The sequence below is a fragment of the Burkholderia sp. BCC1988 genome (genome assembly GCF_905339895.1).
GTDB lineage: Bacteria > Pseudomonadota > Gammaproteobacteria > Burkholderiales > Burkholderiaceae > Burkholderia.
Genome location: NZ_CAJPHA010000015.1, coordinates 57311 through 113760, shown reverse-complemented (window position 1 = coordinate 113760; position 56450 = coordinate 57311). Strand labels below are relative to the sequence as shown.

Genomic DNA, 56450 nt, shown 5'->3' with positions numbered 1-56450 from the left:
CGGTTCGGGCCGCCGCCCAGCACCATGATCTTCTTGTTGGTGGTCGGCTGCGCCTCGCACTCTTCCTCGTAGGTCGAGTACATGTAGGCCGTCTTGGTCGCGAACTCGGCCGCGCAGGTGTCGACGCGCTTGTAGACCGGGCGCACGTTCAGTTCGATGCGGCGGCGGCGGACGTCTTCCGGCGTCGCGCCGAGCAGCTTCGCGAGGCGGCGGTCGGAGAAGCCGCTCTGCTTCAGGAAGCGCAACTCGTCGAACGTCAGCGACGCGAGCGTGCGGCCCGCGAGCGCCTTTTCCTTCAGGATGATCTGCTCGATCTGCTCGAGGAACCACGGGTCGATCGCGGTTTCCGCGAAGATTTCCTCGGCCGTCATGCCGATGCGGAACGCATCGCCGACGTACCAGATGCGGTCCGGGCCCGGCTCGTGGATCTCGATCGCGATCTCGTCGCGGTCGGTCGACTTCTCGTCGAGACCGTCGACGCCGACTTCGAGGCCGCGCAGCGCCTTCTGGAACGATTCCTGGAACGTGCGGCCGATCGCCATCACTTCGCCGACCGACTTCATCTGCGTGGTCAGGCGCGAATCGGCTTCGCGGAACTTCTCGAACGCGAAACGCGGGATCTTCGTGACGACGTAGTCGATCGTCGGCTCGAACGACGCCGGCGTCTGGCCGCCGGTGATTTCGTTCTTCAGCTCGTCGAGCGTGTAGCCGACCGCCAGCTTCGCCGCGACCTTCGCGATCGGGAAGCCGGTTGCCTTCGACGCGAGCGCCGACGAACGCGACACGCGCGGGTTCATCTCGATGACGACCATGCGGCCGTCCTTCGGGTTGATCGAGAACTGCACGTTCGAGCCGCCCGTGTCGACGCCGATCTCGCGCAGCACCGCGAGCGATGCGTTACGCAGGATCTGGTATTCCTTGTCGGTGAGCGTCTGCGCCGGCGCGACCGTGATCGAGTCGCCGGTGTGCACGCCCATCGGGTCGAGGTTCTCGATCGAGCACACGATGATGCAGTTGTCGGCGCGGTCGCGCACGACTTCCATCTCGTATTCCTTCCAGCCGAGCAGCGATTCCTCGATCAGCAGTTCGCGCGTCGGCGACAGGTCGAGGCCGCGCTTGCAGATCTCTTCGAATTCTTCGCGGTTGTATGCGATGCCGCCGCCCGAGCCGCCGAGCGTGAACGACGGACGGATCACGACCGGGTAGCCGCTGCCGCCGGTGCCGGCCATGATCTCGGCGTGCACCTGGGTCGCTTCTTCCATCGAGTGCGCGATGCCCGACTTCGCGGAACCGAGACCGATCTTGGTCATCGCTTCCTTGAATTTCTGGCGGTCTTCCGCCTTGTCGATCGCTTCCGGCGACGCGCCGATCAGCTCGACGCCGAACTTCTCGAGCACGCCGTGGTGGTGCAGGTCGAGCGCGCAGTTCAGCGCGGTCTGGCCGCCCATCGTCGGCAGGATCGCGTCCGGGCGCTCCTTCTCGATGATGCGTGCGACCACTTCCCACGTGATCGGCTCGATGTACGTGACGTCGGCCGTGTTCGGGTCGGTCATGATCGTCGCCGGGTTGCTGTTCACGAGGACGACCTTGTAGCCCTCTTCACGCAGCGCCTTGCAAGCCTGCGCGCCCGAATAGTCGAACTCGCAAGCCTGGCCGATGATGATCGGGCCGGCGCCGATGATGAGGATGCTTTTGATGTCTGTGCGTTTTGGCATGGCTTGTGAATTCAGTAAGTAATCTTTGTCGTGGCGTTGTCGTCGGTCGGCAGGCCGCGCTCAGCTCATGGTGGCGAGCGCGAGCTTCACCGAGAAACCGATGAACAGGCCGCCCACGCTGCTCGCCGCGCCCGCCGCGAGCCTGCGGCGGCGGCGGAAATGCTCGGCGAGCCGTGCGCCCGCGAAGATCAGCGTGCTCAGGTACAGGAAGCTCGCGCATTGCGCGATCGCCCCGAGCACGACGAACGACAGCGCGGGATGCGGGAAGGCCGGGTCGACGAACTGGATGAAGAACGAGATGAAGAACAGGATCGCCTTCGGATTCAGGAGGCTCACGATCAGCGCCTTGCGAAACGGCCGCTCGCCGTCGACCGCGGGCGCTGCCTCGGCCGGCGCATCGCCACGCGCGCGCAGCTTCTGCCACGCGCTGCGCAGCATCCCGGTGCCGATGTACAGCAGGTAAGCGGCGCCGCCGTACTTCACGACGGAGAACAGCAGCGGATTCGCCTTCAGCAGCGACGCGACGCCCGCGGCGGACAGCACCATCAGCACCGTGTCGCCGACGAACACGCCGCAGGCCGCGCGATAGCCGGCCTTCACGCCGCGCTGCGCCGCGAGCGACAGCACGTACATCGAGTTCGGCCCCGGCAGCAGGATGATGAAGATCACGCCGAACACGTAGGTCCAGATATCCGTGATGCCGAGTGCGTGGCCGAACATGATGCGAATCTCCCGTTCTTCGGTTGCTTCAGTTGCGTCAGGCGTTGCGCTGCTTCGCCGCGTCCATCAGTGCGGTGAAACGGTCGAACAGATAGCCGATGTCGTGCGGGCCGGGCGACGCTTCCGGGTGGCCCTGGAAGCAGAATGCCGGCTTGTCGGTCAGCTCGAAGCCCTGCAGCGTGCCGTCGAACAGCGACACGTGCGTCACGCGCGCGTTGGCCGGCAGCGAATCCGCGTCGACCGCGAAGCCGTGGTTCTGCGACGTGATCACCACGCGACCGTCGCCGAGATCCTTCACCGGGTGGTTCGCGCCGTGGTGGCCCGTCTTCATCTTGAGCGTCTTCGCGCCGACCGCGAGGCCCATGATCTGGTGGCCGAGGCAGATGCCGAAGGTCGGCACGCCGCGCTCGATGAACTGCTTCGTGGCCGCGATCGCGTAGTCGCACGGTTCCGGATCGCCGGGGCCGTTCGACAGGAAGATGCCGTCCGGATTCAGCGCGAGCGCATCTTCCGCGCTCGCTTGTGCCGGCAGCACCGTCACGTGGCAGCCGCGCTCCGCGAGCATGCGCAGGATGTTGTACTTGACGCCGAAGTCGTACGCGACGACGCGGTACTTCGGCGCTTCCTGCATGCCGTAGCCGCTGCCGAGGCGCCATTCGGTCTGCTTCCACTCGAACGGCTTGGTGGTCGACACGACCTTCGCGAGATCCATGCCCGCGAGGCCCGCGAACGAGCGCGCGAGCTCGATCGCCTTCGCCTCGTCGTCCGAGCCGGCCAGGATGCAGCCGCTCTGCGCGCCCTTGTCGCGCAGGATCCGGGTCAGCTTGCGGGTATCGATGCCGGCGATCGCGACGACGCCTTCGTCGCGCAGGTAATCGCCGAGCGTGCGGTCCATGCGGAAGTTCGATGCGAGCGTCGGCAGATCACGGATGATCAGGCCGGCGGCATGGACTTTCGTGGCTTCGACGTCTTCGGCGTTGACGCCGACGTTGCCGATATGCGGGTAGGTGAGCGTGACGATCTGACGCGCGTAGCTCGGATCGGTCAGGATTTCCTGATAGCCGGTAATCGCGGTGTTGAACACGACTTCACCGATCGTGTGGCCTTCGGCCCCGATCGAATAACCACGAAAGACCGTGCCGTCGGCGAGTGCAAGCAAGGCGGGAGAAAAAGACGGCAACACGGGAGGCTCCTTGGGGAACACCCTGCTGCCGACCTGTTTACCCTGCCGCGCAAGCGCCGCGCTGCGTAGGCGCGCGGAATCGCTAGCTGGACGCGACCTGCGTTGTCGAGACGCGAACCCGGCGCGTGGCGCACGAGGCTTCGCGGCATCGCCCGACAGGCGGCGTGCGGCGGATGAACGGGATGAGTGAGGTAGGCGCTAGGGTGCGAGGTTGATCAGCACAAACTTTCAAATTATAGCCCGAAAATGGCCTTATCTTCAATCGATATGGCCGTCCGATCGTGCATGCGGCGCGCGTGACGGCGCGCGGTCGCGCACGACACTCGTTGCTGCGGCCCCGTTTCCGCAGCCGCCCTACCCGTCAGCGTACCGCCGGATCAACGTGCTTGCCAGCGCTGCGCGCGGGCCACACGCACCAGACCGCGCTCGCGAGCTGCAGCGCGAGCAGCACGCTCCACGCGGTGACGTGCGCGGCGGCCGGGTAATGGCCGTCGACGGCCGGCCAGTGCGACAGCACCGCGCCGATGCCGATCTGGAACGCAAAGATCAGCACGAAGATCACGAGCGTCAGCGTCGTATTCGCGCGGCCGATCAGATGCGCCGGAAAGTGACCGGCCAGCACCGCGTAGGTCAGGATCCCGACGCCGCCGAACATCCCGTAGGCCGCCCACAGCACGGCCGGCGGCAGCGGCACGCGCGCGACGATCGCGCCCTGAGTGGCGACGAACAGCGCCATGCCGATGCCGCAAAATGCCTGGACGGACACCCCGCGGCGCTCGAGCACGCGCGCCGCCGCGCCGAAGCCGACGCAGCCCGCCATCATCGCGAAGCCGAGCACCGACACGAGCCGCGCGGCGTGCTGCGCATCGAACCCCTCGACGTCGCGCAGGTACGGGCCGACCCACAGCGACTGCATCGCATAGAACACGCCCTGCGTGACGATCGAGAACGACGAAATCTTCCAGAACGCACGGCTGCCCAGGATGTGCCACGTGCCCTTGAACTGGCTGACGATCCCGCCCTGCTGACGCGGCCGCTCGGCTTCCGGCGCACCGAGGCCGATCGCGGCCGCGACGACGATCGTCAGCACCGCGAGGCCGCCGCAGATCACGCGCCAGCTCGTCACGCCGAGCAGCCAGGTCAGCGGCGAGCCGACCACAACGCCGCCGAGGCCGCCGACCGCCATCACGAGACCGTTGACGAGTGGCAGCCGGCCGACCGGAAAATGCTGCGCGAGCGCCTTGAACGCCGCGCCGAGACACACCGATACGCCGACGCCGATCAGGAGCCGGCCGACCATCATCGTGCCGAGGTCGTGCGCGATGCCGAACACGGCGGCGCCGGCCGCCGCGAACAGCAGCATCCCGGCCGCCACGCGGCGCGGGCCGAAATGGTCGAGCAGCACGCCGGCCGGAATCTGCGCGCCGGCGAAGCCGAGGAAATAGAGACTCGTGAGCAGCCCGAGATCGGCAGCCGACAGCCCGAGCTCGTGCGTGACGAACGGCGCGAAGCCAAGATTGACGCCGCGGAACACGTACGACACGAAATATCCGATCGCAAACAGCGCGAGCACCCTCACCTGCACCGACGACATCGCTTCTCCTTGTGACTGCGGGCAGCGCGCAGCAACGGCCGCGCTGCCGCGCACAAACGAAAACGCCGTCACCTCGGTGACGGCGTTGCTACGCGTTTCGTCGGATGATAACGCAATCGCGCGGCCCGGTCGGGCCGCCGCGCCGCGATCGCGGCCGCGTTACTTCTTGCCCTTGTGCGCAGCGGCCTTCGGTGCAGCCTTCGCGGGCGCGGCCTTGGCCGCACGGGCCGCCGGCTTCGCGGCACCGTGCTTCGCGCCGCGCGACTTGCCGCCGACGGACAGGCTCGCGCGCTCGATATGCGCGCCGGCGGTCGACGTCGCGATCCGTTCCGGCCCCGGCTCGGCCGGCACCGCGCGACCGACCGGCACGTGCAGCACGAGCGCCTGGCCCGGCATCGCGAGATCGCGATGCGTGCGGTTCCATGCCTTCAGCTGCGCGACCGACACGCCGTAGCGGCCGGCGATCGCCGCCATCGACTGCTTGCGGCGCACGCGGATCAGCATCTTGCGCGTGTCGGGCACGTCGGGCTCCATCGCGAGCACGCCGTTTTCCGCGACGTCCGCGCTGATGTCCTCGTCGTCGTCATCGCCGCGCGGCACGACGATCGTCGAGCCCGGCTTCAGGCGCATGCCGGCCGGAATCTTGTTGACCGACATCAGCGTGTCGGCGTCCACGCCGATCTTCTCGGCGATCGCGGCCGGGCGCGCGCGCTCGCTCACCGTGTAGGTGGTCCACGTCGACAACTGGCCGTTGTAGGCCTTCAGGTTCTTCTCGAACGCCGCCGCATTGTCGAACGGCAGCAGGATCTGCGGCTCGGTCGCGCCGAGGATCACCGGCTTCGCGAACGACGGGTTCAGCGAGCGGAACTCGTCGAGCGACAGGTTCGCGAGCTTCGCGGCCACCGCCACGTCGATGTCGCGCGCCGTCGTGACCGTCACGAAATACGGGTGGTTGGGGATCTCCGGCAGCGTCAGGCCGAACTGCTGCGGATTCGCGATGATGTTCTTCACCGCCTGCAGCTTCGGCACATAGTTGCGCGTCTCGTTCGGCATCCGCAGGCTCTGGTAGTCGGTCGGCAGGCCGGCCGCCTGGTTGCGCGCGATCGCGCGCTGCACGTTGCCTTCGCCCCAGTTGTACGCGGCCAGCGCGAGATACCAGTCGCCGAACATGTCATGCAGGCGCGACAGGTAGTCGAGCGCGGCGCTCGTCGACGCGAGCACGTCGCGACGCTCGTCCTGCCACATGTTGCGCTTCAGGTTGTACGTGCGGCCCGTGCCCGGCATGAACTGCCACATGCCGGCCGCCTTCGCGACCGACAGCGCCTGCGGATTGAACGCGGACTCGATGAACGGCAGCAGCGCGAGCTCGGTCGGCATGTGGCGCGCCTCGAGTTCCTCGACGATGTGATAGAGGTACTTCTGCGAGCGCTCGGTCATGCGCTGCACGTAATCGGGACGCTGCGTGTACCAGGTCGTCTGCATGTCGACGAGGTCGCTCTGCAGGTCGGGCATCTGGAAGCCGCGGCGAATGCGGCCCCATAGATCGGAGTCGGCACTGGTCAGGTCGCCGACGGATTGCTTGTCGACGTCGACAGTTTCTTTGGCGGTGGCTGATTTACGGAGGTAGTTGGACGTCGCCTGCGAATCGGCGGCGTTGTTGGCGACAGGGGCCTGGCTCGCGCAAGCGGCGAGCAGCAGGACCACCATCGCACTCAATATAAGTCGCATGAAAATCTCGGCTTCCGACGGCTGGAAATTGCTGGCGATACTACGGAAGTGCGTGCTTCACGTCAATAAAAACACCGAAAACTCAGCGAAATCCTACATTTGCAGCAATTTTTACAGACGCTACCTGAGGTTTGGAGTCCTCCCGAAATCGTCATCGGAACCGGTTTTTCCACTCGCGCATCAGCGTGAATGCCGCCAGTCGATCCGGCACCGTTTCGTGCAGCTCGGCCTCGAGCGTCGCATGGATGGCCGCGCTGTCCGACCGCATGAACGGGTTGACGGCACGTTCGTGCGCGATCGTCGTGGGCAGCGTCGGCACGCCGCGCGCGCGCAGCGCCTGCGCATCGTCGCGCCAGGCGGCGAGCGCCGCATTGCCCGGTTCGCACGCGAGCGCGAAGCGGATGTTCGACAGCGTGTATTCGTGTGCGCAATGCACGCGCGTGTCGCCGGGCAGCGCCGCGAGCGCGTCGAGCGACGCGAGCATCTGCGCGGGCGTGCCTTCGAACAGCCGGCCGCAACCGCATGAGAACAGTGTATCTCCGCAGAACACGTGAGGCGTGGCCGCGCCCTGCCCGGCCGCCTGGAAATATGCGATGTGGCCGCGCGTATGACCCGGCACGTCGAGCACGTCGAACGCAAGCGCCGGTGCGTCGAGCGTCACGCGATCGCCGCCCGCGAGCGGGCGCGTGACCACGTCGATCGATTCTTCCGCCGGGCCATAAACGACCAGCGGCACATCGTCCGGTTGGCCATCTCGCAGCGCCGCGACACCACCGACGTGGTCGGCGTGATGGTGCGTGAGTAAAATAGCGGTCAAGCGCCAGCCGCGTTCGGCAAGAACACGGCGTACCGGCGCGGCTTCACCCGGATCGACGGCGATCGCATCGCGGCCGTCCGAGACGAGCCAGATATAGTTGTCTTCGAATGCCGGCACCGGCACATATTCCAGCTCGTTCATGGGCACGCAATCATCGTTATGTCCGATCGTCAAATTATAGACTGGCCCGCCTGGACCGACTCGCCACCCGGCCGCTACGTGCTGGACTGGGAGCAGGCGCAGCTCGACCGGATCGTGTCCGACGTCTTCGGGTTTCACGCGCTGCAGCTCGGCCTGCCGCAGCTCGACGCGCTGCGCGAGAACCGCATGCCGTATCGCGGCCTCGTGCTCGACCCGGCGAGCGGCGCGAGCGCGCCCTACCAGTATCCGTGGGCGCGCGAGGCGCATGCGCCCGAGCATGCGCCGGCCGATCGCAGCACGACCTGGTGCGACCTGCTCGACCTGCCGTTCGAGTCGCAGAGCGTCGACCTGATCGTGATGCCGCATACGCTCGAATTCACGTCCGACCCGCACCGCCTGCTGCGCGAGGCCGAACGCGTGCTGATGCCGGAAGGCCAGCTCGTGATCACCGGCTTCAATTCGCTGAGCCTGTGGGGCATGCGGCAGTCGTTCGGGCGCATGGCCAACCGCCCGTTCGTGCCGGCCGCACGCGACCAGATCGCGTTCATCCGGCTCAAGGACTGGATCAAGCTGCTCGGCTTCGATCTCGAGCGCGGCCGCTTCGGCTGCTACCGGCCGCCGCTCGTCACCGACAAATGGCTTGCCCGCTACGGCTTCATGGAGGCCGCCGGCGACCGCTGGTGGCCGATCTTCGGCGCCGTCTACATGGTCACCGCCGTCAAGCGCGTGCGCGGCATGCGTCTCGTCGGCCCGATCAAGATGAAGAAGCCCGTGCTCGCGCCGGGCCTGACGCCGGCGGCCACCCCGACCACCCATCAAGAACACTCATGACCACCGACACCATCGACATCTATACCGACGGCGCCTGCAAGGGCAACCCCGGCCCCGGCGGCTGGGGCGCACTGCTGCGCTACGGCGACCGCGAAAAGGAGCTGTTCGGCGGCGAGCCGAACACGACCAACAACCGCATGGAGCTGATGGGCGTGATCGCCGCGCTCGAGGCGCTGAAGCGGCCGTGCCGCGTGATCGTCCATACCGACTCGCAGTACGTGCAGAAAGGCATCAGCGAGTGGATCCACGGCTGGAAGAAGAAGGGCTGGGTCACCGCGGCGAAAACCCCGGTGAAGAACGCCGACCTGTGGAAGCGGCTCGACGCGCTCGTCGCGCAGCACGAGGTCGAGTGGCGCTGGGTGAAGGGCCATGCGGGCCATCCCGAAAACGAACGCGCGGACGCGCTCGCGAACCGCGGCGTCGCATCGCTCGCGGCCTGAATCGCAGCCTGAACGCAGGCCGCCCTACCGTCTTTCCCGATTTATCCGACATGCGCCAGATCATTCTCGATACCGAAACCACCGGCCTGAACCCCCGCACGGGCGACCGCCTGATCGAAATCGGCTGCGTCGAGCTGCTGAACCGGCGGCTCACCGGCAACAACCTGCACATCTACGTGAACCCCGAGCGCGACAGCGATCCGGGCGCGCTGGCCGTGCACGGCCTCACGACCGAATTCTTGAGCGACAAGCCGAAGTTCGCGGAAGTCGTCGACCAGATCCGCGACTTCGTGAAGGACGCCGAGCTGATCATCCATAACGCGCCGTTCGACCTCGGGTTCCTCGACGCAGAATTCGCGCGGCTCGACCTGCCGCCGTTCACCGAGCATTGCGGCGGCGTGATCGACACGCTCGTGCAGGCCAAGCAGATGTTCCCCGGCAAGCGCAATTCGCTCGACGCACTGTGCGACCGGTTCGGCATCAGCAACGCGCACCGCACGCTGCACGGCGCACTGCTCGACTCGGAGCTGCTCGCCGAGGTCTATCTCGCGATGACGCGCGGCCAGGACAGCCTCGTGATCGACATGCTCGACGACGCAGGCGCCGACGGCGGCGCGGCGAACGGCCAGCGCGTGGCGCTCGCGTCGCTCGACCTGCCGGTGCTCGCGGCGAGCGACGACGAACTGGCCGCGCACCAGGCCCAGCTCGACGAACTCGACAAGTCGGTCAAGGGCGCCTGCGTATGGCGCAAGTCCGCCGACGCGGACGCCGCCGAAGCCGCCTGACGCGGCGTCTCACGAGCCGAAGCCGTGCCTGCAGCCGCGCTCAAGCGCGCGGCTGCAGTGCGATGACGGCCATTCCGCCGAGCGCGAGCATCGCGCCCGCCACATCCCAGCGGGTCAGCGCGATGCCGTCGACCGCCCGCAGCCAGATCAGCGCCACCGCGATATACACGCCGCCGTACGCCGCATACGTGCGCCCTGCCGCGCTCGGGTGCAGCGTCAGCAGCCACGCGAACAACGCGAGCGACAGCGCGGCCGGCACCAGCAGCCAGACGGGCCTTCCGCCTTTCAGCACGAGCCACGGCAGGTAGCAGCCGACGATCTCGGCCAGTGCAGTGACGGCGAACAACGCCGCAATCCTGATCAGTTCGGTCATCCGGTTCCCCGCAGATTCGGCCCCCATCCGGCGGGCCGCGCGACCGCGCCGCGCGCCGCCGATCATACCGGAGCCGGCCCCGCCGGAACCGCCGCCAGACGGGGGATTCCCGGCAATTTGCACGATCATCTGTCATCGTGCTATCATGTCGCCTGTTTCAACATTCAATCTCTGTCTATTCGATTTCGCAAGAAGTCCGTCCGCGCATTGCGGGCCGGTGCTTCGACCGAGATTGCATCCACAGGAAAGCCCGCCCGACAGGCCCGCTTTTCTCGTTTCGTTGCCCCTCCGGGGCGCTTGCCGGAACGCCGGACTCCGTCCGCGCCGGCATCTGCCGCTCGCATCACGCGGCCCATTCTTCATGAGCGCACCGTCGCGACGGCCCATCGGGCCCGCGTCGAAGCAGTCCCTTACGGCCCTTTACCGCCTCATGTGCAGTAAGCGCTTAAATGGCCTGCCCCGACGCGCAGCACACGACATCGCGCTCGCCGGCAAACCGTGTCGGACGGCCCGCCCGTTCCGGCGCAGTCAAAGGAGTGCATGACCTTGACCGCAACACACGTCAGCCCGACCGCTGCTTCTTCCTCCACGTCGTCCGGCGAGGCTCCGCTCGCCGCGGACGACATTACCGTCGTCGACCAGAGCCTGCTCAAGCGCGCCGTCAGCGCGATGGCCATCGGCAATGCGATGGAATGGTTCGACTTCGGCGTCTACAGCTATATCGCCGTCACGCTCGGCAAGGTGTTCTTCCCGTCCAGCAGCCCGTCCGCGCAGCTGCTCGCGACCTTCGGCACGTTCGCGGCCGCGTTCCTCGTGCGCCCGCTCGGCGGCATGGTGTTCGGCCCGCTCGGCGATCGCATCGGCCGCCAGCGCGTGCTCGCCGCCACCATGATCATGATGGCCGTCGGCACCTTCGCGATCGGCCTGATCCCCAGCTACGCGTCGATCGGCATCATGGCGCCCGTGCTGCTGCTCGTCGCCCGCCTCGTCCAGGGCTTCTCGACCGGCGGCGAATACGGCGGCGCCGCCACCTTCATCGCCGAATTCTCGACCGACAAGCGCCGCGGCTTCATGGGCAGCTTCCTCGAGTTCGGCACGCTGATCGGCTATGTGATGGGCGCCGGCGTCGTCGCGCTGCTCACCGCGTCGCTGTCGCAGGAAGCGCTGCTGTCGTGGGGCTGGCGCGTGCCGTTCCTGATAGCGGGCCCGCTCGGCCTGATCGGCCTGTACATCCGGATGAAGCTCGAGGAAACGCCGGCGTTCAAGCGTCAGGCCGAGGAGCGCGAAGCGCAGGACAAGGCCGTGCCGAAGGCGCGCTTCCGCGAGACGCTGATGCGCAACTGGCGCGCGCTGCTGCTCTGCGTCGGCCTCGTGCTGATCTTCAACGTGACCGACTACATGGTGCTGTCGTACCTGCCGAGCTTCATGTCGTCGACGCTGCACTTCGACGAGTCGCACAGCCTCGTGCTGGTGCTGATCGTGATGGTGCTGATGATGCCGCTGACGCTCGCCGCCGGCCGCCTGTCGGACAAGGTCGGCCGCAAGCCCGTGATGCTGGCCGGCTGCGTCGGCCTGCTCGCGCTGTCGATCCCGTCGATGATGCTGATTCATGCGGGCACCACCGCGTCGGTGTTCGGCGGCCTGCTGATCCTCGGCGTGCTGCTGTCGTGCTTCACCGGTGTGATGCCGTCGGCGCTGCCGGCGCTGTTCCCGACCGAGATCCGCTACGGCGCGCTCGCGATCGGCTTCAACGTGTCGGTGTCGCTGTTCGGCGGCACGACGCCGCTCGTCACCGCGTGGCTCGTCGACGTGACCCACAACCTGATGATGCCCGCGTACTACATGATGGGCGCGGCCGTGATCGGCATCGTGTCGGTCGTCGCACTCGCCGAAACCGCACGCCAGCCGCTCAAGGGCTCGCCGCCGGCCGTCGCGTCGCGCCGCGAGGCACACCAGCTGGCGCGCCAGCTGCGCGAGGAAGACGACGCGGAAATCTACGGCGTCGTGTCGCCCGCGCGCGCCTGAGCGTCACCCGCTCGCCCATGAAAAAGCCCCGGCCGAAGCCGGGGCTCGATCGAACCCGATCCGCCCGACCGGCTTGCGCCGGCCGGGCGTTTTTTCATCCGTCGACGTGACGCGGGTTCATGCGTGCGCTTCGCAGTGGCGGCAGAAGATCAGCGCACGCGAACGCGACACGGCTGCCTGCGCGCCCCGCGCGGCGACGATCAGGCCGACCTGGCCGAGATTGAAGTCGCGCTCGACCATCAGTTGCGTCAGCGCGGCAAGCGGCAACACGACGGACGGGTGGTACAAACTCGATTCGATCAGCGCTCTCATCATCGGCTCCATCAGGCAATGCGTATTCGATGGAGTGGATTCTAGGGACGGCCCGCATCCGGATAAACGGCGCGAATGCGAAGTCACTTGTCAGCGGCGGAGAACAATCGGCTCGTCCTTGCCGGACGGGGCCGAGCGGGCGGCGCGCGGTCGCGCGGGCGCATAAAGTGCAGCGGCGCGACGTGGTTTTCCGCACGTCGCGCCGAACAATAACGCGCGGCCGGACGCGCCGCGCACTGCGGTTGGGTCGACACGCGCCGAATGCCGGCCCGGTTCCGCCGCGGCGGGTCGGTCGCGCCGCCCTCGCCCGCCGCCGTTCCGGTGCTGCCGGGATCGACGCCGCGTTCAGGCGAGCGGCGTCTCGACAAACGCCGGCAGCGCTTCCGCACGCGCCGAATGCGCGGCCAGCGCCGGATACCGGGCCGGATCGATCCGCGCGAGCGCCGGATAATCGGCGGCCATGAATTGCGTGAAGCGCCAGGCGACCGCGACGGTCACGTCCGACTGCAGCAGCCGCGCGCCGCCGAACCAGCCGTTCGCGGCCGCGACGAGCGGCTCGAGTTCGCCGTACGCGGCCTCGAGCTGGCTCAGCACGCGCTCGAGCCAGGGCGCGTGCTGCTTGTCGGTCGGCCGCAAAGCGTGCTCGTACACCACCTGCACCGTCTTCTCGGCCGCCGCCAGCGCGAGGCCGACCGGCACCAGCGTGCGCAGCCGCGCGTCGGCGGCGTCGGGCAACAGGCGCCGCTCCGGCGCGACGCGATGGTCGAGGTAGTCGACGATCAGCGACGAATCGAGCAGCGTCGCACCGTCGTCGGTCACGAGCGTCGGCGCCTTCACGACCGGGCTGAACGACCGGAACCGGTCGAACTGACGAAACACCGAGACCGACTCGTGTTCGAACGGCAGGTCGAGCAGCTTCGCCGATATGGCGACACGCCGCACGAACGGGGAATCCAGCATGCCGATCAGCTTCATCGCAAACGCTCCGCTTGAGGGAATGGGACCGACGACTGTAGCAGCGCCGTGCGCCGGTGCCTAGCGCGATGCCGCCGAAACGCGCGGCGAAATCCGCGTCGTCCGGTCACGTTTCCGACACCCGCTGCGCGCCCGGAGTGACCATAATGCAGATTCACCTCCCTTCCGCCTCGAGGTTCGCCATGTGGTACGACGTCGTCGAGCAGCAGCGGGAATGGATGCGCGCCTGGCGCGAAGCGACGCGCCACGCGTTCGACGTATGGCCCGCCGCGACGCTGCCGCACGCCGTGTCGTCGTGCTACGACGACCTGTTCGAGCCGCTCCTCGGGCCGGCCGCCGGGCCGCCGCGCTTCGAGATCCGGCGGCCGGCCGTCGACGAGCGGATCGTCGCGCGCACGCCGTTCTGCCAGTTGCGGCGCTTCGCACGCGACGATGCGCGGCGCGCGGTGCTGCTGTGTGCGCCGCTCGCGGGGCACGCGGCCGTGATGATGCGGGAAACCGTCGAGGCGCTGCTCGCGGACGGCGACGTCTGCGTGACCGACTGGGTCAATGCGCGCGACGTCCCGCTCGCGGCGGGCCGCTTCGGGCTCGACGAGTACGTGGCGACGCTCGACGGCTTCGTCGACGCGCTCGCCCGCGACGACCGGCCGCTGCATGTCGTCGCCGTATGCCAGGCCACCGTTCCCGCACTCGGCGCACTCGCGCTGCGCGCCGCGCGCGGCCACGCACCGCCCGCGAGCGTCACGCTGATCGGCGGGCCGCTCGACGCACGCATCAACCCGACCACGCTCGGCACCACGGCCGCGTCCCGTTCGCTCACGTGGTGCCGCCGCCACCTGATCGACATCGTGCCGCCCCGCTTCCCCGGCCGTGGCCGGCACGTGTTCCCGACCTATCTTCAGCAGGGCGAGATCGCGCTGCTGTATCCGCAACGCTTCCTGACGCTGATCGAGGACTACGCGCGCGCCGCCTCGCACTTCGACCTGACGGCGCTGGCGGACGCGCGGCGCGCGCTGCGCGAATACACGGCGCTGCTCGACATGCCGGCCGAATACTTCCTGGACACCGTCGATATCGTGTTCCAGCGGATGTGCCTCGCGAACGGCACGTGGCAAGTCGGCGGCCAGCGCGTGGAGCCGGCCGCGCTGCGCGGCGTCGCGCTGCTGACGGTCGAAGGCGGTCGAGACGCCGTCACCGGCGCCGGCCAGACGCATGCGGCACTCGACATGTGCCGCGGCCTCAAGGCCGGCGAGCGCCAGCGTCTCGATATCGACGACTGCGATCACTACGGGCTGTTCACGGGTGCGCGCTGGCACGGCAACGTCCATCCGGCGCTGCAGCGCGAGTTCGCGCAGGCCGAAGCCGTTCGCCCGATATCGCGCCGGCGCCGGGTCAGGCGGACGTGAGGTCGTCGTCCGGCCCGCGGGCCGCATCGAGGAGCGCGCGCACCTCGTCGTCGCCGGTCTGGTCGAAACGCGCGTAGAACTGGCTGATCCCGAAGAAGCGCAGCGGCTGCGACACCGTCACGAACGCATCGGCCAGATCGTCGAACGCATGCTGGGCGCCGGCCGGCGCGACGGGTGCGGCGGCCACGATGCGCGCGGGATGGCGCTTGCGCAGCGCCTGCAGTGCGACGCGCATCGACGCGCCGGTCGCGATGCCGTCGTCGACGACGATCGCGATGCGACCGTCGACCGGCAGCGGCGGCCGCGCGCCGCGATACAGCGTGTCGCGGCGCTGCAGTTCGGCGGTCTCGCGCACGATCACGTCGGCCAGTTGGGAATCGGACACGCCCATCGCGCGGATCGCCGCGTGCTGCAGGTGGATCGCCCCGCCGGTCGCGATCGCGCCGATCGCGAATTCGGGATCGGAGGGCATGCCGAGCTTGCGCACGACCAGCACGTCGAGCGGCGCGCGCAGCGCCTGCGCGACCGGGAATGCAACCGGTACGCCGCCGCGCGGCAGCGCGAGCACGACGACGTCGCGGCGCCCCGCATAGTCGTGCAGCGCGAGCGCAAGCTGACGACCCGCGTCGGCGCGATCGGCAAAACACTCGGTCAAGATCGGCTCCCTGCCGTTGGGCCGGATGCGCGACCTGCGCGCCGGCACCTGTTCAACGAGCATGGTTCATCGGACACGCCGATGCAAGCGGGGTCATACCGGCGTCCGCGGCAGGCGGATCGCTGCACTGACAAGGATGGATGGCGTTCGCCCGGGGCGGGCTGCCGTCAAGCGCTCAGAGCCCGCCGGCCTGCCGATACAGCCGCCAGAACGACTGCGCGTACGACTGCGCGAGTTCCGGCGCGCGCTGGAACACGTTGACCGTTTCCGCGTGCGCGGCCGCGTCGTCGGACAGCGTCGTCAGCGCGACGCTGTCGTCGACGATCACGAAACGCGGTGCGGGGTCGCCGTGCCGCGAATCGATCGCGACGTCGATGCCGGCCGATTTCAGATAGCCCGCGCCGCTGTACTTGCCCGCACGCGGCGAGCGCACCAGCACGACCCGCACGTCGACCCCGCGCGAACGCGCCGCGCGCAGCGCCGCCGCGACCGCGGGCGGCACGTACGCGTAGCCGGCCAGCAGCACGCGACGCTGCGCCTGACCGATCAGGTCGACGGTCGCGTCGGCCGCCGCATTGTCATACGAAAAGTACCTGCCGACCGCGGCGGCGTCGGACGGAATCGGGCTGGCGTGGGCGGTCGCCATGCAGCAAAGCGCGGCGACGAGGAAGGCGGCTGGTCTCATGGCGGGCGCCATTGTAGCGACGCCAATTCGCATGACAAGCGCCTGCTGCAGCGCTGCTGCGCCGGCGCAACACCCGGCGCGGAACGACCGGTCGGCAGGCGGATTTCGAAGCGGATCTCGAACTGGATTCGAAGCGGTTCCGGCGCGTGATCCGGCCGCTAGCCCTCCGCCGGTCAGCCGGCCGCGATGCGCGCGAGCCAGCTCGCGATACCGTCGACGGAACGGAAATCCGCGACGCTGCGTGCCGGCAGCGCCGGATACGCGCTGCCCGCCATCTCGGCCAGTGCGCGGCCCGGGCCGAGTTCGAGAAACGCGGTCGCGCCGGCCTCGACGCACGCGGCCAGGCAGGCCGCCCACTCGACCGGCTCCGCGATCTGGCGCGCGAGCTTGTCGAGCCCGGCGTCGACATCGAGCACCGACGCGCCGTCGATCCCCGAAAACAGTCGCGTGCCGGGCAGCGGCCGGCGCACGTTCACGGCGGCCAGCGATGCGCGAAACGCGGGCACCGCCGCCGCGAGCCGGTGCGTGTGCGACGCGATCCGCACGCACACGGGCGCGACACGCAGCGCACCGTCGCGTGCGGCGGCGTCGGCCACCGCGGCGACGTCGGCCTGCCGCCCGGCCAGCACGAACGCATCGCCGGGATTGGCGATCGCGATCGCCGCATCGCGGCCGTCGCAGAGTTGCGCGAGCCGCGCACGCGTGAGCCCGCGCACGAATGCCATCCGTTCATCGCCGCCGCTCGCGGCATCCATGGCGCGCGCGCGCGCATCGGCCAGCGCCAGCGCGTCGTGCGGATCGATCATCCCCGCGACGCTCCACGACGCGACTTCGCCGACGCTGTACCCCGCGACGCAACGACGCCGCGGCCACATCGCCTCGAGCAACATCGTCGCCGCAAGCGCCTGCACCGTGCAGAGGATCTGCGCAGCGCGGTTCTCACGCAGCGCATCCGGTTCGGCGTGCCGCACCCAGTCGCGCGGATCGTCGCCGAGGAGCCGGCCGGCGTGCGCGAACAGCGCATCGGCTTGCGGCACCGCGCCGGTCAGCTCGAACATGTCCGCACGCTGCGCGCCTTGCCCCGAACAGAGGATCGCCAGCGTCATCGTCCCTCCCGGTCCGTCTCGTCCGTTTCGCCCGTCTCGAGCGCATCGACGAACACGCTCATCGCCAGCAGGTCGGCCGCGCCGCCCGGGCTCAGCCGGCGCGCGACGAACGCGCGGTGCGCGGCGGCCGCGCGCAGTCGCCAGTCGCGGGCGCGGATGCCGCCGCGGGCAACGAATGCGCGTGCCGTGGCACGCGCGAAATCGAGGCCGGCCTGCCCGCCGCGGTGCAGCAGGTTCGTATCGTCGAGCGCGGCGATCAGCGCGAAGCAGGCGTCGACGCGCGCGGCCTCCGGATCGTCCGGCATGCAGCGCCGCGCGCGGCGCAGGGCCGGCAGCCCGACGTCGTACACGGTCGTGAACCCGTCGGCCGCCTCGCGACGCGCGCCGCCGACACCGTAGCGGCGGCTCGCGCGCTCGCCGTGACTGTCGGGCAGCCGCGGGCCGCCGAGGATCTCGGTGCCCCAGCGCCGCGCGACGAACGCGCCGAGCGTCAGCGTGCGTGCCGCGGTGCCCGGCACCGTGCGGCGGCCGGCGGCCGCGCACAGCAGCCCGAGCCCGAAGATCGCGCCGCGATGCGTGTTGACGCCGCCGGTCGCGGCAAGCATCGCGTGTTCCGCGCGCAGCCCGATCTTGCGCAGCACGGCCATGTCGGCGTCACGCGCACCGGCATCGGCGAGCTCCGCGAAGTACGGCCGCAGCACGGCCGCGCTGCGCACGAACATCGTGGCATCCATGTCCGCGTGACTGCCGGTGTCGACGTGACTGACGAGGCCCGGCTTCGGATAGGTGTCGATTTCCAGCACGAGGCTGTGCTCGGCGAGTTCGGCGATGCGCTCGGCATCGGACGGCGCCGGCGCGCGGCAGGCGGCCCACGCACTCATCGCGTGCCTCCGGTGAATGCGTCGGCAGGCATCAATTCGACGGCGATCGCCGTCTTGACCGCGACTTCAGGCAGCCGCGCATGCAGCTCGCGCCAGTTCACGCCGGCGCCGTCGTCGCGCAGCAGTTCGCCGTCGATGCGCATCGGCGCGCGTGCGTCGAGTGTCGCCAGGCCGTCGAGCAGCGCGGCGAGCGATGCGACGTCAGGCAGCGGAAACACGAGGTCGAGATCGGACGACGCGCTCAGGTAGCGCTCTCCCGTCAGCGCCTGCCATGCGAGGCTGCCGAATACGCGGCCCTGCACGCCGCAGCGGGCGCCGAGCGCAGCCAGGTCGCGCAGCGTCGCGTGCCATGCGTCGGGCGCGACAGCGAGCACATCGGCGAGCGTGGGCAGCGGACCGACCGACGCGAGCGCGTCGGCGGCGACGTTCATTGCAATGCGCCGCTTGCCCGCCGAAGGCGGCAGCGGCAAGCCGAGCGGGATGCGCCCCGCATCGGCCTCGTCGGGCGACGCGCGGCGCACGATCAGCGGCCAGCCGTGCGCGGCCCACGCCTGCACGAGCGGATCGGCCGCCAGCGCGGGATCGCGCGCGCAGGCCGCGCCCCACCCGGCCGCCGTCAGCGTGACGAGCGTGTGGCGGCGCAGCGGCGTGTCAGCGTGCGGCACGCGCGAGTGCCTCGACACGCCGCGCGACGTCGGCCGCGACCGGCCGGCCGCGCGCCGCACGCACGTCGTTGCGATCGGCCGGCTTGCCGAGCCATTCGGCGACCTGCGCGTCGAGCGCGCGGGCCGGGTCGAGCACGGCGTCGACGGCACCCATCTTCACGAGATTGTCGAGCCCCGGCGCGAACACCGGCGTCGAACGCGCCATCTCCTTCAGCACGTCGATCGGCAGCTTCGTCACGCGCGACATCGACGGCAGGTCCATCACTTCCGGCTCCGCGCCCGGCAACGCGAGCAGCGTGCGCGTCGCGAGCGCGGTCGCGATGAACGCGCCCGCGGCCGTATGGCCGTATAGCAGGCCGATCGTCCGGTGCCCGGCGAGCTCCGCGTGCATCAGGCATTTCGCGAGATGCGACAAGCCTTCGTTCAGGCCGAGCAGTTCGTCGCGCTTGCTCATCCGCTGGCTGTCGCTGTCGACGAGCACGAGAATCGGCGTGTCGCCGCCGCGCCCGATCGTGTCGAGCACGTGCGACGCGAGCGTCACGGCTTCGTCGATGCCGAACGGCAGCCGGTCGGCGACGCCGATCACGTCGACGCGCGTGCCGGTCAGATCAGCGTGCCCCGCCAGCAAGCCGCCGGTCCGCGTGATCGCGTGGCCGTTCGGGAACAGCGAGGTCAATACTTCATCGAGCGTCATGCTGCGCCTCCTGCAGTTGATCGGCGAGCTTCGCGAATTCATCGTCGGGCATGCCGGGAATCGCTTCCGGCTCGCTCGCGCCGAGCGCGCGCCACACGTCGAGCGCGTCCTTGCATGCGCCGAACCGTTCGACGCGCGCTTCGAGACGCGCCTGCTCCGCGCGCAGCATCGCCGCGTCGAAGTTCGGCGCACGGCCGATCAGGTCGAGCGCGGCCGCGCGAAACGCGTCGGGCGTATCGGCCACGTAGCGGTCCGCGCCGCCGATCAGCCGGCGGTGCTTGCCGCCCATCGTGCGCCAGATCAGCGCGCGGTCCTTCGCATCGAATTCCTCGACGCCGCGATTGGTCTCGATCACCTCGGGCCCCGACACGCTGATGCGCCCCTGCTCGGACACCGCGAGCGCCGAACAGCAGGCGGCGAGCAGGCCGCCGCCGCCGTAGCAGCCCGCGCGCCCGCCGATCAGCCCGATCACCGGCACGCCGGCCGCACGCGCGTCGACGAGCGCACGCATGATCTCGGCGATCGCCAGTTCGCCCGCATTCGCTTCCTGCAGCCGCACGCCGCCCGTATCGAACAGGATCAGCACCGGCGTGCCGAGGTCGCGCGCCGCACGCAGCAGCCCCGTGAGCTTCGCGCCGTGCACTTCGCCGAACGCGCCGCCCATGAAGCGGCCCTCCTGCGCGGCGACCAACACTGGCGTGCCGTCGAGCCGGCCGCGGCCGACCACCATGCCGTCGTCGAACTGCTGCGGCAGGTCGAACAGCGGCAAGTGCGGGCTCGTCACACGATCGCCCGGTCCGAGAAATTCGGTGAAGCTGCCCGCGTCGAGCAGCCCGTCGACGCGCTGGCGCGCCGACGCTTCGTACCAGCTCGCGCGGTTCGCGACGAATGCGGGTGCGTCGTGGATCGCGTCGGTCATCATGCGCCTCCCTCGATCGCTCGCACGGCTTGCGCGAGCCGCAGCGACACCATGTCGGGCCGCGCGCCGCCGTCGTTGATCGACAGCTTCAGGCCGCCCGGCGCGCGCCGTTCGACGAAGTCCGACACGACGGCCTGCCACACCGCGCCGAAACCGACCGCCGCGGTGCGGATATCGATCTCGCATTCGTTGCCCGGCAGCACGCGCTCGACGAGCACCTCGAGATTGCCGGACGCGACCACGCCGACGAGCGCCGTGGCCAGTTCGCCCTGCGCGCGTTCGCGCGCGGTGAAGCGATAGTTCAACTGTTCCATGCCCTCTTCCTCACCAGTTGCGGAACCGGGCCGGCGGCGCATACAGGCCGCCCGACCAGTGCACGAGATCCTTGATCGAGCGCGCGGCAAGCCAGCGGCGGTCGGCGTCGAGCGGATCGATGCCGAGATCCTCCGGGCGGCGGATCACGCCGCGCTCGCGCAGCTGCTCGACCAGCCTGCGATCGCGGCCGCGGCCGACTTCCGTATAGCCGGCCACGCCGCGGATCGCGTGCTCGCGTTCGTCCTTGTCGCGGCACATCAGCAGGTTCGCGATCCCTTCCTCGGTGACGATGTGCGTGACGTCGTCGCCGTAGACCATGATCGGCGCGAGGTCGAGCTGCAGCTTGTCCGCGAGCTTCAGCGCGTCGAGCTTCTCGACGAACATCGGCACGTTCTTGTCGCCGAACGTCTCGCCGATCTGCACGACCAGCTTGCGGCCGCGCCTGAGCGCCGCCGGCGTGTCGGGGTCGGCCTCCGCACCGGCCTTCAGCCACGGCTCGCTCGGGTGACGCCGGCCGCGTGCGTCGCTGCCCATGTTCGGCGCGCCGCCGAAGCCGGCGATCCGCTCGGCCGTGACCGTCGACGAATGGCCGGACAGGTCGATCTGCAGCGTCGAGCCGATGAACATGTCGCACGCGTAGAGGCCGGCGGTCTGGCAGAACGCGCGGTTCGAGCGCAGCGACCCGTCGGGGCCCGTGAACCACACGTCGGAGCGCGCGCGGATGTAGTCGTCCATCCCGACTTCGGAGCCGAAGCAGTGAACCTGCTCGACCCAGCCCGATTCGATCGCGGGAATCAGCGTCGGGTGCGGATTGAGCGCCCAGTGCGTGCAGACCTTGCCCTTCAGCCCGAGCTTCGCGCCGTAGGTCGGCAGCAGCAGCTCGATCGCGGCCGTGTTGAAGCCGATCCCGTGGTTCAGGCGCTTGATGCCGTACGGTTCGTAGATGCCCTTGATCGCGAGCATCGCGGTCAGGATCTGGGTCTCGGTGATCGCGGCCGGGTCGCGCGTGAACAGCGGCTCGACGTAGAACGGCCGGCCGGCCTCGACGACGAAATGCACGCGGTCGCCCGGAATGTCGACACGCGGCACCTTGTCGACGATGCGGTCGACCTGCGCGATCACGATGCCGTCCTTGAACGCGGTGGCCTCGACGACGGTCGGTGTGTCTTCCGTGTTCGGGCCGGTGTACAGGTTGCCGTCGGCATCGGCGCTGACCGCGGCGATCAGCGCGACCTGCGGCGTGAGATCGATGAAGTAGCGGGCGAACAGCTCGAGATACGTGTGCACCGCGCCGAGCGCGATCTTGCCGCCGAACAGCAGCTTCGCGATGCGCTGCGACTGCGGGCCCGAATACGCGAAGTCGAGACGCTTCGCGATGCCGCGCTCGAACACGTCGAGATGCTCGGGCAGCACGACGCCCGACTGCACCATGTGCAGGTCGTGGATCTTCGCGCTGTCGACGTCGGCAAGCGCGGTGGCGAGCAGGTCGGCCTGCTTCTGGTTGTCGCCTTCGAGGCAAACGCGGTCGCCGGGCCGCAGCACCGCTTCGAGCAACGCGACGGTGTCGCGCGCATCGACCCGCTTGCCGCGCGCCCCGGAGGAAGTGGCCTTGGGCCACGCGAAGGCCGCGCCGGCCGCGAGGCGTGCATCGCGCGCCTGCCGCGCGTGATTCCATCCCGTCATGAACAGTTCTCCCGCTTCGATGGTTCAGCGGCATTCTAAGCCTGGCGCCGCCGCCGATTGATGATGTTGACGAATGCGACTCAGAGGACGCCGCGATGGATGCGGCCCCGCCGCGGCCCGCGCGCGCCGGCGCTTGCGCAGGGGTCGCCCGGATCGCACGCGTGGCGGTTATGCGCCGACCAGCGCGCGTGTCGTGAAGAACAGCACCGACGGCCCGAGCAGGCAGCCGACGCCGGTATGGAACGTCGCGACCAGCGCGCCGTACGGCACGAGCCGGCGGTCGGTCGCAGCAAGGCCCGCGCTCACGCCGCTCACGGTGCCGGCGAGGCCGCCGAAGATCATCGCGGAGCGCGGCGTCTTCAGGCCCATGAAGTTCGCCGCGACCGGCGTGCCGATCATCACGATGATCGCCTTCACGAGGCCTGTCGCGATGCTGAGCGCGATCACGTCGGAGCTCGCGCCGATCGCGGCGCCCGTCACGGGCCCGACGATGTAGGTGACGGCGCCCGCGCCGATGGTCGTCATGCTGACCGCATCGGTATAACCGAACGCGCGCGCGATGCACGCGCCGACGATGAACGGCAGCACGGTGCCGAGCAGCAGCGACACGACGCCGACGAGGCCGGCCTTGCGCGCCTCGGCCGGCTGCACTTCGAACGCGGTCGCGACGATCGCGAAATCGCGCAGCATCGCGCCGCCCATCAGGCCGACGCCGGCGAACAACTTGACGTCGGCCAGCCCCTTCTCGCCGCCGGTGAACGCGCCGCCGACGTACGCAAGCACGAGGCCGATCACGATCGCGATCGCGGAGCCGTGCACGCGGCCGAAGGTGAGCTTGCGCGACGCGAGCGACGACAGCCACATGATCAGGCCGACCAGCGCGAACGACGCGACGAGCCCGTTGTGGGCGACGGTTTTTTCGAGCATCTGCAGCATCGCGGCCTCCGTTACTGTTCTTCGAATTGCGGCACGCCCGCGAAGGCCGTGTCGTCGCGCCCGGTGCGCACGAGTACCGCGATGCAGCATGCGCAGATCGCGACCGCGCCGATGGCGGCGAGCAGCGCGACCGGCCCGCCCTTCAGCGCGGCGACGACGTTCTGGTTCGCGGCCATCGCGACGACGACCGGGATGTACATCGCGCCCCAGAAACCGACGCCGGCCTCGGTCTCCTTCGGCAGCCAGCCGCGCCGGTGCAGCCACAGGCGCAGGCAGATCAGCAGCAGCATCGCGATGCCGACGCCGCCGACGTTGGTCTTCACGCCGATCGCGGCGCCCAGCAGGTCGCCGAGGAACAGTCCGGCCAGATGGCAGAACGCCAGCAGCGCGGTTCCGTAGATGATCATGAGTCGTCTCCAGTCTCTTCGTGACGGGTGCCTGACGCGTGCGGGAGTCGGGCCCGCATGCCGGTTCCGGGCGCGGACTGGATGTCTCCTGCGGCGGGGCGCCGCGGCCCGGCGGCTCGTCGTGCGAGCGCATTCTCGGGCGGTCGATGGGATGATGCGGTTTCGGGCCGGACGCCGGATGGCTTAGACTGACCGATGGAGCCGGCGGCGCGACACGGGCTACGCGTCCGGTGCGCCCCGTTTGCATGGGCCGCACCAGCGCGTGATCCGATACTAGCGCCGCACCATCCGGCCATTTATGAAGTTGTCGAAACCGATTCAGTGGATTTAGCAATGCGTCCATTACCGCCCGAGTTGCTGCGCAGCTTCGTCGCCGTCGCCCAGTCCGGCAGTTTCACCGCCGCGTCCGAACGCGTGAGCCTGTCGCAGTCGACCGTCAGCCAGCACATCCGCCGCCTCGAGGAACTGCTCGACCGGCCGCTGTTCGAGCGCGACACGCGCAACGTGCACCTGTCGCAGCACGGCGACGCGCTGTTCCGCTACGCGGTGCGCATCCTCGAGCTGATGGACGAGGCCGTCACGTCGGTGTGCGGCCCGCCGCTGTCGGGCAAGGTGCGGCTCGCGATGTCGGAGGATTTCGCGTCCGCGCACCTGACGGCCGCGCTCGCGAGCTTCGTGCAGCGCAATCCGGAAGTCGAGCTCGCGATCTCGACCGGGCTGTCGGGCGACCTGTTCGATGCGCTCGACGAAGGCCGTCACGACCTGGTGTTCGCGAAACGCGTCGCGGGCAGCCGGCGCGGCCGCGTGATCCGCAGCGAACCGCTGTACTGGTGCACCGGCCCCGATTCGCGGATCACCGGCCACGAGGCCGTGCTGCCGCTCGCGATGCATCCGGAGCCGAGCGTATCGCGCCGCCGCGTGCTTGAGTCGCTGGAGGCGGTCGGCCGCCCTTACCGGATCGCCGTCGTGAGCAGCAGCATCGCGGTGCTGCGCGCGGCCGCGAGCGCGGGGCTCGGCGTCAGCGCGTTCGCCGGCTACGTGATTCCGGCCGGGCTCGCGCGGCTCGACGCGGGGCTCCCCGAACTCGGCGAACTCGAATACGTGATCGACCGGCCGGCGGCCGCGTCGCGCTCGACGCTCGCGCTCGAAGCGACGCTGATCGCGGCAGCGGCCGAGCTGTAACGCTGGCTGCCGCCTTCACGCCAACGCCGCCGCGGTGTTCGCCCGCAACTGACCATCTTGCCCGGAACGCGTCAGCGTCCGCGCAGTCCCCGCTCGCGACAATGGGCCGCATCGGAACGCACGGCAGTGTGCCGCGCGTCCGCTGTCCCGTCCCCTTGATCGGAGCACACCATGAACGTCGTGCGAATCGCCGTCGCGGCCGCCGCAGCCGCGCTGCTGTCCCCCGCCTTTGCGCAAACCGATGCCGCCGCCCCCGCGCAGGGCCTCACGCGCGCGGAAGTCGTCGCCCAGCTGAAGCAGGCCTACCTCGACGGCGAACTGCCGACCAACGACGGCAACTATCCGCCGGATGCCGCGACGCGCGCGCGCAATCGCGAACTGGTGCAGGCCGCGCTGCCCGCATGGCTCGCGCAGACGCCGCGGGCACCGCAAACGGCCGCGCAGCAATAGCCTTTCACCGCGCGACCGGAACGCTCCGCGGCGACGCGCTCAGGGCAGGAAGCTGCGGCGCCGCGCGTCGACCAGCTCGACGAGCAGCCGGTCGCGCTCGGCCGCCAGTTCCTGCATCGAACGCTCGCCCTGGATCGCGCGCAGTTCGTCGTTCAGCTTGCGATCGACGGCCGGGTCGAACGACGGCGTGCCGAGATCGTCCCACCACGTCGTGATCGGCCCCGACAGGTGTTCGAGGAAGTGCGCGATCCCGCCCGCGCCGCCGCCGAGGTGATAGGTCAGGCACTGCCCCATCAGCCCCCAGCGCAGGCCCGGCCCCCACGCGACCGCCTTGTCCGCATCGGCGACGCTCACCACGCCCTCGCCGACGAGGTGATACACCTCGCGAAACAGCGCGGCCGCGAGCCGGTTCGCGACGTGGCCGGTCATCTCCTTGTTGAGCACGATCGTCTGCTTGCCGAGTGCGTCGTAGAACGCCTTCACGCGCGCGATCACGCTCGCGTCGGTCGCGTCGCCGCCGACCAGCTCGACGAGCGGAATCAGGTGCGGCGGGTTGAACGGATGCGCGATCAGGCAGCGTTCCGGATGCTTGTCGCACGCGGTCTGGATCTCGGACATCTTCAGGCCCGACGAGCTCGACGCGATCGGCACGCGCGCGGGCAGCACGTCGTCCATCTGCCGGTACAGCGCGCGCTTCAGGTCGAGCCGCTCGGGGCCGTTTTCCTGCACGAAATCGACGCCGTCGAGCGCGCGCACGAGATCGGCGTCGAACGACAGCCGCGCGGAAAGTTCGGCGGCCCGCTCGCCGAGGAAGGCCGCGAGCGCGTCGCGCAGCCGCGCGTCGGCCTGCGGTGCGGGATCGGTCGCGACGACGTCGAAGCCCTTCGACAGATAGAAAGCCGCCCAGCTCGCGCCGATCACGCCGGCCCCGACGATCGCGATGCGTTGAATCTCCATGTCCGTTCCGTCTCCGTGGTCTGTGGATAGCGCGACGATTGTCGCATCGATCCCCGTCACGACGCGTTGATGCCGATTGCACTTTCCCTCTTGAAAACCGCCGCGGCGGCCTCTAATTACCCGTTGCCAGGCAGTGCCCGTCACGCGGACTGCCCCCGTTTCGACTCAGCGGAAAACCGTGCGTCGCACTCGCCATCGGCGTCGCGCCATCGTGTCTTTCGCGTCTCATGTTCCGGAGGATCCTCATGAGCGGTATTCATTTCGGTCACGACCTGTTCGACGAATTCGCCCGCGTGCAGCGGCAGATGGCGAGCCTGTTCGGCGAGCCCCCGACCGGCATCCGCGCGGTGCGGCCGAGCGCGTTCCCCGCGCTGAACGTCGGCGCGACCGACGACGCGATCGAGATCGTCGCGTTCGCTCCCGGCATGGCCGCGGCCGACTTCGACGTCTCGATCGACAAGGACCTGCTGACGATCAGCGGCGAGCGCAAACCCGCACCGCACGACGCCGGCGACGACGTGCGCACCTACGCGCAGGAGCGCTTTCACGGCGCGTTCCGCCGCGTGGTCGAGCTGCCGCAGAACGCGGACGCCGACAACGTCAGCGCCCGCTATGAGAACGGCTGCCTGCTGATTCGCGTCGGCCGGCGCGAGGCCTCGAAGCCGCGCGCGATCACCGTTCAGTAACCTTCAGGAGAACGATATGAATACGAGCCAGAGCCAGACCCTGACCGAACGCCAGACCGGTGCCGCGCAGGCAGCCGCCGCCGAAGCCGCGCGCCGGCCCGCGATCACGCCGGCCGTCGATATCGTCGAAGACAGGCAGCGCGTCACGCTGCGTGCCGACCTGCCCGGCGTGCCGCGCGAAAACCTCGACGTGAAGGTGCACGACAACACGCTGACGATCGAAGCCGACACGCGCATCGACACGCCGGCCGACCTGCGCGTGCGTCACGCCGAAGTCCGCGCGCCGCGCTACGTGCGCACGTTCGTGCTGAGCCCCGACCTCGACACGTCGCGGATCGATGCGAGCCTGCGCGACGGCGTGCTCACGCTGACGATTCCGCGCCGCGAGGAAACGCGCCCGCGCCGCATCGACGTGACGGCCGGCAACGCGTAACGTCGGCGCGTAAGCGTCACGCGACGCGCATGACGAATGACGAAGCCCCGCCGGGCATGACGCGCGGCGGGGCTTTTTTTCGATGTGCCGAGCAGGACACGCTCGCCGTCGCGGTCAATCGAAATCGAACAGGTCGAACACCGACTTCTTGCGACGCCGGCCGTCGTGCCGGTAACGGTCGTCGTGCGCGCGGCCGTCGCGCCCCCAGCCGTCGTCACGCCCGCGCGGCGCCTGCGCATCGTGCCGCACCGGCACCTCGTCGCGGCGCGCCGGCCCGTCGCCGGTTTCGCGTGCGATCAGCTTGTCGAGTTCGCCGCGATCGAGCCACACGCCGCGGCACGTCGGACAGTAGTCGATCTCGATCGATTGCCGCTCGGCCATCAGCAGGTCGGGCGTCTTGCAGACCGGACATTTCATCGCGTTTCTCCTTTCGTCGGACATTCCGAATCGCGGGCGGGCCACGGCCCGCCCGCTTGGCTCAATGACCTTCGCGCCGTGCCACGCGCTTCGCCTTCGCGCGCCGCGCCAGCATGTTCATGCCCTCGACGAACGCCGAGAACGCCATGGCCGCGTAGATATAGCCCTTCGGCACGTGCGACCGGAAGCCTTCCGCGATCAGCGTCATGCCGATCACGACGAGGAACGACAGCGCGAGCATCACGATGGTCGGGTTGCGGTCGATGAACCGTGCGAGCGGCTGGGCGGCGAACAGCATCACGGACACCGCGACGATCACCGCGACGAACATGATCGGGACGTGCTCGGTCATGCCGATCGCGGTCACGATGCTGTCGATCGAGAACACGATGTCGAGCATCACGATCTGGCCGATCGCGGCCCACATCGTCAGGCCGGCCGCGCCGCCGGACGCGCCCGCGCCGTCGCCGTCATGCGACACGTGGTGATGGATCTCGGTGGTCGCCTTCCACACGAGGAACAGGCCGCCCGACAGCAGGATCATGTCGCGCCAAGAGAACGCGTGATCGAACAGCGTGAACACAGGTTCGGTCAGGCTCGCGATCCACGCGACGCTGCCGAGCAGCGCGAGGCGCATCACGAGCGCGAGCGCGATGCCGAGGCGCTGTGTGCGGGCGCGCTGCGCTTCGGGCAGCTTGTTGCTGAGGATCGAGATGAAGATCAGGTTGTCGATGCCGAGCACGACTTCCATCACGACGAGCGTCAGGAGCGCGGCCCAGACGGCGGGGTCGGCGGCAAGCGTCAGCAGGGAGTCCATGAAAAGGGCCGATTCGAAGGTGGAAAGCCCGATGATAGGTAGCGCACGACTTCGCAAAAATCAGAGAAAATCTGATCTTTGGTTCGGTTTTTACGAAATAACGATCCGATGCTGAATTTCCGCCATCTGTACTATTTCTGGGTCGTCGTGAAGGAAGGCGGCTTCGCACGCGCCGCCGAGCGGCTCGACATGGCCGTGCAGACGATCAGCACGCAGGTCCGCGAGCTGGAAAAGTCGCTCGGCCACCAGTTGCTGCGCCCGGCCGGGCGCGGTGTCGCGATGACCGACGCGGGCCAGGCCGCGTATGCGCGTGCGGAGGCCATCTTCGAGATGGGCCGGCTGATTCCCGACGAAGTGCGCGCGGCGGCCAGCCAGCCGACCGTGCGGCTCGCGGTCGGCCTCGCGGACGGGATCTCGAAGCTCGCCGCGCATGCGCTCCTCGCGCCGGTGCTCGATACGCCCACGCTGCGGCTGCTGTGCCACGAGGGCGAGCACGACGCGCTGCTCGCGGAACTGGCGCTGCATCACCTCGACCTCGTGCTGGCCGGCCAGGGCGCGCCGTCGGGGTCGAACCTGCGCGTGACGAGCGAGCGGCTCGTCGCGTCGCCGGTCGACTGGTACGGGCCCGCGGCGCTCGTCACGCCGGCCGCGCGACAGTGCTTTCCGGCGTGCCTCGCCGAGCTGCCGGTGCTGCTGCCGACCGCCCACTCGGCGCTGCGCGCGCGCCTCGACCTGTGGCTGGAGCGGGAACGGATCGTGCCCCGCATCGCTGGCGAATTCGAGGACAGCGCGCTGATGGCCGTGTTCGCGGCGCGCGGCCTCGGCGTGTTTCCGCTCAGCGAACTCGGCGCGAACGACGCATCGCTGCTGCGCGGGCTGTGCCGGCTCGGCCGCGCGGGCGACGTGACCGAGGAGATCCATGCGATCCGCTCGCGGCGCGGCGAACACCACCCGCTGGCGTCGCGCTTGCTCGCCGCCGCGCGGCCGGCGCCGGCCGGCTGAAGCGAGCGCGACATCAAACGAAACTATAATGACGCCCCGGCCATACGAGATTGCCACGCGCATCGCACCGGCCCCGCCGCCGCGTGCGTTGCGCCCGCAGCCCCGCGCGGCATCTCGCCGAGCCTATTGAAAGACGCCATGCACAACCGATTTCGCCTGTTTTCCGTTTCGTGCGCGCTCGCGGCCGCGACCGTGCTGGCGGCGTGCTCGTCGCCACCCAAGCCGATCTACCAGCAGGAGCAGTTCGACGCGACGAGCAGCCCGTATGCGCACACGTTCCACTCGAAATCCGACGCGTCCTGCGAGGCCGCGCGACGCGCGCTGCTGAGCCAGGGTTATGTCGTGTCGTCGTCGCGCAACGACGCGGTCGACGGCAGCAAGAATTTCCAGCCGAGCAACGACATGCACGTCGTGATCGAGTTTCACGTCGTGTGCGCGGACGCGACTGCCGACGGCTCGTCGAGCATCGCGTACGTGAACGCGGTGCAGGACCGCTACACGCTAAAGAAGTCGAATACGTCGGCGAGCGTCGGGCTCAGCGTGTTCGGTTCGCTGTCGCTGCCGATCGGGTCGAGCGACGACGCGCTCGTGAAGACCGCGAGCGAGACGATTCCCGCCGGCGTGTTCTACGAGCGCTTCTTCAATCTCGTCGAGCATTTCCTGAAGATCGATCCGGCCCGCCGCGATCGCGCGACCGTGAAGGCGGCCGAGAAGGAGCCCGTGACGCCGCTGCCCGAGCCTGCGCCGACGCCGCAGGGCGAGCCGATGAAGATGACGACGCCGGTCGTGCCGACGCCGCCGGCGGCGCCGGTGCCGCTGTCCGTGCCGAGTGTCGCGCCGACGTCGGGCACGTCGGTCGTGCCGGCCGTGCCTGCTGCGGCATCGGCCGTGGTCGCGCCGGGGACGATGCGGGCCGTCGGGTCGGGGTTGGGAGCCGGAGTGGGTTCGGGTTCGGGTTCGGGTTCGGGTTCGGGTTCGGGTTCGGCACAAGCTTCGGCCTCGGCGCAGGCTTCGGCGCCTGCTTCGGCTGCGGTACCTGCTAAGACCTCGGCGCCCACCTCGGCATCGACGCCCGCGTCAGCCTCCGCACCCGCTTCAGCTTCGACGCCCACTTCCGCTTCGGCGCCTACGTCCGCTTCGACGCCGGCCACGTCGACGTCTGCCGCTACCACGGCGGCATCGTCCGTGCCTGCGCCGGCGGCGTCCGCGCCGACGCCCTCGAACGCCGCTCCGGCGCCGGCAGGCAAGACGTCCGCACCCGCTGCTGCCGACCCCGTCGCGTCGTCCGCGCCGACCGGCGCCAGCGCGCCGTCCGCGAACTGACCGCGCGCGCCCTCGCCGCGCCGTGCACCGTGTGCGCGGCGCACCGGCCGATCCCCGCCCCGTCGCCCTCCGGTGAGAAGATCTTGCACCCGGCCACTGGCTGCGCGCGCCCGGCGTGACGTAACCCGCGAGCGGAAACAGCCCGTCGCGACAGACGACACGCCCCCGATTCCGCGGATGCCCGCGACCGGTCCCGCCCCGCCGTCACTTCACCGCGACGTCTTCGTCCGCATCACCATCCGGCTGCGCTGCGTCACATGCCCGTGCGCGTTACCGCAGCGTCGCGTTCAGCGTCCGCATCTGCTCGGCCGTCGCCGTCACGCCGCCGCACACGATCACCGCGATCTCCGACGCCGAAGCCAGCACCGGCACCGGTTGTTCGAGCGCGGCCAGCGCAGCACCGCACGCCGGCTCGACAACGATCCGCTGCTCGTCCAGGAACCGCAGCGACGCAGCCACCGCCTGCGCATCCGACACGACGACCGGATGGATCGCGTGCCGCTTCGCCCATGCGACCGCCGCGTCGCACGGCCGCTTCGCGCCGAGCGACGTCGCGATGCTCGTGATCGCCGGCAATTCGACCGGGTGTCCGTGCGCGACCGAACGCGCGTAGCTGTCGGCGCCTTCCGTCCCGACCGCGACGACCGGCACGTCGTGCCAGCCGTTGCGTGCGAGCCCCTCGAGCACGCCGCACAGCAGCCCGCCGCCGCCGACCGCGAGCACGACCGCGTCGGGCTTCGGGCCGGCCGCCGCCATCTCGTCGATCATCGTTGCGTGCCCCTGCCACAGCACGGGATCGTCGAACGGATGCACGAACGCGTCCTGCGTACCGACGGTCGACAGCGCGAACGCATTCGCCTCGGCCCAGCTCGCGCCATGCACGACCACCTCCGCGCCCTCGACGCGGATCAGCTCCCGCGCGCGGGCCGACGCGGTTTCCGGCACGACGACGAGCACCGGCACGCCGAGCTCGCGGCCGCAATGCGCGACCGCGATGCCCGCATTGCCGCCCGACGACGACACGAACCGGCGCGCGCCGGCCGCATGCCGCGCTTCGCACGCCGCGCCGATGCCGCGCAATTTGAACGAGCCGGACGGCTGCAGCGCGTCGAGCTTCAGCCGGATGTTCTTGCCGAGACGGCGCGACGCGATTTGCGAGCGGATATAGGGGGTCTGGATATGAAGCGGCATGGTGCAGGACACGGTCGGGAATCGGGGCAAGGGGAACGCACGGGCCGGTGAACCGGCCCGGTAACGACGACCATCGTACGGCACGCCCGCCATGCTTTCCAATACCATCGGATGGCACTTGCTATGCTTGACAGGCATATCCACCGAATCGAGACCGAACGCCGGAGCCGACACCGCATGCGCCAGATCGAACTGCGTCACCTGCGTTACTTCGTGGCCGTCGCGCAAGCCGGCAGCGTGATGGCCGGCGCCCGCGCGGCCGGCATCGTCCAGCCCGCGCTGTCGCGGCAGATCCGCGAGCTCGAGGATGCGATCGGCACGCCGCTGCTGATCCGCCGCGCGACGGGCGTCACGCTCACGGCGGCCGGCGCGAGTTTCCTGCAGGATGCCACCGGCCTGCTCGCGACATTGCAGGACAGCCGCGAACGCGCGTTGCGCAGCGCGGCCGGCCAGCTCGGCGAACTGCGCCTCGGCGCGCTGCCGAACTGCCTGCCGCTGCCGGTCGTCGCGAACGTGCTGAAGGCGTTTCGCGACGCGTGTCCGGACGTAAAGCTGTCGATCGCGCCGATGCTGTCGGCCGAACAGGCGGCGGCGCTGATGCGCGGCCAGCTCGACGGCGGCATCATGGCGTGGCGCCGCGACGAGGCGCCGCATCTGTCGGGCGTGCGGCTGCTGAGCGACCGCTTCGTGCTCGCGATGCCCGCGCCGCCCGGCGGCCGCTTCCACGCGCCGCGCACGCTCGCCGACGTCGCACACGAGCCGTTCGTCTGGTTCGACGCGCAGCGCTCCGCCGCGCACCACCGCTTCCTGATGGCCCAGTGCGACCGGGCCGGTTTCGCGCCGCGCATCGCGCAGGTCGGCAGCGACATCCCGACGCTGATCGGTCTCGTCGCGGCCGGCATGGGCTGCGCATTCGTGCCGGAAAGCGCGTCGCCGACGTGCCCGCGCACGGTCCGGCTCGTCGCACTCGACGAACTCGCGAGCCGCTTCGACATCGAGTTCGTGTTCGACGGTGCGGCGGCGCCGGCCTCGCCCGTCGTCGCGCGGTTTCTCGAGGCGGTGCGCGACGCGGCCGGGCAGGCGGACTGACCGACCGGCCCGGCATGCGCGACCCGCGCGACGCCGGCGGATTTCGCCTCGGCGCGCGGCAGCGGATTCGGCCGTCTGCGCGCAGTCGCTTCGGGCGACGGCCGGTATTAGCGTCTTCGCGCACCCGGAACGTCCGTCCGAGCGCACGACCAATCTTTCGAATCGGTGACGATCGACGCCATCACGCCGGAATTTTCAAATTGACGCCAAAAAGGGCCGTTTAACGTCACTTCGAAACGTTATGCACCGAAATATACTGCGCCCGCATCCACCCTCGTGCCAAAGAGAGGATGCCTTTCCGCCCCGGTCACGGTCCCCCTGTGACCGGGGATTTTTTTGGGCGGCAAGCCGCGCCGCCCGGCGGGCCATATGCGCGTGCCGCCCCAATCGCGCATTGTTGACATGAAATCAAGATAATTTCGCCCGAGCACGGCTTTTTCCGCAAAAGTAACGCAGGCACACTTCACCCTGTCTACAACGGCCCGGTGCCGTTGCCCCATGCTTACCGGAGCGCATCGCGTGAACACCACGACTTCTTCCCCTTCCCGCCCGGGCGGCAGCGCCGCGCTGCCGCTGCTGGCGCTCGCCGCCGGCGCGTTCGGCATCGGCACGACCGAGTTCTCGCCGATGGGCCTCTTGCCCGTGATCGCCGACGGCGTGCACGTGTCGATTCCGCAGGCCGGCATGCTGATCAGCGCGTATGCGATCGGCGTGATGGTCGGCGCGCCGCTGATGACGCTGCTGCTCGCGCGCTGGTCGCGCCGCTCGGCGCTGATCGCGCTGATGTCGATCTTCACGATCGGCAACCTGCTGTCGGCCGTCGCGCCGGACTACACGACGCTGCTGCTCGCGCGACTCGTCACGAGCCTGAACCACGGCGCGTTCTTCGGGCTCGGCTCGGTGGTCGCGGCCAGCCTCGTGCCGCGTGAAAAGCAGGCCAGCGCGGTCGCGACGATGTTCATGGGCCTCACGATCGCGAACGTCGGCGGCGTGCCGGCCGCGACCTGGCTCGGCCAGATGATCGGCTGGCGCATGTCGTTCGCGGCGACCGCCGTGCTCGGCCTGATCGCGATCGCCGGCCTGTTCGCCGCGCTGCCGAAGGGCGCAGCCGGCAGGATGCCGAACCTGCGTGCCGAACTGTCGGTGCTGACGCGCCCGGTCGTGCTCGGCGCGCTCGGGACCACGGTGCTCGGCGCCGGCGCGATGTTCACGCTGTACACGTATGTCGCCCCGACGCTCGAACACCTGACCGGCGCGACGCCCGGCTTCGTCACCGCGATGCTCGTGCTGATCGGCGTCGGCTTCTCGATCGGCAACATCGCCGGCGGCCGCCTCGCCGACCGCTCGCTCGACGGCACGCTGATCGGCTTCCTGGTGCTGCTGATCGTGACGATGGCCGCGTTCCCGCTGCTCGCGCGCACCCATGCCGGCGCCGCGGTCACGCTGCTGGTCTGGGGTGTCGCGACGTTCGCGGTGGTCCCGCCGCTGCAGATGCGCGTGATGCGTGCCGCACACGAAGCCCCGGGCCTCGCGTCGGCCGTCAACATCGGCGCGTTCAACCTCGGCAACGCAGTCGGCGCGGCAGCGGGCGGCGCGGCGATCTCGGCCGGCTTCGGCTACGCGGCGGTGCCGCTCGTCGGCGGGCTGATCGCGGCGGCAGGGCTCGCGCTCGTCGCGCTGCAGATGATCCAGCGCCGCCGCGCGCCGGTCGCCGCGAATTCGTGAGCGCCCGGTGATCCGCATGGTGCCGATACGCGGCACCGCGATTGAAAAATGCCCGCGCCGGGATCCCGGCGCGGGCATTTTCGTTGAAGGCCCGCGCATCGCGCGCCGCCGTTTCGACGTTTCGACGTTTCGACGTTTCGACGTTTCGACGTTTCGACGTTTTGACGTTTCGACATACCGACGTATCGACGTACCGACGTATCGACGTATCGACGTCTCAGCGCCTTAGCGCGCCGGCGAACCCGCCGAAGAACGCGCGCGCATTCACGTCGAGGCTCTCGAGGTGATAGCCGCCTTCCTGCACGATGACCGTCGGCAAGCCGAGCGCACCGATCGCGCCGCCGAGCCGGCCGAACCCGTCGGTCGTGACGGCCACCTGCGATTGCGGGTCGTCCTTGTAGATGTCGAAGCCGAGCGCGAGCACGAGCGCGTCGGGCTGGAACCGCGCGAGCGCGCGCAGCGCGTCGTCGAGCCGCTCGAAGAACGCCGACTCGGGCGCGCCGTGCGGCATCGGCAGGTTCAGGTTGTAGCCGTCGCCGGCGCCCGCGCCCGTCTCGTCCTCGTAACCGGCGACGACCGGATAGAAATTGGTCGGGTCGCCGTGGATCGATACGTACAGCACGTCGTCGCGGCCGTAGAAGATCTCCTGCACACCCTGCCCGTGATGCATGTCGGTGTCGAGGATCGCGACCCGGCGATGGCGGCCGAGCAGCGCCTGCGCGGCGATCGCCGCATTGTTCAGGTAGCAGAAGCCGCCGGCCGCATCGCGGCGCGCGTGATGGCCGGGCGGCCGGCACAGTGCGTACGCATCGCGCGCGCCGTCGTTCACGTCCGCCGCGGCCGCGAGCGCGCTCTGCGCGGACCAGTACGCGGCGCGCCACGTGTTCGCGCCGACCGGGCAGCTGCCGTCGGCGAGATAGCGCGCGGCCTTTGCGAGCACGCCGCGCAGCGGGTTCGGGTCGCGCACGAACACGTTCGACATCACTTCGTCGCCCCAGTCGTCGGGCATCCGCTTCCAGTCGCGATGCGCTTCCTCGAGAAAACGCAGGTAGTTCATGTCGTGCACGGCCGCGATCGGCGCGGTGCCGCGGTCGGCCGGCTCGCGCACGTCGAAGTCGAGCGCATGCACCGCCGCGACCAGCCGCGCCGCGCGCTCGGGCACCTCCTGCGGCTCGCGCATCCTGCCGCGCGACAGGTAGGTGCGCGGATGGTGCAGCAACTGTTCGGGGTGGAAATAGGTTTTCATCGTGGGTCCTCGTCGATTCACCGTGTCATGCGTCGTGCGCGGCCGCGGCCACGCGCGTCGCGACGCCCGCTCGCGCGAGCACCGCGTTGAGCAGCACGTTCGTGCCGCGCGTCACGTCGTCGGGCAACGCGTCTTCGGCCTCGTTGTGCGACAGCCCGTCGACGCACGGGATGAACACCATCGCGGTCGGCACGCGGCGCGCGAGCAGGATCGCGTCGTGACCGGCGCCGCTGACGATCCGCTCGTTCGTGTAGCCGAATGCGTCCGCCGCCTGCGCGACCAGTTCGACGCAGGCGCGGTCGAACGGCGTCGCCGGGCTGCGCCAGCAGGTCTCGATCGACACCTGAACGCCGCGCGCGGCGGCCACGCGCGCGCTGGCATCGCGCAGCTCGCGCTCCATCGCATCGACCTGCGCGTCGTCGTGATGGCGCAGGTCGACCGTGAACGTCACGTCGCCTGCGATCGTGTTGCGCGACGCGTTGCGGATGCCGACCTGCCCGATCGTCGCGAGCCCGCGCGGCGCGTAGCCCGCGACGATCCGTTCCAGTTCGAGCGCGATCTGCGCACTCGCGAAATACGCGTCCTTGCGATACGGCATCGGCGTCGTGCCCGCATGCGCGGCCACGCCCGTCACGCTCACGTCGAGCCAGCGGATCGCCTGCCCGCCCGTGACGACGCCGATCGTCGTGCCGTTCGCCTCGAGCACCGGGCCCTGTTCGATATGCGCTTCGAAATACGCGTCGAGCGCGCCGCCCGGCGCGCGCGTGCCGCGGTAGCCGCATGCGTCCAGCGCGGCGCCGAGCGTGACACCGTCGGCATCCTGCTTCGCGAGCGCGTCGTCGAGCGGCAGCGCACCCGTGAACACCGCCGAGCCGAGCATCGCCGGTGCGAAACGCGCGCCTTCCTCGTTGGTCCACGACACGATCTCGAGCGGCTTGTCGGTCGCGATGCCCGCATCGTTCAGCGTGCGCACGAGCTCCAGCGCGGCGAGCACGCCGTACACGCCGTCGAAGCGCCCGCCTTCGGGCTGCGTGTCGAGATGACTGCCGATCAGCACCGGCGCGGCCTGCGCATCGGTGCCGGCGCGCCGCGCGAACAGGTTGCCGACCGCATCGACGCTCACCGTCATTCCCGCGTCGCGGCACCACTGCGCGAACAGGTCGCGCCCGCGCCGATCGTCGTCGGTCAGCGCAAGGCGCCGCACGCCGCCGCGCGGCGTCGCGCCGATGCGCGCCATGTCGGCCAGGCTCCGCCACAGGCGGGCACCGTCGATTTCCAGCAGGTCTTTCATTTGCACTCCGATGAATTTGTTCGTTGAGTTTCAGCGCGAGCCGAGCGCTTCGGCGGCGGCCGGCCGGGCCGCGCGGCGCGCGTCGAGCGCGACGATGCAAAGCAGCGAGACGCCGGCGAGACCCGTGTAGAACACCGCGAGCGGCCACCACTGCCCCGCGAAGCGATGCGCGAGCCAGGTGCCGACGAGCGGCGTCAGGCCGCCCGCGATCGCGCCGCAGATCTGATAAGCGAGCGAGATCGCCGAATAGCGCACGTGCGCGGGAAACACGCCGCTCACGAAGCCGGCGATCACCGAATAGAAACCGGCCATGCAGACGACCGCGAGCGCGATGCCCGCGACGAGCGACGCGGACGTGCCGCCCTGCACGAGCATGAACATCGGGTACGGCGACAGCATCGCGAGCAGCGCGGCGATCTTCAGGAAACGCGCGCCGCCGATGCGCTCGGCGATCCACGCGGCGATCGGCTGCGCGATGAACTGGATGATCGCGACCGCGAACAGGCTGTCGAGGATCAGCGAGCGCGACACGCCGACGTACTGCGTCGTGTACGCGATCATGAACGTGTTGGTGAAATAGACGCCCGCGATCCCGATCGTGTTCGCGCCGATGCAGAGCAGCACGAGCCCCGATGCGGAGCGGAACACTTCGGCGACCGGCAGCTTCACGGTGCGGTTCGTCTCCTTCACGCGCGCGAACTCCGGCGACTCGTTCACGCCGAGCCGGATCAGGATGCCGACGACGAGCAGCACCGAGCTCGCGAGGAACGGCAGGCGCCAGCCCCAGGCGAGGAAGTCGGCCTTGTCCATCGACGTGACCGCGCGGAACGCGACCAGCGACAGGATCAGCCCGGCCGGGCTGCCGAGCTGCGCGAACGACGCGAAGAAGGTGCGGCGGCCCTGCGGCGCGTGTTCGCCCGCCATCAGCACCGCGCCGCCCCACTCGCCGCCGACCGCGATCCCCTGCACGACGCGCAGCGCGACCAGCAGCACCGGCGCGAGCATGCCGACCTTCGAATAGTCGGGCAGCAGCCCGACGCAGACGGTCGCGACGCCCATCATCATCAGCGTCGTCATCAGCGCCTTCTTGCGGCCAATGCGATCGCCGAGGTGGCCGAACACGATGCCGCCGAGCGGGCGCGCGAAGAAGCCGACCGCGAACGTCGCGAACGACGCCATCGTGCTGACGAAGCGGTCATGCGACGGGAAATAGAGTTCGCCGAACACGAGCGCGGCGGCGGTCGCGTAGATGTAGAAGTCGTACCACTCGATCATCGTGCCGATGAACGCGGCCGTCGCGGCACGCGCCGGCTGGCGGGCGGAAGGAAGGGACTGGGTCATGCGGGCTCCTGGCGCGCGCAGCGGCACGCGCGATATCGTGATGGCCGGCCGTCTGTCGCGGCCTCGCGCCGCACGGTGCGGCGCCCCTCCTTTATCGGCGACCGCACATCATTAGTCAAATTTCAAGTTATTATTTCGCGTATAAATTCAGCTAATGACTGACCCGATGCGCGCCGACCTCGCCCCCTTCCTCAACGACCGCCTCGACTGGAACCTGCTGCGCACCTACCTGGTGATCATGCAGGAGCGCAGCGTAAGCCGCGCGGCCGCGCGCCTGCACGTGACACAGCCGGCCGTGAGCCAGGCGCTGCGGCGGCTCGAGGAGGCCCTCGAGCGCAAGCTGATCGAGCGGCGCGGCGCGCACTTCGCGCCGACGCCGGCCGGCGAAGCCGTGTACCGGATCGCGAGCGACATCTACGGCGGCGTGTCGCGGCTCGAAACGGAGCTCGACGACAGCACGGCCGACCTCACCGGCTCGATCCGGCTGCTGACGGTGAGCCGCATCGAGTCGCCCGTCTACGACGAATTCCTCGCCGACTTCCATCGCGCGTATCCGCGCATCGACCTGCAGATCGAAGTGATGCGCTCGTCGGACATCCTGTCGTCGCTGCTGCAGAAGACAGCCACCGCCGGGCTCGGCCTGTGCCGCACGCCGCACGACAAGCTGGAGATGCGCTGCTTCCTGCGGCAGCGCTACGCGATCTACTGCGGCCGCCATCACCGGCTGTTCGGGCAGACCCAATTGCGGATGGACGACCTGCTCGCGGAAAACTTCGTGTCGTTTACGAGCGACCAGATCGGCGACAGCCTGTCGCCGCTCACCGTGTTCCGCGACCAGAAGGGCTTCACCGGACGCATCGTCGCGTCGTCGCCGAGCCTCGAGGAAGTGCGGCGGCTGATCTTCGCCGGTTACGGCATCGGTTGCCTGCCGGAGCACATCGTGCGCGACGACATCGCGCAGCAACGCCTGTGGCGGCTGCCGCCTGACGAGGGCCTCGTCGACGTCGACGTGTTCCTGCTGTGGCATCGCGACCGCAAGATGAACGCGGCCGAGCAGGCGTTCCTCGACGCGATGGAGCGCTGCATGCAGCGTCATTCGCTCGCGGAACGGCTGGGGATGTGAGCGCGCGGATGCGCGCATCTTCACGAGAATGGGCGCCGACCCGCGCGGCCCGGCGCCCGATGCACCGTCAGAAGCGATGCACGATGCCGAGCTGCACGCCGCGCGCATTCGCGCCCGGATACGCGAGCGGCAGGCCCGGGTTCGCCGCGCCGGCGAGCGTGTAGCCGGCCTGGTTGCGGTTGCGCAGGTACGACAGCGCGCCATAGAAGCTCGTGCGCTTCGACAGGTCGTATTCGTACATCAGCCCGAACTGGTCCGCGTTGTCGCCCTGCGACCTCTGGTCGTGCAGGTACGCATAGCCGAGCGCGACGTAGTTCGCCGGATTGAGCTGGTACTTGACCGACAGCCCGTACACGCGCGAATCGATCCCGAGGTCGGCCCACTTCACCGCGGAGAAGCCGCCGTACACCGTCGCCTTGCCGATTGCGTACGACGCGCCGGCCATGATCGTGCGATCGGTCGTGGTCGCGGTCTTGTTCTTCAGCCACTGGCCCGCGACGAATGCCGCGAACGGCCCGTGCTCGTAGGTCACGTCGAACTGCTGGCTCGAGCCTGCCGAGCGCACGCCGCCCGCGTCGCCGAATCCGAAATACAGCCCGGCCTGGAAACCGGCGATCTCGGGGCTCTGGTACGACAGCGTATTGCTGGTGCGGAACGCGAACACGGTCAGGTTGTCCATGCCGGACGCCTGCGTGACGCCGCCGAACGCGTCCTGCCCGCCCTGGTCGTTGAATAGCGGCGAATTCTGGCGGCCCGCACGCACCTTGCCCCACTGCCCCGCGATGCCGACCCACGCCTGCCGGTTGAACATGCTGCCCGAGCTTGCCAGCGAACCGTCGTTCGGGTTGAAGCCGTTCTCGAGCGCGAACTCGATCTTCTGGCCGCCGCCGATGTCCTCGCCGCCCTTCAGCCCGAAGCGGCTGCCCCACTGGCCGCCCGAACCGATCGCCGCCGTGTAGCCGTTGCCGGTATTCACGTACTGCGCGAATTCGTCGATCACGCCGTACAGCGTGACGCCGTCCTGCGCGAGCGCGGCGCCCGACCCACCCAGGCATGCGGCCGTAACGGCCATGCGAAGACCGGCATGCGCCGATCGCGCCCGGGAACGATTGTCTCGTGCGTTCATCTGCTTAGTCCTACTATTCAATGAAAAGAGAATGGAACGATGCCGGGCACGGTGGTCTGCCATGCCGGCATCGCGGATAACGAAGGTGAGGTACGACGCGGCTGCCGGTCGAGCCGGGCTCGCGGCGGCGGGCCGCTCAGGCCGGCTGGTAGCCGGCCCGGCGGACGACGCGATGCGTCAGTGATGAACCTCGCCGCGTTCGAGCGGCAGGATCAGGCGCTCGGGGATGCTGCGCCGCGACGCACGCGCGCCGACGTAGTACAGCACGGCCGGCACGATGAGGCCGAGGATCCACGAGATGTCGGTGCCGCCGAGCGCGTCGACGAGCGGGCCCGTGTAGATGTGCGTCGACATGAACGGCAGCTGCACCAGGATGCCGACCACGTAGATCGTGATCGCCATCACGTTCCAGCGGCCATAGCGGCCGTCCGGATCGGACAGCGCCGGCACGTCGTAGCGCGAGCGCGTGAAGCAGTAGTAGTCGACCAGGTTGATCGCGCTCCACGGCGTGAAGAACGCGAGCAGGAACAGGATGAACGCGGTGAATTCCTTCAGGAACGAATGGCGGCCGGCGAGCGCGATCAGCGTCGACACGCAGATCATTCCGAAGATGTACACGAGACGGCTCTTCGACGACACCGCGCCCTTGCCGCGGAAACCGCTGACGATCGTCGCCATCGACATGAAGCTGCCGTACGCGTTGAGCGCGGTTACCGTCACCTTGCCGAACGCGATGCTGAAGTACAGCAGCGCGGCCACGGCGCCCGTCGAGCCGAGGCCGACGATATACGACACCTCGTGGTGCGCGAACTGGCTGCCGGCCAGCGCCGCCGCGAACACGCCGAACACCATCGCCGCCTGCGCGCCGATCACCGAGCCGAGGCCGACCGCGAGGAACGTGGCGACCGACGACGTCGAGCGCGGCAGGTAGCGCGAGTAGTCGGCGACGTACGGGCCGAACGCGATCTGCCACGACGCGGACAGCGACATCGACAGCAGGAAGCTCGCGAGCGAGAAGCGCCTGTTCGCGAGCAGCGCGCCGACGTCGTGGTTCGCGAACAGCTGCGTGAACATGTAGACGAACGCGACGATGCCGATCACGCTCGCGATCCGGCCGACGAAGTGGATCGCGCGATAGCCGAACACCGTCAGCACGACAATCACGGCCGCGAACAGCAGGATGCCGGCCGCGTCGTCGACGTGCAGCAATTGTGCGACGGCCTGCCCGGCGAGCACCGAGCCGCTCGCGGAAAAGCCGATGTACATCAGGCACACGAGCACGATCGGGATCATCGCGCCGTAGACGCCGAACTGCACGCGGCTCGAGATCATCTGCGGCAACCCGAGCTGCGGCCCCTGCGCGCCGTGCAGCGCCATCACCGCACCGCCGATGAACTGGCCGAGCAGCAGCGCGACCAGCGACCAGAACACGTCGCCGCCGAGTACGACCGCCAGCGCGCCCGTGACGATGGCCGTGATCTGCATGTTCGCGGACAGCCACAGCGTGAACTGGCTCAGCAGTCCGCCGTGGCGTTCGGCGTCGGGAATGAAATCGATCGAGCGTACCTCGATCAGACCGCCGGCTTTTCCACTGGGATTCGTTGACACGGGTAAATCTCCAAGATACTGAGGATCACAAATGGTTGGGACGAGACGGAAAACGTGCCGAGCCGCCCTTTCGGCTCGTCGGGTGCGGGGCGCCGTGGATCGCCGGCATGCGCCACGCACGCACGGTCAGCACGCTGGCGCGCAATGGGCACGACGTGTGCCGACATTGCCAGCGGATGATCTTGTATATACAACTTGGCTGATATCGGTGATTACCCGGAATCCGGCAATTTTGGAAATCGTCTGAGAAAACGGGATACGTCCGACCCGCGGAGCAGTCGGTTGTGCGTATGAAAAGCGTATGAAAAATGAAAGCTCAGGCGCCGGCGGGCGACACGGGATCGGGTGCGGCGACCATGTCGGCCGCAGGAAGGAGTGTCAGCATGCGCCGCACGGCTTCGACGTCGCGTGCATGCAACCACTCGTCGTAGTCGTCGCGACGCAGGATCACGACGCCCCGCTTCTCGTCGCCGGGCCGATGCATGCGCGCGAACACCGGATGATCGTCGGCATTGACCGTGAGCATCGTCATGCCGATCCGCTCGTGGCCGTCGGCCGCTTCGTAGCGCCGCCAGAGGCCGGCGATGCAGCACGGTTGCCAGCCGTCGACGCCGATCCGGTGCCACACGTTGCGGCCCGTCTCGTAGCACGGCTCGAAGATCCAGCGCGCCGGAATCAGGCAGCGCTGGCCATTGCGCCAGGCGTTGCCGTAGAGTCGCGACTCACCGATCGTCTCCGCGCGCGCGTTCACCGTATCGAGCTTCTTTCGCTTGCGGCCGTGCTCGTCGAGACGCTCGGGCTGCATGAACTTCGGCCAGAAGCCGAACACCGCGCTGACGACCGCGAGACCGTCGCCGTCGGCACGTGCGATGGGCGCCGCATAATCCGGATACACGTCGGGTTCCCACGGATCGCGGCGGAACAGGTCGCCGATGCCGATCCTCAGCTCGCTGATGCCCGGGTCTTCATCGGGGGCGCGGTAGTGGGTGCACATAGTTGGGCAGACGATGGACGCGATGTCTTCATCGTAGGTCAGCATGCACGCCACGGTTGCGCTGTCGCCTGGTATGACGAAACAGTCTTGCAAGAGCGCTTTCGGCGGTCACCGCCCGCCGCAGCTCAGGCGAGCTGCTCCGATCCGACGACAATCCGTGCGAGGCCAGCGAATCGGCGTGGAACCGCCACGATGAACGGTTCGCGCGGGAGGGTCAACCGCAACCCGTATCCCGCCCACTACGCGCCCGTTCCGGCCAGCCGCGACACGCTCGGCGCGACACCGGTCCAGCGCTTGTACGCCTGCGAGAACGACGACATGTCGCTGAACCCCAGTTCCTCCGCGATTTCCTTGATCGACAGCCGCCCTTCGGCGATCAGCGTTTGCGCACGGGTCCTGCGCACCGCATTCGAGATGTCGCGGAAGCACGCGCCCTCTTCCCGCAGCCGGCGCTTGAGCGTGCGCTCGCTCGTGTTCAGCAGCGTCGCGATGTCCTTCAGCTGCGGCGGCCGGTCGAACGGCCGCGTGGCGAGGTATTCGTTCAGGAACGACACGAAGTCGACGCGCGTGCGCCGGCGCGAGACCAGCTCCGCGCACATGCGCTCGCACATCGCGGCGGTCGCGGCGTTGGCCTGCGGCAACGGCCGTTCGAGCTGCGCATGCCCGAACGTGATCGCATTGCCGGGCCGCCCGTACCGGACCCGCGTGCCGAGTACCTGCCGGCCGCCCGGCTCCGGGTCATACGCGACGTCGAACGTCGCGAGTTCGAACGCGTCGCCGGTCACGTCGCGCAGCACGCGACAGGTCGCGCCCATCGCGCGCTCGACGAAAAAGCGCTGCAGCGGCGCCGACAGTTCCGGCGCCGCGTCGAATACGATCGCGTCGTGTCGACCGGCGCGACGGTACGTCATCCCGACGAACGTATAGGTCAGCGCCAGATAGCGGCCGGCGAGCGCAACGGCGTCCATGCCGGTCGCGCTGCTCAGCAGCCCGTACCCGAGCAGCCCGTAGGCCGACAGCTGATACGACAGGCCGACCGTCAGGCCGACGCCCGGCTCGTCGCCTGTCAGCGCGAGCAGGTTCGACGCGACCGTGAGTTCCTGCGCGGCCAGCACCGTGAAGTCCGGATCGGCGAGCTGCTTCAGCGTGAGTTGCGAGCCCTTCAGCAAGGCCGCCGGCGCGATCGCACGCGCTCGCCCGAACGCGATCATCAGCAGGACGGAAGCCGGGCTGCGGGCAAAGTTCCAGACGTTCATCGGACGCCTCGTGACGTGTGTTGGCCTAGATTCTAAAGCGGTTGGCCCACGCCAGCATGGCCGGCGACCGGTCGCCAGCTCATGATGGGCTCCATCGCAACCCACCCATTCGTGCAATCGACCGGAGTCCGCCGCCATGTCCAAGACCTATGCCGACCAACCCGTCTGGCGTGCCATGCAGGCATTCCTGCCGTCCGACTTCCAGTGGAGCGCCGACCGCGAGCCGAATGAGGAATGGTGGCGCTGGAACGGTCATCGCCTCCACCTCGACACGTATCGCGATCCTCTGGCGAAAGTGAAGGTGATCCTGTTCCATGGCGTCGGTACCAACGGGCGGCAGATGTCGATGATCGTCGGCGAGCAGCTCGCGCGACGCGGCTACGAGACGATCGCGGTCGACATGCCCGAATACGGGATGACCGAAGTGGCGCGCGGCGCGCTCGTGCGCTACGACGACTGGGTGCGCGCCGGCAGCGACCTGATCGACGCGGAGCGCGCGAAGGACGATCGCCCCATCGTGCTCTACGGGCTGAGCGCGGGCGGCATGCTGACCTATCATGTGGCCGCGCTCAACGGCAGGGTCGACGGCATCGTCGGCATGACGTTCCTCGATCAGCGCCTTCGGCAGGTGCGCGACGAAACCGCACGCAACCTGTTCATGAGCCGGGTCGGCGGCCCGATGACGCACTTCACCGCGAAGACGCCGCTGCGCGCGATGCGCATCCCGATGTCGCTCGCGAGCAAGATGCACGCGCTCGTCAACCGCGACGACGCGCTGAAGGTGTGGCTGTCCGATCGCACGTCGGCCGGCAACGCGATGACGATGGCCTTTCTCGATTCGTACATGTCGTATCGGCCGGCGATCGAACCGGAGAACTTCCGCGTCTGCCCGATCCTGCTCACGCAGCCGGCCGCGGACCGCTGGACGCCGAAGCACCTCAGCGAGCCATTCCTCGCGCGGATCCGCAACGTGCCCGTCAAGGTCGTGATGCTCGACAACGCCGGCCACTATCCGCTCGAACAGCCGGGACTTGCGCAGATGGTGAACGCGATCGACGCGTTCTATCGCGACGTGACGGCGCAGCCCGCGCACACGCGGGTACCTTCGTGACCTTGCGCGGCAAGGCCCGCATGCGCAGCCTCGACGTTGATCGATCGTCGGCGACCCGGATATTGCCGGCGCGACAAGCAACATCGAATCCGGCGCGAGAGACCCGACGCCGACGCCTGCGACCCGCGCACGCAAAAAAGCCCCGCCGTGGCGGGGCTTCGATCAGCCGCACGGGTCGGCACATGCTCACACGTGCAGCGCATGTCCCAGCGCGCGCAACGCCGCCTCCTGCATCGCTTCGCCGAGTGTCGGATGCGCGTGGATCGTGCCGCCGATATCCTCGAGCCGCGCGCCCATCTCGAGCGATTGCGAAAACGCGGCGGCCAGTTCCGACACGCCGCGCCCCACCGCCTGCCAGCCGACGATCAGGTGCGTGTCGCGCCGCGCGACGACGCGCACGAAACCGTCGGTCGCCTGCAGCGTCATCGCGCGGCCGTTCGCCGCGAACGGGAACGACGCGCTGATGCAGTCGACACCGGCCGCCTTCGCGTCGTCGGGCGACCAGCCGGACGTGACGACCTCGGGATCGGTGAAGCACACGGCCGGGATCGAGGCCGGCGTGAACTTGCGGCGCCGTCCCGCGATCAGCTCGGCCACCATCTCGCCTTGCGCCATCGCGCGATGCGCGAGCATCGGCTCGCCGGCGACGTCGCCGATCGCCCATACGTTGCGCATCGACGTCCGGCATTCGTCATCGATGCGCAGCGCGCGACCGTTGCGATCGAGCGGCATCGATTCGAGCCCGAAGCCGTCGACGCGCGGCCGGCGACCCACCGCGACCAGCACGCGATCGGCCGGCAGGGTTTTCTCCGCGCCGTCGGGCGCCTGCACGCGCACGGCGCCGTCGCTCGCGAGGCCCAGCACCTTGTGGCCCGTCCATAGCCCGACGCCGAGCCGCGCGAGCGAATCGGCGACCGGCCTCGCGAGTTCCGCGTCGTATGCGGGCAGCACGCGCTCGGCCGCCTCGACGATGCTGACGTCGACGCCGAGCTTGCGATAGACGAATCCGAGTTCGAGCCCGATGTAGCCGGCGCCGACGACGACCAGCCGCTTCGGCAACGATGCGGGCGACAGCGCCTCGGTCGACGAGACGACGTGCGCGCCGAACGGCGTCGACGGCAGTTCGACCGGCTCCGAACCCGTCGCGAGCAACAGGTGCTCGCAGGCGATCCGCGTCGTGTGGTCGCCGGCGACGACGTCGACCGTCTTGCCGTCGACGACGCGCGCGTCGCCGTGCAGCACGCGCACGCCGTGCTTCTTCAGCAGCGCGCCGACGCCGCGCGTGAGCCGCTCGACGATGCCGTCCTTCCATGCGACGCTTTTCGCGATGTCGATCTCCGGCGCGCGCACGCGAATCCCGAGCATCCCCTCGCCGGCCTGCCCGCGCGCCTGCTCGAACGCGTCGGCGACGTGGATCAGCGCCTTCGACGGAATGCAGCCGATGTTCAGGCACGTGCCGCCGAGCCGGTCGCGCTCGACGAGCACCGTCGGAATGCCGAGCTGCCCCGCGCGAATCGCGGCGACGTAACCGCCCGGCCCGCCGCCGATCACGAGCAGCGTGGTGTGTTCGTTCTTCATCGGGCTCACTCCACGAACAGCAGCGCCGGGCGCTCGAGCACCTCGCGCACGGCCTGGATGAATTCGGCCGCGTCCGCGCCGTCGACGACGCGATGGTCGAACGACGACGACAGGTTCATCATCTTGCGCGCGACGATCGCGCCGTCGCGGATCATCGGCCGCTCGACGATCCGGTTCACGCCGACGATGCCGACCTCGGGATGGTTGATGACCGGCGTCGACACGATGCCGCCGAGCGCGCCGAGGCTCGAGATCGTGATCGTCGAGCCGGTCAGCTCGTCGCGCTGCGCGCGGTTCGCGCGCACCGCGTCGGCGAGCCGCGCGATTTCCGCCGAGATCGACCATACGTCGCGCGCCTCCGCATGACGCAGCACCGGCACCGTGAGGCCGCCGTCCGTCTGCGTCGCGACGCCCATGTGCACCGCGCCGTATTGCGTGACGACACCGGCTTCGTCGTCGTAGCGCGCGTTGATCTGCGGGAAGTCGCGCAGCGCGATCACCATCGCGCGGATCAGCAGCGGCAGCGGCGTGAGCCGGCCGCGCGTGTCGCCGTGGCGCCGGTTCAGCTCGGCGCGCAGCGCTTCGAGCTCGGTGACGTCGATCTCCTCGACGTAGCTGAAGTGCGGAATGCGGCGCTTCGCTTCCTGCATCTTGCGCGCGATCGCGCGCCGCAGGCCGATCACCGGCACCTCGGTTGCGTCGTTGCGCTCGGCGTAGCCGCGCGCTTGCGATCCGCGCGCGGCGCCGCCGCCCGTGCGCGCATACGCGTCGAGGTCCGCATGCAGGATCCGCCCGGCCTCGCCGGTGCCGCGCACGTAGCGCAGCTCGATGCCCATGTCCCACGCGCGCTGGCGCACCGCCGGCGACGCGAGCGGCCGTTCGCCCGGCGCGAGCGCCGCGCGCGGCGGCGCCGCATGTTCCGCGCGGCGCGGCTCGGCCGGCGCGCGGGACGCGGCATGCGTCGCCGCCTTCGACGACGCATGTGTTTCGGATCCCTCAGCGATGGAAGACGACTCGGCAGGCACGTCGACCGCCGCCGCTCGCCGCGTCGCATCCGGGCCTGCATCGTGTGCTTTCGCGCCCGATTTCAGGTTGCCGTCGCCTTCGACTTCGAGACGAATCAGCTCGCTGCCGACCGCCATCATCTCGCCGATCCGGCCGCCGAGCTCCAGCACCTTGCCCGCCACCGGCGACGGAATCTCCACCGCCGCCTTGTCGGTCATCACATCGGCGAGCGGCTGGTCTTCGGCGATCGTCTGCCCCGGTTGAACGTGCCAGGCCACCAGCTCGACCTCGGCGATCCCTTCGCCGATATCCGGCATCTTGATGACATGAATCCCCATCTCAGGCCTCCATCACGCGTCGCAACGCTTCGCCGACCCGGGCCGGCCCGGGGAAATACGCCCATTCCTGCGCGTGCGGATACGGCGTGTCCCAGCCCGTCGTCCGCTCGACCGGTGCCTCCAGATGGTAGAAGCAGTGTTCCTGGACGAGCGACACCAGCTCCGCGCCGTAGCCGCAGGTGCGCGTCGCCTCGTGCACGACCACGCAGCGGCCGGTCTTGCGCACCGACGCGACGATCGTGTCGAGATCGACCGGCCACAGCGTGCGCAGGTCGATCACTTCCGCATCGATGCCGGTCTCCTCGGCGGCCGCCAGCGACACGTGGACGGTCGTGCCGTACGTCAGCACCGTCACGTCGTTGCCGGGCCGCACGACGGCGGCCGTGTCGAGCGGCACCGTGTAATAGCCGTCCGGCACCTCGCTGCCCGGATGCTTGAGCCACGATGTGACCGGACGCTCGTGATGGCCGTCGAACGGCCCGTTGTACAGGCGTTTCGGCTCGAGGAAGATCACCGGGTCGTCGTTCTCGATCGACGCGATCAGCAGTCCTTTCGCGTCGTACGGATTCGACGGCATCACCGTGCGCAGTCCGCAGACTTGCGTGAACATCGCCTCCGGGCTCTGGCTGTGCGTCTGGCCGCCGTAGATGCCGCCGCCGCACGGCATCCGGATCGTCATCGGCGCGGTGAACTGGCCCGCCGAGCGATAGCGCAGCCGCGCGCCTTCCGACACGATCTGGTCGGACGCCGGATAGAAGTAGTCCGCGAACTGGATCTCGCAGACCGGCCGCAAGCCATACGCGCCCATCCCGACCGCAGCACCCACGATCCCGCCTTCCGAGATCGGCGCATCGAACACGCGCGACTTGCCGTACTTGGCCTGCAGCCCCTCGGTGCAGCGGAACACGCCGCCGAAGTAGCCGACGTCCTGCCCGAACACGACCACGTCGTCGTCGCGGCCGAGCATCACGTCCATCGCGGAGCGCAGCGCCTGGATCATCGTCATCGGCTGGGCCGACGCCGTCGTTGTTTCATGTTGCGCCATGATCACGCTCCCAGTTCCTGGCGCTGACGGCGCAGATGCGCGGGCAGCTCCTTGTACACGTCGTCGAACATCGAGGCCGGCGACGGAATGCGGTCGTCGGCCAGCGTCCCGAACTTCTCCGCTTCCTTCTGCGCGGCGATCACCTCGGCTTCCAGTTCGGCCGTGAGCGCGTCGTGCGCGCTGTCCGACCAGATGCCCTTCGCGATCAGGTGCTGCTTGAAGCGGGCGATCGGATCGCCGAGCGGGAAATGGGCCCAGTCGTCGGCCGGCCGGTATTTCGTCGGATCGTCCGACGTCGAATGCGCGCCGGCGCGATAGGTGACCCACTCGATCAAGGTCGGGCCGAGATTGCGGCGCGCGCGTTCGGCGGCCCAGGTCGACGCCGCGTAGATCGCGAGGAAGTCGTTGCCGTCGACGCGCAGCGAAGCGATGCCGCAGCCGACGCCGCGCCCGGCGAACGTCGTCCCCTCGCCGCCCGCGATCGCCTGGAACGTCGAGATCGCCCACTGGTTGTTGACGACGTTCAGCACGACCGGCGCGCGATACACGTGCGCGAACGTCAGTGCAGTGTGGAAGTCGGCTTCCGCGGTCGCGCCGTCGCCGATCCAGGCGGACGCGATCTTCGTGTCGCCCTTGATCGCCGACGCCATCGCCCAGCCGACCGCCTGGATGAACTGCGTCGCGAGATTGCCGGAGATCGAGAAGAAGCCGGCTTCGCGGTCCGAGTACATCACCGGAAGCTGGCGCCCCTTCAGCGGGTCGCCTTCGTTCGACATCAGCTGGCAGATCATCCGTTCGAGCGGCACGTCGCGCGCGATCAGGATGCTTTGCTGGCGGTAGGTCGGGAAGCACATGTCGCCGTGACGCAGCGCCATCGCATGCGCGGCGCCGATCGCCTCTTCGCCGAGGCTCAACATGTAGAAGGAGATTTTCTTCTGACGCTGCGCGATCATCATCCGCGCGTCGAAGATGCGGGTCTTCAGCATCGCGCGCATCCCGGCGATCAGGCGCGCATCGTCGAGATCCGGCGCCCACGGGCCGAGGGCTTCGCCGTGATCGTCGAGCACGCGCACCAGGCTGCGGGCGAGATGGGCGGTGTCCGCCGGCGCTACGTCGATCGGCGGGCGGCGAACCGCGCCGGCCGGCGATAGATGCAGATAGGAAAAATCCGTCTTGCAGCCCGGGCGCCCGGTTGGCTCCGGCACATGCAGACGCAATGGCTCTGACAGGCTCATCGTGTCGTCTCCACGCTCGATTGTGTCTCACGCTGATAAAGACGCGCGGCCGGTTGCCGGCTCACGCGCAGGCTGGCGCGCGGATAAGCACGCCAACCTTGGGAATGTATGCCTTGCCGTGCCGGACGTCGATGCCCAACCCGCTCGTTCGGGGTGAGCAGATTTGCCATGGCGGCGACAATGGGCGAGCGGCGTTGCCGGTGGGTTTGAAGGACGGTTGCGTGTGCTGCGATGCGTCAACGCGTCGGGGAGCGCGGAATCGATGCGCGTCTGTCACGCGTGTCGGAGGGTACGAAGCGAAAGACCCCGCGAAATCCTGGATTTCGGCGGGGTCTTTTGCTTCGTCGGTGCGCGTCCGCGTGCTTCAGCGCTCGCGCGCCGGATCGTTCCGGCGCGCGAAGGCGCGAAGGCGCGATGCGTCGATGATGCGATGCGTCACGCGTCGGGGCGCGCGATGTCGAAGCGGCTGTCGGGCGTCACGTGCACGTAGGCGGACGGGCCGCCCGCGCGCAGAATGATGCCGGCGCCGAACGTGTCGAAGAGGCCGTCCTTCAGCAGGTCGTGACGGATATGCACGGCGACGACCTCGCCCAGCACCAGCGTGGCCGGCGTCTCGACGCCGCGGTGGTCGCGAAGCCGGATCACGTCGGTCACCTTGCATTCGAAGTTGACGCCGCTTTCCGCCACGCGCGGCACGCTGACGAGGCGCGACGGAATCGCGGTCAGGCCGCCGAGTTCGAATTCGTTCACGCCGTACGGCACGGCGGCACAGGTCTGGTTCATCCGGTCGGCAAGGTCGCGCGTCGCGAGGTTCCAGACGAACTCGCCGGTTTCCTGCACGTTGCGCAGGCTGTCCTTCGCGGCCGTGCTCGAAAAGCCGATGATCGGCGGACGATAATTGAATGCGTTGAAGAAACTGTACGGCGCGAGGTTGAGCGTGCCGTCGTTGCCGCGGGAGGAAATCCAGCCGATCGGGCGCGGGCCCACGATCGCGTTCAACGGATCGTGCGGCAGCCCGTGGCCTTGCAACGGTTCGTAATAGTGGTAGTTCGAATCGGTCATGGCGGGTGGTCTTGCGGGAGGAAAACGTCGTTTTATTCCATCGGCCGCGTCACGTGCGGCGATGGCGGTGACGGCGTCGAGTGTGACGTGCGTGCCAAGTATCACATGGCGGCGCTTTCGTCGCAGCGAAGTGGCCCGCCATGGCCCGTCGAGCCGACATTTCCCTTCAAGCCCGAAATTCAGGACTTTTTACCCACACATGACCGATAACCGCCCGGAGAGCAGCGTCAGAAATGATGCAGCAGCGCGACACGCGCGACGTATTGATTCGGCCCCGACGAGATATCGGCGGCGCCCGGAACGTACGCGTAGTCGAAGTCGGTTCCAGTGTGCGCGTTCAGCGCATGCTGATAGACACCTTCGACGAATACCGACGTGCGTTTCGACAAGTCGTAGTTCAGCTTCGCGCTCAGTTGATGCCACTTCGGATTGAACGAGCCGACCGTCGACGCCACGCGGGCCTGCGTGTACGTGTATGCCGCGCCGACGTAGAACGCGGTCGTGAAGTGATAGAGGCCGTTCACCTCGAAGTTGTCGAATTTCCACGACTGCCACGCACCGCCCGCCGGCTGCGTCGTACCGGTGAAATACGCGTTCGAAGTCGGATCGTAGACGTCGACGTGCGAATACGTGAATCCCACGAGCGCATTCGAGAACGCGTAATTCACGCCGATGCCGATGTTCTGCTGCGACGACGCATCGAACGTGTTGTCGCCGGTGATCGCGCCGGTCGAATCGGCATTGCGTGCGTTGTTGATCTTCAGATACGACGCGCCAACCGTCAGCCCGCCCTGCTGGTATTGCAGCGCGGCGCCATAGAGACGGTTGTTCGCGAAGCCGCCCGCCTGATTGCTGAAGCCATACATCGCCTCCGCGGTCACACCGTGCCACGCGGGCGACACGTACTTGACCGCGTTGTTCACGCGGAACGAGTAGTCGGTGTTGTCGTTGTCGTACGGATGCGAGAACAGGTAGCCGGTCCAGTTGCCGTTTGCGGTGAGCGGCGAGAAGACGTCGACGCTCGGATCGTACTGGCGACCGAACGTCAGGGTGCCGTAACGATCCGACGCGATGCCGACGAAAGCCTGACGGCCGAATTCCCGGCCGCCCTGGCTCATTTTTCCGTTGTTGACGTCGAAGCCGCTCTCGAGCGTGAAAATCGCCTGGTAGCCTGCGCCGAGGTCTTCGGTGCCCTTGATACCCCAGCGGCTGCCGTAGTCGTAGCCGCTTTGCAATTGCACGGTGCCGTGGCCGCGCGCGTTGCTCGTGTAGTTGATGCCGTCCTCGATCTTGCCGTACAGCGTCACGCTGCTTTGTGCATGCGCCGCGGCAGCAAGCAACGCGGCGGGTGCGATGATCCCCCAACGCATGTTCATGACGATTTACCCCCAGGTCTTTCGTTTGCTGGTCGCAACGGTTGCGTGCTGCGAAGGTGCGTCGCGTCGATGTTTCCCGGCGATGCGACGGGCGCAGTGTAATGAGCCGTTTTTCTGCTGTTAGCGGCCTGCGGCGGAAAGGTGCTCTCCAGAACGCCGGCTGTTTTTCGGCGCGGAAAGCGGATAGCCGGGTGTTGAAGCGCGCTTCATTCGGGCGACGAGCGGACGCCTGAAGCAAATCGCGGGGAATCGATATTTCAATCGCCGGTACGTTTGCGTTTGGCCGGCGCGGGGGAGCTACAGGAACCGGCCGCCGCCATCGAAGCACGACCTGAAAAACAAAAAACCCGCGAGCGGCTTGTTTCTCGCGGGTTTTCGGAACTTCATGGAATCGCACGGAAGCGATCTTGGTGCCGGGGACCGGACTCGAACCGGCAAGCCAGTTAAGGCGGCGGATTTTCGTCACACTGCTTCTTTCAAAGCCGGCGTCGTCGAAACGACGCCGTTCGTGCGCTGGACTATGCCTTCGCCGTCGCGCGCGGGCGGTGTTGCCGCCCGTGCGCCTTAGGCGCCCCCCGTCTAGTCTCTACACCTTCCTCGCTGCACTCGTACCGCGAGGCTTGGCTCGGCGTTGCCTCGACGCACGGCGCGCGTCAGGGGTTTCACCGAATTTGAAGGGTTCTGCACCGGTCGTTTCCGGCCGGGCACTCAATCGTTTAAGTCCGCTATGTTTACCAATTTCATCACCCCGGCAAAAGGGCGGACGCGATTCTACCATTGCTTGCACATGCATTAGCTGATTCGCGCGCATTGCATCGCGATGCAGCATGTCGGCCTGCCCTGTCCACACCCGAACTCGAGCGCCGCAATCGACGTCGGCGCGACACCGTCGCCGATTTCCTCCCGCGCCGCAGCATCCGCCGATACAATCGAATCCGCCCCGCTCGCCGGGCGCCAACCGTCTGATGTTTGTATCGCAGTTTTTACGAAACAGACGTCTCGTCAGTCATCGCGAAGTCACAAACGCTTTCGATAATTCTCCCGTCGAAAACGTTTACATCGCGTAACTTCATGCCCCCGACCATCAAGGACGTCGCCGCGCTCGCCGGCTTCTCGATCGCCACCGTCTCGCGTGCGATCAACGCGCCGCATACCGTCAGCCCCGCCACGCTGGCGACCATCCGCACCGCCATCGACACGCTGCAGTTCCGCCCGAGCCCGCTCGGCCGGCAGTTGCGCGGCGAGCGCACGCGGCTCGTCGGCGTCGTCCTGCCGACGCTGTCGAACCCGGTATTCGCCGACTGCCTGCAGGGCATCGACGAACTCGCGACCGCGGCCGGCTTCAAGCTGATCCTGATGACGACCGAATACGACGCGGCGCGCGAGCGCCACGCGATCGAGACGCTGCGCGAGCAGCGCGTCGAGGGGCTGATCCTGACCGTCGCCGATGCGGACACGCATCCGCTGCTCGACATGCTCGACCGCGACGGCCCGCACTACGTGCTGATGCACAACGACACGCAACGCCGACCGTCGGTGTCGGTCGACAACCGCAGCGCCGCCTACGACGGCGTGCGCATGCTGACGGCACGCGGTCATCGCCTCGTGCTGATGCTGGCCGGTTCGCTCGCCGCGTCGGATCGCGCACGCCAGCGCCATCTCGGCTACGCGCAGGCGCTCGAGGAGGCCGGCGTCGCGACGCTGCCGCCGGTCGAGGTCGACTTCAACGCGGCCGAGTTGCCCGACGCGGTGCTCGCGCACCTCACCGCGCGAGCCACGCGCCCGACCGCCCTCTTCTGCAGCAACGACCTGCTCGCGATGGTCGTGATGCGCGGCCTGCGCCGCGCGGGCTTCTCGATTCCCGACGACCTGTCGGTGCTCGGCTTCGACGGCATCGCGATCGGCGAGCTGCTCGCACCGCCGCTCGCGAGCGTCGCGACGCCGAACCAGGACATCGGCCGCCATGCATGGCAGCGCCTCGTCGAATGCATCGGCGGCGCGACGATCGAGCGCACGTCGCTGATCCTGCCGCATACGGTACGCGACGGCGCGACGGTCGCGCCGCCGGCCGCCGACCTGCAGTTGCACCAAGCCTGAACACGCGCGCCGCGCCATCGTGCGCGGCGCGCGCAAGCTACCCCGACCCCGCCCGGAGATCCACCGTGTCCTTTCGCCTGACCTCGCTGCTGCGCGTGCTCGCAGCCCCCGTCGCCTGCGCCGCGCTCGTCGCGTTCGCACCCGCGGCCCATGCCGACGAATCCGCGATCTGCTACAACTGCCCGCCCGAATGGGCCGACTGGGCGGCGCAGATCGCGGCGATCAAGCAGAAGACCGGCATCCGCGTGCCGTTCGACAACAAGAACTCGGGCCAGGCGATCGCGCAGCTGATCGCCGAGCAGAAGAGCCCGGTCGCCGACGTCGTCTATCTCGGCGTGTCGTCGGCGTTCCAGGC

The 56450-nt window shown here is 68.8% G+C and carries 54 protein-coding genes (2 of these 54 running past the window's edge); 17 read left to right on the top strand and 37 right to left on the bottom strand.

The annotated features are described in order from the left end of the window. The 6 genes from carB to gloB all read right to left on the bottom strand — a co-directional run. Positions 1 to 1715 carry the 5' portion of a carbamoyl-phosphate synthase large subunit gene (carB, locus tag U4012_RS21870; RefSeq protein ID WP_257775178.1) on the bottom strand. Its footprint begins 1540 nt before the window's first position, so only the first 1715 of its 3255 coding nucleotides appear in the window; it begins with the start codon at positions 1713 to 1715; its stop codon lies beyond the left edge, outside the window. Positions 1716 to 1775: 60 nt separating this feature from the next. Further along, on the bottom strand, positions 1776 to 2435 hold the full coding sequence (gene leuE, locus U4012_RS21865) for a leucine efflux protein LeuE (protein ID WP_321801431.1): 660 nt from the start codon (positions 2433 to 2435) through the stop codon (positions 1776 to 1778). Positions 2436 to 2472: 37 nt separating this feature from the next. Continuing rightward, positions 2473 to 3618, bottom strand: coding sequence for a glutamine-hydrolyzing carbamoyl-phosphate synthase small subunit (gene carA / locus U4012_RS21860; RefSeq protein ID WP_044844900.1), 1146 nt, complete (start codon positions 3616 to 3618; stop codon positions 2473 to 2475). 361 nt (positions 3619 to 3979) lie between these two features. Further along, a complete protein-coding gene (locus U4012_RS21855) occupies positions 3980 to 5212 on the bottom strand; it encodes an MFS transporter (protein ID WP_321801428.1) in 1233 nt (410 codons plus the stop codon). A gap of 159 nt (positions 5213 to 5371) precedes the next feature. Further along, positions 5372 to 6940: a transglycosylase SLT domain-containing protein gene (locus tag U4012_RS21850; RefSeq protein WP_124487579.1), complete on the bottom strand. Its 1569-nt coding sequence runs from the start codon at positions 6938 to 6940 to the stop codon at positions 5372 to 5374. Positions 6941 to 7091: 151 nt separating this feature from the next. After that, positions 7092 to 7898: a hydroxyacylglutathione hydrolase gene (gloB, locus tag U4012_RS21845; RefSeq protein ID WP_321801425.1), complete on the bottom strand. Its 807-nt coding sequence runs from the start codon at positions 7896 to 7898 to the stop codon at positions 7092 to 7094. An 18-nt stretch (positions 7899 to 7916) separates the two neighbouring features. Between gloB and U4012_RS21840 the strand changes: the two genes are divergently transcribed. The 3 genes from U4012_RS21840 to dnaQ are packed head-to-tail and all read left to right on the top strand — an operon-like array spanning position 7917 to position 9954. Then, on the top strand, positions 7917 to 8729 hold the full coding sequence (locus U4012_RS21840; RefSeq protein WP_044844904.1) for a class I SAM-dependent methyltransferase: 813 nt from the start codon (positions 7917 to 7919) through the stop codon (positions 8727 to 8729). Beyond that, positions 8726 to 9169: a ribonuclease HI gene (gene rnhA / locus U4012_RS21835; RefSeq protein WP_044844905.1), complete on the top strand. Its 444-nt coding sequence runs from the start codon at positions 8726 to 8728 to the stop codon at positions 9167 to 9169. Before U4012_RS21840 ends, rnhA begins: the two co-directional genes overlap by 4 nt. Before the next feature lie 50 nt (positions 9170 to 9219). Next, positions 9220 to 9954, top strand: coding sequence for a DNA polymerase III subunit epsilon (gene dnaQ / locus U4012_RS21830; protein WP_321801422.1), 735 nt, complete (start codon positions 9220 to 9222; stop codon positions 9952 to 9954). Positions 9955 to 9994: 40 nt separating this feature from the next. Here the strand turns inward: dnaQ and U4012_RS21825 are convergent, their stop codons facing one another. Next, positions 9995 to 10327 (bottom strand): YnfA family protein, encoded by a 333-nt coding sequence (locus U4012_RS21825; protein WP_044844907.1) that lies wholly within the window; start codon positions 10325 to 10327, stop codon positions 9995 to 9997. A gap of 540 nt (positions 10328 to 10867) precedes the next feature. On the opposite strand from U4012_RS21825, the gene proP reads away from it, so the two are divergent. Next, positions 10868 to 12352, top strand: coding sequence for a glycine betaine/L-proline transporter ProP (gene proP / locus U4012_RS21820; RefSeq protein ID WP_124523557.1), 1485 nt, complete (start codon positions 10868 to 10870; stop codon positions 12350 to 12352). Positions 12353 to 12469: 117 nt separating this feature from the next. Here the strand turns inward: proP and U4012_RS21815 are convergent, their stop codons facing one another. After that, the gene (locus U4012_RS21815; protein WP_044844954.1) at positions 12470 to 12667 is read right to left on the bottom strand and encodes a hypothetical protein; all 198 of its coding nucleotides are present in this window, start codon (positions 12665 to 12667) and stop codon (positions 12470 to 12472) included. A gap of 342 nt (positions 12668 to 13009) precedes the next feature. After that, the gene (locus U4012_RS21810) at positions 13010 to 13639 is read right to left on the bottom strand and encodes a glutathione S-transferase family protein (protein ID WP_044844909.1); all 630 of its coding nucleotides are present in this window, start codon (positions 13637 to 13639) and stop codon (positions 13010 to 13012) included. A gap of 182 nt (positions 13640 to 13821) precedes the next feature. Here U4012_RS21810 and phaZ point away from each other — a divergent pair, with 182 nt between their 5' ends. Continuing rightward, positions 13822 to 15045, top strand: coding sequence for a polyhydroxyalkanoate depolymerase (phaZ, locus tag U4012_RS21805; protein ID WP_321801416.1), 1224 nt, complete (start codon positions 13822 to 13824; stop codon positions 15043 to 15045). Here phaZ and U4012_RS21800 read toward each other — a convergent pair. The 11 genes from U4012_RS21800 to madL form a co-directional block, all read right to left on the bottom strand. Further along, positions 15032 to 15700 (bottom strand): phosphoribosyltransferase, encoded by a 669-nt coding sequence (locus U4012_RS21800; protein WP_321801414.1) that lies wholly within the window; start codon positions 15698 to 15700, stop codon positions 15032 to 15034. The two genes, phaZ and U4012_RS21800, sit on opposite strands and share 14 nt — an antisense overlap. A gap of 175 nt (positions 15701 to 15875) precedes the next feature. Beyond that, a complete protein-coding gene (locus tag U4012_RS21795; protein WP_321801412.1) occupies positions 15876 to 16397 on the bottom strand; it encodes a phospholipase D-like domain-containing protein in 522 nt (173 codons plus the stop codon). 161 nt (positions 16398 to 16558) lie between these two features. Further along, on the bottom strand, positions 16559 to 17491 hold the full coding sequence (gene mdcH / locus U4012_RS21790) for a malonate decarboxylase subunit epsilon (RefSeq protein WP_321801410.1): 933 nt from the start codon (positions 17489 to 17491) through the stop codon (positions 16559 to 16561). Continuing rightward, a complete protein-coding gene (gene mdcB, locus U4012_RS21785; RefSeq protein ID WP_321801408.1) occupies positions 17488 to 18372 on the bottom strand; it encodes a triphosphoribosyl-dephospho-CoA synthase MdcB in 885 nt (294 codons plus the stop codon). Before mdcB ends, mdcH begins: the two co-directional genes overlap by 4 nt. Then, positions 18369 to 19037: a malonate decarboxylase holo-[acyl-carrier-protein] synthase gene (gene mdcG, locus U4012_RS21780; protein WP_321801406.1), complete on the bottom strand. Its 669-nt coding sequence runs from the start codon at positions 19035 to 19037 to the stop codon at positions 18369 to 18371. The genes mdcB and mdcG overlap by 4 nt, the downstream gene beginning before the upstream one ends. Then, positions 19024 to 19731: a biotin-independent malonate decarboxylase subunit gamma gene (gene mdcE / locus U4012_RS21775; RefSeq protein WP_044844914.1), complete on the bottom strand. Its 708-nt coding sequence runs from the start codon at positions 19729 to 19731 to the stop codon at positions 19024 to 19026. Before mdcE ends, mdcG begins: the two co-directional genes overlap by 14 nt. Continuing rightward, complete coding sequence (locus U4012_RS21770) at positions 19718 to 20653, bottom strand: biotin-independent malonate decarboxylase subunit beta (protein ID WP_321801403.1); 936 nt, start codon at positions 20651 to 20653, stop codon at positions 19718 to 19720. The genes mdcE and U4012_RS21770 overlap by 14 nt, the downstream gene beginning before the upstream one ends. Beyond that, entirely contained in the window at positions 20650 to 20964 is a 315-nt protein-coding gene (gene mdcC / locus U4012_RS21765; protein WP_044844916.1) for a malonate decarboxylase acyl carrier protein, read from the bottom strand. Before mdcC ends, U4012_RS21770 begins: the two co-directional genes overlap by 4 nt. A gap of 10 nt (positions 20965 to 20974) precedes the next feature. Next, positions 20975 to 22648: a malonate decarboxylase subunit alpha gene (gene mdcA / locus U4012_RS21760; protein ID WP_321801400.1), complete on the bottom strand. Its 1674-nt coding sequence runs from the start codon at positions 22646 to 22648 to the stop codon at positions 20975 to 20977. A gap of 168 nt (positions 22649 to 22816) precedes the next feature. Then, positions 22817 to 23584, bottom strand: coding sequence for a malonate transporter subunit MadM (gene madM / locus U4012_RS21755; RefSeq protein ID WP_321801398.1), 768 nt, complete (start codon positions 23582 to 23584; stop codon positions 22817 to 22819). 11 nt (positions 23585 to 23595) lie between these two features. Then, positions 23596 to 23991 (bottom strand): malonate transporter subunit MadL, encoded by a 396-nt coding sequence (gene madL / locus U4012_RS21750; RefSeq protein ID WP_044844919.1) that lies wholly within the window; start codon positions 23989 to 23991, stop codon positions 23596 to 23598. 333 nt (positions 23992 to 24324) lie between these two features. Between madL and U4012_RS21745 the strand changes: the two genes are divergently transcribed. After that, the gene (locus U4012_RS21745; protein ID WP_039322076.1) at positions 24325 to 25173 is read left to right on the top strand and encodes a LysR substrate-binding domain-containing protein; all 849 of its coding nucleotides are present in this window, start codon (positions 24325 to 24327) and stop codon (positions 25171 to 25173) included. A 171-nt stretch (positions 25174 to 25344) separates the two neighbouring features. After that, positions 25345 to 25623 carry a DUF4148 domain-containing protein gene (locus U4012_RS21740; protein WP_321801395.1) on the top strand — a complete coding sequence of 93 codons (279 nt, stop codon included), beginning with the start codon at positions 25345 to 25347 and terminating at the stop codon, positions 25621 to 25623. Positions 25624 to 25662: 39 nt separating this feature from the next. Here the strand turns inward: U4012_RS21740 and U4012_RS21735 are convergent, their stop codons facing one another. Further along, a complete protein-coding gene (locus U4012_RS21735) occupies positions 25663 to 26580 on the bottom strand; it encodes a 3-hydroxyacyl-CoA dehydrogenase NAD-binding domain-containing protein (RefSeq protein WP_321801393.1) in 918 nt (305 codons plus the stop codon). A gap of 245 nt (positions 26581 to 26825) precedes the next feature. On the opposite strand from U4012_RS21735, the gene U4012_RS21730 reads away from it, so the two are divergent. Both U4012_RS21730 and U4012_RS21725 read left to right on the top strand, forming a co-directional pair. Next, a complete protein-coding gene (locus U4012_RS21730; protein ID WP_044844922.1) occupies positions 26826 to 27266 on the top strand; it encodes an Hsp20/alpha crystallin family protein in 441 nt (146 codons plus the stop codon). Between the two features lie 16 nt (positions 27267 to 27282). After that, entirely contained in the window at positions 27283 to 27699 is a 417-nt protein-coding gene (locus tag U4012_RS21725) for an Hsp20/alpha crystallin family protein (RefSeq protein WP_044844923.1), read from the top strand. A 114-nt stretch (positions 27700 to 27813) separates the two neighbouring features. Here U4012_RS21725 and U4012_RS21720 read toward each other — a convergent pair whose 3' ends face one another. Together U4012_RS21720 and U4012_RS21715 are read right to left on the bottom strand one after the other, a co-directional pair. Continuing rightward, on the bottom strand, positions 27814 to 28116 hold the full coding sequence (locus tag U4012_RS21720) for a zf-TFIIB domain-containing protein (RefSeq protein WP_044844924.1): 303 nt from the start codon (positions 28114 to 28116) through the stop codon (positions 27814 to 27816). Positions 28117 to 28177: 61 nt separating this feature from the next. Continuing rightward, positions 28178 to 28933: a TerC family protein gene (locus tag U4012_RS21715; RefSeq protein ID WP_321801389.1), complete on the bottom strand. Its 756-nt coding sequence runs from the start codon at positions 28931 to 28933 to the stop codon at positions 28178 to 28180. 108 nt (positions 28934 to 29041) lie between these two features. On the opposite strand from U4012_RS21715, the gene U4012_RS21710 reads away from it, so the two are divergent. Then, complete coding sequence (locus tag U4012_RS21710) at positions 29042 to 29935, top strand: LysR family transcriptional regulator (protein WP_321801387.1); 894 nt, start codon at positions 29042 to 29044, stop codon at positions 29933 to 29935. Positions 29936 to 30073: 138 nt separating this feature from the next. Then, positions 30074 to 31258 (top strand): DUF2242 domain-containing protein, encoded by a 1185-nt coding sequence (locus U4012_RS21705; protein ID WP_321801385.1) that lies wholly within the window; start codon positions 30074 to 30076, stop codon positions 31256 to 31258. A gap of 270 nt (positions 31259 to 31528) precedes the next feature. Here the strand turns inward: U4012_RS21705 and U4012_RS21700 are convergent, their stop codons facing one another. Then, on the bottom strand, positions 31529 to 32449 hold the full coding sequence (locus U4012_RS21700) for a pyridoxal-phosphate dependent enzyme (protein ID WP_321801383.1): 921 nt from the start codon (positions 32447 to 32449) through the stop codon (positions 31529 to 31531). 177 nt (positions 32450 to 32626) lie between these two features. Between U4012_RS21700 and U4012_RS21695 the strand changes: the two genes are divergently transcribed. Both U4012_RS21695 and U4012_RS21690 read left to right on the top strand, forming a co-directional pair. After that, a complete protein-coding gene (locus tag U4012_RS21695; RefSeq protein WP_321801380.1) occupies positions 32627 to 33538 on the top strand; it encodes a LysR family transcriptional regulator in 912 nt (303 codons plus the stop codon). Positions 33539 to 34057: 519 nt separating this feature from the next. Then, the gene (locus U4012_RS21690) at positions 34058 to 35263 is read left to right on the top strand and encodes an MFS transporter (RefSeq protein ID WP_321801378.1); all 1206 of its coding nucleotides are present in this window, start codon (positions 34058 to 34060) and stop codon (positions 35261 to 35263) included. Between the two features lie 217 nt (positions 35264 to 35480). Here the strand turns inward: U4012_RS21690 and U4012_RS21685 are convergent, their stop codons facing one another. From U4012_RS21685 to U4012_RS21675, 3 genes are read right to left on the bottom strand one after another with little or no spacing between them, the layout of a single operon-like run. After that, positions 35481 to 36509: a histone deacetylase family protein gene (locus U4012_RS21685; protein WP_321801376.1), complete on the bottom strand. Its 1029-nt coding sequence runs from the start codon at positions 36507 to 36509 to the stop codon at positions 35481 to 35483. Between the two features lie 25 nt (positions 36510 to 36534). After that, positions 36535 to 37800 carry a Zn-dependent hydrolase gene (locus U4012_RS21680; RefSeq protein WP_321801374.1) on the bottom strand — a complete coding sequence of 422 codons (1266 nt, stop codon included), beginning with the start codon at positions 37798 to 37800 and terminating at the stop codon, positions 36535 to 36537. 30 nt (positions 37801 to 37830) lie between these two features. After that, positions 37831 to 39141 (bottom strand): MFS transporter, encoded by a 1311-nt coding sequence (locus tag U4012_RS21675; RefSeq protein WP_044844932.1) that lies wholly within the window; start codon positions 39139 to 39141, stop codon positions 37831 to 37833. Positions 39142 to 39307: 166 nt separating this feature from the next. Here U4012_RS21675 and U4012_RS21670 point away from each other — a divergent pair, with 166 nt between their 5' ends. Then, a complete protein-coding gene (locus U4012_RS21670; protein ID WP_044844933.1) occupies positions 39308 to 40264 on the top strand; it encodes a LysR family transcriptional regulator in 957 nt (318 codons plus the stop codon). 67 nt (positions 40265 to 40331) lie between these two features. Here the strand turns inward: U4012_RS21670 and U4012_RS21665 are convergent, their stop codons facing one another. From U4012_RS21665 to U4012_RS21650, 4 genes are all read right to left on the bottom strand, one after another. Then, on the bottom strand, positions 40332 to 41390 hold the full coding sequence (locus U4012_RS21665; RefSeq protein ID WP_321801371.1) for a porin: 1059 nt from the start codon (positions 41388 to 41390) through the stop codon (positions 40332 to 40334). A 177-nt stretch (positions 41391 to 41567) separates the two neighbouring features. After that, positions 41568 to 42998 (bottom strand): cytosine permease, encoded by a 1431-nt coding sequence (locus U4012_RS21660; protein WP_321801369.1) that lies wholly within the window; start codon positions 42996 to 42998, stop codon positions 41568 to 41570. Positions 42999 to 43314: 316 nt separating this feature from the next. Then, a complete protein-coding gene (locus tag U4012_RS21655) occupies positions 43315 to 43992 on the bottom strand; it encodes an SOS response-associated peptidase family protein (protein WP_321801577.1) in 678 nt (225 codons plus the stop codon). Between the two features lie 239 nt (positions 43993 to 44231). Continuing rightward, positions 44232 to 45248: an AraC family transcriptional regulator gene (locus U4012_RS21650; protein ID WP_321801367.1), complete on the bottom strand. Its 1017-nt coding sequence runs from the start codon at positions 45246 to 45248 to the stop codon at positions 44232 to 44234. A 136-nt stretch (positions 45249 to 45384) separates the two neighbouring features. Between U4012_RS21650 and U4012_RS21645 the strand changes: the two genes are divergently transcribed. Further along, positions 45385 to 46359, top strand: coding sequence for an alpha/beta hydrolase (locus U4012_RS21645; protein ID WP_321801365.1), 975 nt, complete (start codon positions 45385 to 45387; stop codon positions 46357 to 46359). Between the two features lie 186 nt (positions 46360 to 46545). Here U4012_RS21645 and lpdA read toward each other — a convergent pair whose 3' ends face one another. From lpdA to U4012_RS21615, 6 genes are all read right to left on the bottom strand, one after another. After that, positions 46546 to 47937 (bottom strand): dihydrolipoyl dehydrogenase, encoded by a 1392-nt coding sequence (lpdA, locus tag U4012_RS21640; RefSeq protein WP_321801363.1) that lies wholly within the window; start codon positions 47935 to 47937, stop codon positions 46546 to 46548. 5 nt (positions 47938 to 47942) lie between these two features. Continuing rightward, positions 47943 to 49280 carry a dihydrolipoamide acetyltransferase family protein gene (locus U4012_RS21635; RefSeq protein WP_321801361.1) on the bottom strand — a complete coding sequence of 446 codons (1338 nt, stop codon included), beginning with the start codon at positions 49278 to 49280 and terminating at the stop codon, positions 47943 to 47945. Position 49281: 1 nt separating this feature from the next. Continuing rightward, positions 49282 to 50325, bottom strand: coding sequence for an alpha-ketoacid dehydrogenase subunit beta (locus tag U4012_RS21630; RefSeq protein ID WP_044844941.1), 1044 nt, complete (start codon positions 50323 to 50325; stop codon positions 49282 to 49284). Positions 50326 to 50327: 2 nt separating this feature from the next. Then, positions 50328 to 51560: a 3-methyl-2-oxobutanoate dehydrogenase (2-methylpropanoyl-transferring) subunit alpha gene (locus tag U4012_RS21625; protein WP_044844942.1), complete on the bottom strand. Its 1233-nt coding sequence runs from the start codon at positions 51558 to 51560 to the stop codon at positions 50328 to 50330. A 435-nt stretch (positions 51561 to 51995) separates the two neighbouring features. After that, entirely contained in the window at positions 51996 to 52622 is a 627-nt protein-coding gene (locus U4012_RS21620; protein WP_321801575.1) for a flavin reductase family protein, read from the bottom strand. Positions 52623 to 52849: 227 nt separating this feature from the next. Then, positions 52850 to 53998, bottom strand: a complete 1149-nt coding sequence (locus U4012_RS21615; protein WP_321801357.1) for a porin — start codon at positions 53996 to 53998, stop codon at positions 52850 to 52852. A 1071-nt stretch (positions 53999 to 55069) separates the two neighbouring features. Here U4012_RS21615 and U4012_RS21610 point away from each other — a divergent pair. Both U4012_RS21610 and U4012_RS21605 read left to right on the top strand, forming a co-directional pair. Next, positions 55070 to 56095, top strand: coding sequence for a substrate-binding domain-containing protein (locus tag U4012_RS21610; RefSeq protein ID WP_321801355.1), 1026 nt, complete (start codon positions 55070 to 55072; stop codon positions 56093 to 56095). A gap of 65 nt (positions 56096 to 56160) precedes the next feature. After that, on the top strand, positions 56161 to 56450 hold the beginning of the coding sequence (locus tag U4012_RS21605) for an ABC transporter substrate-binding protein (RefSeq protein WP_124487543.1). It continues 739 nt past the right edge of the window; 290 of the gene's 1029 nt are visible here — the first part of the coding sequence; it begins with the start codon at positions 56161 to 56163; its stop codon lies off the right edge, out of view.

Coding starts and splice junctions, on each gene's coding strand:
- U4012_RS21710 (WP_321801387.1), top strand. CDS start 29,042: ATGCTGAATTTCCGCCATCTGTACTATTTCTGGGTCGTCGTGAAGGAA.
- U4012_RS21745 (WP_039322076.1), top strand. CDS start 24,325: ATGCGTCCATTACCGCCCGAGTTGCTGCGCAGCTTCGTCGCCGTCGCC.
- mdcA (WP_321801400.1), bottom strand. CDS start 22,648: ATGACGGGATGGAATCACGCGCGGCAGGCGCGCGATGCACGCCTCGCG.
- madM (WP_321801398.1), bottom strand. CDS start 23,584: ATGCTGCAGATGCTCGAAAAAACCGTCGCCCACAACGGGCTCGTCGCG.
- U4012_RS21850 (WP_124487579.1), bottom strand. CDS start 6,940: ATGCGACTTATATTGAGTGCGATGGTGGTCCTGCTGCTCGCCGCTTGC.
- U4012_RS21810 (WP_044844909.1), bottom strand. CDS start 13,639: ATGAAGCTGATCGGCATGCTGGATTCCCCGTTCGTGCGGCGTGTCGCC.
- U4012_RS21695 (WP_321801380.1), top strand. CDS start 32,627: ATGCGCCAGATCGAACTGCGTCACCTGCGTTACTTCGTGGCCGTCGCG.
- U4012_RS21655 (WP_321801577.1), bottom strand. CDS start 43,992: ATGTGCACCCACTACCGCGCCCCCGATGAAGACCCGGGCATCAGCGAG.
- dnaQ (WP_321801422.1), top strand. CDS start 9,220: ATGCGCCAGATCATTCTCGATACCGAAACCACCGGCCTGAACCCCCGC.
- U4012_RS21685 (WP_321801376.1), bottom strand. CDS start 36,509: ATGAAAACCTATTTCCACCCCGAACAGTTGCTGCACCATCCGCGCACC.
- U4012_RS21670 (WP_044844933.1), top strand. CDS start 39,308: ATGCGCGCCGACCTCGCCCCCTTCCTCAACGACCGCCTCGACTGGAAC.
- U4012_RS21610 (WP_321801355.1), top strand. CDS start 55,070: ATGCCCCCGACCATCAAGGACGTCGCCGCGCTCGCCGGCTTCTCGATC.
- U4012_RS21700 (WP_321801383.1), bottom strand. CDS start 32,449: ATGCCGCTTCATATCCAGACCCCCTATATCCGCTCGCAAATCGCGTCG.
- U4012_RS21625 (WP_044844942.1), bottom strand. CDS start 51,560: ATGAGCCTGTCAGAGCCATTGCGTCTGCATGTGCCGGAGCCAACCGGG.
- mdcH (WP_321801410.1), bottom strand. CDS start 17,491: ATGACGCTGGCGATCCTCTGTTCGGGGCAAGGCGCGCAGCGTGCGGAC.
- U4012_RS21615 (WP_321801357.1), bottom strand. CDS start 53,998: ATGAACATGCGTTGGGGGATCATCGCACCCGCCGCGTTGCTTGCTGCC.
- U4012_RS21705 (WP_321801385.1), top strand. CDS start 30,074: ATGCACAACCGATTTCGCCTGTTTTCCGTTTCGTGCGCGCTCGCGGCC.
- U4012_RS21665 (WP_321801371.1), bottom strand. CDS start 41,390: ATGAACGCACGAGACAATCGTTCCCGGGCGCGATCGGCGCATGCCGGT.
- U4012_RS21770 (WP_321801403.1), bottom strand. CDS start 20,653: ATGATGACCGACGCGATCCACGACGCACCCGCATTCGTCGCGAACCGC.
- U4012_RS21825 (WP_044844907.1), bottom strand. CDS start 10,327: ATGACCGAACTGATCAGGATTGCGGCGTTGTTCGCCGTCACTGCACTG.
- U4012_RS21720 (WP_044844924.1), bottom strand. CDS start 28,116: ATGAAATGTCCGGTCTGCAAGACGCCCGACCTGCTGATGGCCGAGCGG.
- U4012_RS21675 (WP_044844932.1), bottom strand. CDS start 39,141: ATGACCCAGTCCCTTCCTTCCGCCCGCCAGCCGGCGCGTGCCGCGACG.
- U4012_RS21630 (WP_044844941.1), bottom strand. CDS start 50,325: ATGGCGCAACATGAAACAACGACGGCGTCGGCCCAGCCGATGACGATG.
- U4012_RS21840 (WP_044844904.1), top strand. CDS start 7,917: ATGTCCGATCGTCAAATTATAGACTGGCCCGCCTGGACCGACTCGCCA.
- phaZ (WP_321801416.1), top strand. CDS start 13,822: ATGTGGTACGACGTCGTCGAGCAGCAGCGGGAATGGATGCGCGCCTGG.
- U4012_RS21735 (WP_321801393.1), bottom strand. CDS start 26,580: ATGGAGATTCAACGCATCGCGATCGTCGGGGCCGGCGTGATCGGCGCG.
- U4012_RS21855 (WP_321801428.1), bottom strand. CDS start 5,212: ATGTCGTCGGTGCAGGTGAGGGTGCTCGCGCTGTTTGCGATCGGATAT.
- U4012_RS21815 (WP_044844954.1), bottom strand. CDS start 12,667: ATGATGAGAGCGCTGATCGAATCGAGTTTGTACCACCCGTCCGTCGTG.
- mdcB (WP_321801408.1), bottom strand. CDS start 18,372: ATGAGTGCGTGGGCCGCCTGCCGCGCGCCGGCGCCGTCCGATGCCGAG.
- rnhA (WP_044844905.1), top strand. CDS start 8,726: ATGACCACCGACACCATCGACATCTATACCGACGGCGCCTGCAAGGGC.
- U4012_RS21715 (WP_321801389.1), bottom strand. CDS start 28,933: ATGGACTCCCTGCTGACGCTTGCCGCCGACCCCGCCGTCTGGGCCGCG.
- U4012_RS21645 (WP_321801365.1), top strand. CDS start 45,385: ATGTCCAAGACCTATGCCGACCAACCCGTCTGGCGTGCCATGCAGGCA.
- mdcC (WP_044844916.1), bottom strand. CDS start 20,964: ATGGAACAGTTGAACTATCGCTTCACCGCGCGCGAACGCGCGCAGGGC.
- U4012_RS21650 (WP_321801367.1), bottom strand. CDS start 45,248: ATGAACGTCTGGAACTTTGCCCGCAGCCCGGCTTCCGTCCTGCTGATG.
- U4012_RS21795 (WP_321801412.1), bottom strand. CDS start 16,397: ATGGCGCCCGCCATGAGACCAGCCGCCTTCCTCGTCGCCGCGCTTTGC.
- gloB (WP_321801425.1), bottom strand. CDS start 7,898: ATGAACGAGCTGGAATATGTGCCGGTGCCGGCATTCGAAGACAACTAT.
- U4012_RS21635 (WP_321801361.1), bottom strand. CDS start 49,280: ATGGGGATTCATGTCATCAAGATGCCGGATATCGGCGAAGGGATCGCC.
- U4012_RS21740 (WP_321801395.1), top strand. CDS start 25,345: ATGAACGTCGTGCGAATCGCCGTCGCGGCCGCCGCAGCCGCGCTGCTG.
- U4012_RS21725 (WP_044844923.1), top strand. CDS start 27,283: ATGAATACGAGCCAGAGCCAGACCCTGACCGAACGCCAGACCGGTGCC.
- U4012_RS21680 (WP_321801374.1), bottom strand. CDS start 37,800: ATGAAAGACCTGCTGGAAATCGACGGTGCCCGCCTGTGGCGGAGCCTG.
- madL (WP_044844919.1), bottom strand. CDS start 23,991: ATGATCATCTACGGAACCGCGCTGCTGGCGTTCTGCCATCTGGCCGGA.
- lpdA (WP_321801363.1), bottom strand. CDS start 47,937: ATGAAGAACGAACACACCACGCTGCTCGTGATCGGCGGCGGGCCGGGC.
- U4012_RS21730 (WP_044844922.1), top strand. CDS start 26,826: ATGAGCGGTATTCATTTCGGTCACGACCTGTTCGACGAATTCGCCCGC.
- U4012_RS21620 (WP_321801575.1), bottom strand. CDS start 52,622: ATGACCGATTCGAACTACCACTATTACGAACCGTTGCAAGGCCACGGG.
- proP (WP_124523557.1), top strand. CDS start 10,868: ATGACCTTGACCGCAACACACGTCAGCCCGACCGCTGCTTCTTCCTCC.
- leuE (WP_321801431.1), bottom strand. CDS start 2,435: ATGTTCGGCCACGCACTCGGCATCACGGATATCTGGACCTACGTGTTC.
- mdcE (WP_044844914.1), bottom strand. CDS start 19,731: ATGACGCTCGATGAAGTATTGACCTCGCTGTTCCCGAACGGCCACGCG.